This window comes from Proteus hauseri (assembly GCF_040139125.1).
In the GTDB taxonomy this organism is placed as follows: domain Bacteria; phylum Pseudomonadota; class Gammaproteobacteria; order Enterobacterales; family Enterobacteriaceae; genus Proteus; species Proteus hauseri_B.
Window position 1 is genome coordinate 115,343 of sequence record NZ_JBEEUB010000007.1, and the last position, 57,671, is coordinate 173,013.

General features: G+C 39.2%; 45 protein-coding genes (2 of these 45 running past the window's edge). 29 read left to right on the forward strand and 16 right to left on the reverse strand.

From position 1 onward, the window contains the following. Positions 1 to 76: the final stretch of a gluconate transporter gene (gene gntU / locus ABN099_RS12760; RefSeq protein WP_349464198.1), read on the forward strand. It extends 1,262 nt beyond the left edge of the window; 76 of the gene's 1,338 nt are visible here — the last part of the coding sequence; the start codon falls outside the window, past its left edge; it ends in the stop codon at positions 74 to 76. Positions 77 to 227: 151 nt separating this feature from the next. Next, complete coding sequence (locus ABN099_RS12765) at positions 228 to 1,166, forward strand: methyl-accepting chemotaxis protein (protein ID WP_349464200.1); 939 nt, start codon at positions 228 to 230, stop codon at positions 1,164 to 1,166. A 93-nt stretch (positions 1,167 to 1,259) separates the two neighbouring features. Here ABN099_RS12765 and ABN099_RS12770 read toward each other — a convergent pair whose 3' ends face one another. The 7 genes from ABN099_RS12770 to ABN099_RS12800 all read right to left on the reverse strand — a co-directional run bounded on the left by ABN099_RS12770 (position 1,260) and on the right by ABN099_RS12800 (position 9,602). Beyond that, positions 1,260 to 2,492 carry an SGNH/GDSL hydrolase family protein gene (locus ABN099_RS12770; RefSeq protein ID WP_349464201.1) on the reverse strand — a complete coding sequence of 411 codons (1,233 nt, stop codon included), beginning with the start codon at positions 2,490 to 2,492 and terminating at the stop codon, positions 1,260 to 1,262. After that, entirely contained in the window at positions 2,467 to 3,672 is a 1,206-nt protein-coding gene (locus ABN099_RS12775) for an SGNH/GDSL hydrolase family protein (protein ID WP_349464203.1), read from the reverse strand. Before ABN099_RS12775 ends, ABN099_RS12770 begins: the two co-directional genes overlap by 26 nt. Continuing rightward, entirely contained in the window at positions 3,659 to 5,077 is a 1,419-nt protein-coding gene (locus tag ABN099_RS12780; protein ID WP_349464204.1) for an MBOAT family O-acyltransferase, read from the reverse strand. The genes ABN099_RS12775 and ABN099_RS12780 overlap by 14 nt, the downstream gene beginning before the upstream one ends. A gap of 163 nt (positions 5,078 to 5,240) precedes the next feature. Beyond that, positions 5,241 to 6,035 carry a protein bax gene (locus ABN099_RS12785; RefSeq protein WP_349464206.1) on the reverse strand — a complete coding sequence of 265 codons (795 nt, stop codon included), beginning with the start codon at positions 6,033 to 6,035 and terminating at the stop codon, positions 5,241 to 5,243. 275 nt (positions 6,036 to 6,310) lie between these two features. Continuing rightward, positions 6,311 to 7,465 (reverse strand): DUF4056 domain-containing protein, encoded by a 1,155-nt coding sequence (locus ABN099_RS12790; protein ID WP_349464207.1) that lies wholly within the window; start codon positions 7,463 to 7,465, stop codon positions 6,311 to 6,313. Continuing rightward, positions 7,465 to 8,607, reverse strand: coding sequence for a BamA/TamA family outer membrane protein (locus ABN099_RS12795; protein WP_349464209.1), 1,143 nt, complete (start codon positions 8,605 to 8,607; stop codon positions 7,465 to 7,467). The genes ABN099_RS12790 and ABN099_RS12795 overlap by 1 nt, the downstream gene beginning before the upstream one ends. After that, complete coding sequence (locus ABN099_RS12800; protein ID WP_349464211.1) at positions 8,607 to 9,602, reverse strand: hypothetical protein; 996 nt, start codon at positions 9,600 to 9,602, stop codon at positions 8,607 to 8,609. The genes ABN099_RS12795 and ABN099_RS12800 overlap by 1 nt, the downstream gene beginning before the upstream one ends. Positions 9,603 to 9,968: 366 nt before the next feature. Here ABN099_RS12800 and ABN099_RS12805 point away from each other — a divergent pair, with 366 nt between their 5' ends. Next, positions 9,969 to 10,430: a regulatory protein RecX gene (locus ABN099_RS12805; RefSeq protein WP_349464212.1), complete on the forward strand. Its 462-nt coding sequence runs from the start codon at positions 9,969 to 9,971 to the stop codon at positions 10,428 to 10,430. A 45-nt stretch (positions 10,431 to 10,475) separates the two neighbouring features. Here ABN099_RS12805 and ABN099_RS12810 read toward each other — a convergent pair whose 3' ends face one another. Continuing rightward, positions 10,476 to 11,357, reverse strand: coding sequence for a LysR family transcriptional regulator (locus ABN099_RS12810; RefSeq protein WP_349464213.1), 882 nt, complete (start codon positions 11,355 to 11,357; stop codon positions 10,476 to 10,478). A 456-nt stretch (positions 11,358 to 11,813) separates the two neighbouring features. On the opposite strand from ABN099_RS12810, the gene ABN099_RS12815 reads away from it, so the two are divergent. The 10 genes from ABN099_RS12815 to caiF all read left to right on the forward strand — a co-directional run bounded on the left by ABN099_RS12815 (position 11,814) and on the right by caiF (position 30,228). After that, on the forward strand, positions 11,814 to 18,692 hold the full coding sequence (locus ABN099_RS12815) for a neuraminidase-like domain-containing protein (RefSeq protein ID WP_349464214.1): 6,879 nt from the start codon (positions 11,814 to 11,816) through the stop codon (positions 18,690 to 18,692). 55 nt (positions 18,693 to 18,747) lie between these two features. Next, a complete protein-coding gene (locus ABN099_RS12820) occupies positions 18,748 to 23,079 on the forward strand; it encodes a SpvB/TcaC N-terminal domain-containing protein (protein ID WP_349464215.1) in 4,332 nt (1,443 codons plus the stop codon). Positions 23,080 to 23,141: 62 nt separating this feature from the next. Further along, positions 23,142 to 23,459 carry a phage holin family protein gene (locus ABN099_RS12825; RefSeq protein ID WP_349464216.1) on the forward strand — a complete coding sequence of 106 codons (318 nt, stop codon included), beginning with the start codon at positions 23,142 to 23,144 and terminating at the stop codon, positions 23,457 to 23,459. Then, positions 23,456 to 23,845, forward strand: coding sequence for a M15 family metallopeptidase (locus ABN099_RS12830; protein ID WP_349464218.1), 390 nt, complete (start codon positions 23,456 to 23,458; stop codon positions 23,843 to 23,845). The genes ABN099_RS12825 and ABN099_RS12830 overlap by 4 nt, the downstream gene beginning before the upstream one ends. Continuing rightward, positions 23,842 to 24,210 carry a hypothetical protein gene (locus ABN099_RS12835; protein WP_349464220.1) on the forward strand — a complete coding sequence of 123 codons (369 nt, stop codon included), beginning with the start codon at positions 23,842 to 23,844 and terminating at the stop codon, positions 24,208 to 24,210. The genes ABN099_RS12830 and ABN099_RS12835 overlap by 4 nt, the downstream gene beginning before the upstream one ends. Continuing rightward, positions 24,155 to 24,370, forward strand: coding sequence for an Rz1-like lysis system protein LysC (gene lysC / locus ABN099_RS19090; protein ID WP_432807515.1), 216 nt, complete (start codon positions 24,155 to 24,157; stop codon positions 24,368 to 24,370). Before ABN099_RS12835 ends, lysC begins: the two co-directional genes overlap by 56 nt. A 32-nt stretch (positions 24,371 to 24,402) precedes the next feature. Beyond that, complete coding sequence (locus ABN099_RS12840; protein WP_349464222.1) at positions 24,403 to 27,354, forward strand: RHS repeat-associated core domain-containing protein; 2,952 nt, start codon at positions 24,403 to 24,405, stop codon at positions 27,352 to 27,354. Between the two features lie 432 nt (positions 27,355 to 27,786). Beyond that, positions 27,787 to 28,398: a lytic polysaccharide monooxygenase gene (locus ABN099_RS12845; protein WP_349464223.1), complete on the forward strand. Its 612-nt coding sequence runs from the start codon at positions 27,787 to 27,789 to the stop codon at positions 28,396 to 28,398. 206 nt (positions 28,399 to 28,604) lie between these two features. Next, the gene (gene fsa, locus ABN099_RS12850) at positions 28,605 to 29,267 is read left to right on the forward strand and encodes a fructose-6-phosphate aldolase (RefSeq protein WP_349464224.1); all 663 of its coding nucleotides are present in this window, start codon (positions 28,605 to 28,607) and stop codon (positions 29,265 to 29,267) included. 568 nt (positions 29,268 to 29,835) lie between these two features. Further along, a complete protein-coding gene (caiF, locus tag ABN099_RS12855; protein ID WP_349464225.1) occupies positions 29,836 to 30,228 on the forward strand; it encodes a carnitine metabolism transcriptional regulator CaiF in 393 nt (130 codons plus the stop codon). Between the two features lie 61 nt (positions 30,229 to 30,289). Here the strand turns inward: caiF and caiE are convergent, their stop codons facing one another. From caiE to caiT, 6 genes are all read right to left on the reverse strand, one after another. Further along, positions 30,290 to 30,883, reverse strand: a complete 594-nt coding sequence (gene caiE, locus ABN099_RS12860; RefSeq protein WP_349464226.1) for a carnitine operon protein CaiE — start codon at positions 30,881 to 30,883, stop codon at positions 30,290 to 30,292. Between the two features lie 49 nt (positions 30,884 to 30,932). Continuing rightward, positions 30,933 to 31,718, reverse strand: a complete 786-nt coding sequence (caiD, locus tag ABN099_RS12865; RefSeq protein WP_349464227.1) for a crotonobetainyl-CoA hydratase — start codon at positions 31,716 to 31,718, stop codon at positions 30,933 to 30,935. 85 nt (positions 31,719 to 31,803) lie between these two features. Then, positions 31,804 to 33,360: a crotonobetaine/carnitine-CoA ligase gene (caiC, locus tag ABN099_RS12870; protein WP_349464229.1), complete on the reverse strand. Its 1,557-nt coding sequence runs from the start codon at positions 33,358 to 33,360 to the stop codon at positions 31,804 to 31,806. A 77-nt stretch (positions 33,361 to 33,437) separates the two neighbouring features. Then, on the reverse strand, positions 33,438 to 34,658 hold the full coding sequence (gene caiB / locus ABN099_RS12875) for an L-carnitine CoA-transferase (protein WP_349464230.1): 1,221 nt from the start codon (positions 34,656 to 34,658) through the stop codon (positions 33,438 to 33,440). Positions 34,659 to 34,727: 69 nt separating this feature from the next. Continuing rightward, entirely contained in the window at positions 34,728 to 35,870 is a 1,143-nt protein-coding gene (caiA, locus tag ABN099_RS12880) for a crotonobetainyl-CoA dehydrogenase (RefSeq protein ID WP_349464231.1), read from the reverse strand. A gap of 39 nt (positions 35,871 to 35,909) precedes the next feature. Continuing rightward, entirely contained in the window at positions 35,910 to 37,424 is a 1,515-nt protein-coding gene (gene caiT, locus ABN099_RS12885; RefSeq protein WP_349464232.1) for an L-carnitine/gamma-butyrobetaine antiporter, read from the reverse strand. Between the two features lie 600 nt (positions 37,425 to 38,024). Between caiT and fixA (ABN099_RS12890) the strand changes: the two genes are divergently transcribed. The 16 genes from fixA (ABN099_RS12890) (at position 38,025) to ABN099_RS12965 (ending at position 55,637) form a co-directional block, all read left to right on the forward strand. Beyond that, positions 38,025 to 38,798 carry a putative electron transfer flavoprotein FixA gene (fixA, locus tag ABN099_RS12890; protein WP_349464233.1) on the forward strand — a complete coding sequence of 258 codons (774 nt, stop codon included), beginning with the start codon at positions 38,025 to 38,027 and terminating at the stop codon, positions 38,796 to 38,798. 11 nt (positions 38,799 to 38,809) lie between these two features. Next, positions 38,810 to 39,751 carry an FAD-binding protein gene (locus ABN099_RS12895; RefSeq protein WP_349464234.1) on the forward strand — a complete coding sequence of 314 codons (942 nt, stop codon included), beginning with the start codon at positions 38,810 to 38,812 and terminating at the stop codon, positions 39,749 to 39,751. A 57-nt stretch (positions 39,752 to 39,808) separates the two neighbouring features. Continuing rightward, a complete protein-coding gene (fixC, locus tag ABN099_RS12900) occupies positions 39,809 to 41,101 on the forward strand; it encodes an FAD-dependent oxidoreductase FixC (RefSeq protein ID WP_349464236.1) in 1,293 nt (430 codons plus the stop codon). Next, positions 41,098 to 41,385 (forward strand): ferredoxin-like protein FixX, encoded by a 288-nt coding sequence (fixX, locus tag ABN099_RS12905; RefSeq protein ID WP_023582978.1) that lies wholly within the window; start codon positions 41,098 to 41,100, stop codon positions 41,383 to 41,385. Before fixC ends, fixX begins: the two co-directional genes overlap by 4 nt. A gap of 83 nt (positions 41,386 to 41,468) precedes the next feature. Further along, positions 41,469 to 42,794 carry an MFS transporter gene (locus tag ABN099_RS12910; protein ID WP_349464237.1) on the forward strand — a complete coding sequence of 442 codons (1,326 nt, stop codon included), beginning with the start codon at positions 41,469 to 41,471 and terminating at the stop codon, positions 42,792 to 42,794. A gap of 618 nt (positions 42,795 to 43,412) precedes the next feature. Beyond that, positions 43,413 to 45,050 carry an AMP-binding protein gene (locus tag ABN099_RS12915; protein ID WP_349464238.1) on the forward strand — a complete coding sequence of 546 codons (1,638 nt, stop codon included), beginning with the start codon at positions 43,413 to 43,415 and terminating at the stop codon, positions 45,048 to 45,050. Between the two features lie 66 nt (positions 45,051 to 45,116). Then, positions 45,117 to 46,352, forward strand: coding sequence for a CaiB/BaiF CoA transferase family protein (locus ABN099_RS12920; protein ID WP_349464239.1), 1,236 nt, complete (start codon positions 45,117 to 45,119; stop codon positions 46,350 to 46,352). A 36-nt stretch (positions 46,353 to 46,388) separates the two neighbouring features. Next, positions 46,389 to 47,216 carry an acyl-CoA dehydratase activase gene (locus tag ABN099_RS12925; protein ID WP_349464240.1) on the forward strand — a complete coding sequence of 276 codons (828 nt, stop codon included), beginning with the start codon at positions 46,389 to 46,391 and terminating at the stop codon, positions 47,214 to 47,216. Continuing rightward, on the forward strand, positions 47,213 to 48,454 hold the full coding sequence (locus tag ABN099_RS12930; protein ID WP_349464242.1) for a 2-hydroxyacyl-CoA dehydratase subunit D: 1,242 nt from the start codon (positions 47,213 to 47,215) through the stop codon (positions 48,452 to 48,454). The genes ABN099_RS12925 and ABN099_RS12930 overlap by 4 nt, the downstream gene beginning before the upstream one ends. After that, entirely contained in the window at positions 48,454 to 49,587 is a 1,134-nt protein-coding gene (locus tag ABN099_RS12935; RefSeq protein ID WP_349464243.1) for a 2-hydroxyacyl-CoA dehydratase subunit D, read from the forward strand. The genes ABN099_RS12930 and ABN099_RS12935 overlap by 1 nt, the downstream gene beginning before the upstream one ends. An 80-nt stretch (positions 49,588 to 49,667) precedes the next feature. Next, a complete protein-coding gene (locus ABN099_RS12940; protein WP_349464245.1) occupies positions 49,668 to 50,987 on the forward strand; it encodes a GntP family permease in 1,320 nt (439 codons plus the stop codon). A 95-nt stretch (positions 50,988 to 51,082) separates the two neighbouring features. Continuing rightward, a complete protein-coding gene (locus tag ABN099_RS12945; protein ID WP_349464246.1) occupies positions 51,083 to 52,222 on the forward strand; it encodes an acyl-CoA dehydrogenase family protein in 1,140 nt (379 codons plus the stop codon). Positions 52,223 to 52,276: 54 nt separating this feature from the next. Continuing rightward, on the forward strand, positions 52,277 to 53,053 hold the full coding sequence (gene fixA / locus ABN099_RS12950) for a putative electron transfer flavoprotein FixA (RefSeq protein WP_349464247.1): 777 nt from the start codon (positions 52,277 to 52,279) through the stop codon (positions 53,051 to 53,053). Positions 53,054 to 53,064: 11 nt separating this feature from the next. Beyond that, positions 53,065 to 54,006: an FAD-binding protein gene (locus ABN099_RS12955; protein WP_349464248.1), complete on the forward strand. Its 942-nt coding sequence runs from the start codon at positions 53,065 to 53,067 to the stop codon at positions 54,004 to 54,006. Positions 54,007 to 54,069: 63 nt separating this feature from the next. Then, positions 54,070 to 55,356 (forward strand): FAD-dependent oxidoreductase, encoded by a 1,287-nt coding sequence (locus ABN099_RS12960; protein ID WP_349464249.1) that lies wholly within the window; start codon positions 54,070 to 54,072, stop codon positions 55,354 to 55,356. Further along, entirely contained in the window at positions 55,353 to 55,637 is a 285-nt protein-coding gene (locus tag ABN099_RS12965; protein ID WP_349464250.1) for a ferredoxin family protein, read from the forward strand. The genes ABN099_RS12960 and ABN099_RS12965 overlap by 4 nt, the downstream gene beginning before the upstream one ends. Positions 55,638 to 55,780: 143 nt before the next feature. Here the strand turns inward: ABN099_RS12965 and ABN099_RS12970 are convergent, their stop codons facing one another. Together ABN099_RS12970 and ABN099_RS12975 are read right to left on the reverse strand one after the other, a co-directional pair. Further along, entirely contained in the window at positions 55,781 to 56,746 is a 966-nt protein-coding gene (locus ABN099_RS12970; RefSeq protein ID WP_349464251.1) for a helix-turn-helix domain-containing protein, read from the reverse strand. Positions 56,747 to 57,453: 707 nt separating this feature from the next. Continuing rightward, positions 57,454 to 57,671, reverse strand: the end of a protein-coding gene (locus ABN099_RS12975; protein ID WP_349464252.1) for a DNA repair ATPase. Its footprint extends 4,717 nt past the window's final position; 218 of the gene's 4,935 nt are visible here — the last part of the coding sequence; its start codon lies off the right edge, out of view; the stop codon is at positions 57,454 to 57,456.

Sequence of the window (57,671 nt, forward strand, 5' to 3'; positions counted from 1 at the left end):
AACATGGTCGTTAATGGAAACTATTTTAGGTACGACAGGGGCAGTTATTGGGATGGTGTTCTTCGCATTCCTATAAAAAATAGTGGCTACTTTTTTAGAAATGGCACATCTGGGTATGTGCCATTTTTCATTGCTATAAATCAAGATAAATTATGACAGAAAATAATTAACAGCTAATTAATCTACTACCTTATTTCCTTAGTAAACAAGGTGGAGATCATATCTTTATGGTCGATTATAATACGCTGTTTATTCAACATACTGATTGTAATATTCATACTATAACGCTGATTAGAGATTCCATTTTAACATCGAGTCAAAAATTGCAGGGTAAATTGGCTTTATTGGATGAAATGGACCATTTATTTAAAGATATGCTGGATAATGCGCAATCATTAACGATATTTTTTAATGAAATAGATGGTCATTTTACCCATAGCAATGAAGAGATTGAGAACTTTTCAGGTTGGTTAAAAAAAATTAAAGACAGTGCCAGCAATATAGATAGGCTTTCAAGTCAGGCAAATATTTTATCGATTAATTCGGCGATTGAAGCTGGGCATATTGGTCGAGAGGGCGCTGGATTTTCTGTATTAGCGCAAGAGATGAAAAAGCTATCATTAGAAATTCAGCAACAAGCCTCAGCGATAGCTTCAATTAACAATAATGTCAGTACACGCTTTGCACCAATAAAAGAAAATACATTAAAGAATCAACAGCAGTTACAACAAGTAAAACAGCTGGTGATTGAAGGACATAAAAATTTAGCTGCACTTTCAGAACAGGCTAATGAGCTAAAACATATCTTTCAGTTTATGTCGATGCAGCAGTTTTTTAATACCGTTAAACTTGATCATGTTTTATGGAAAGAAGCGATTTATATCCATCTATTAAATAATGATAATGAAAACTGCGTGAATCAGCATACAGAGTGTCGTTTAGGTAAATGGTACTACCAAGGTGATGGGCGAAAATTTGCTAGCACAGAAGCGTTTAGGCGTTTAGAAGAGCCACATAAATTGGTTCATGAGTGTGGACGTTTAGCGTTAGCTGCCAACTTATCGGGTGATCAAGAGTCGGTTGCACACTATATTGAACAGATGGAACAAGCGAGTGTTAACGTAATTAAATATGTGGATGTATTACTAGACTCATTTAATAACTAAATGTGCCATCTTCTATGCCAGAATAGAAATCAGACAATAAAAAAGGAGCGATACGCTCCTTTTTCGTGTTAATAAATTGGGCAGTTAGCTTTTTTAACCGTTTTTAATTAATGCTGATAATTGAGCATATAAGGTGTTTGCACTGCTTTCATAACCTTCGCGAGTTAGATGTACACCGTCAGGTCGGGCTAAATCATAAATTGCCCAAGCTTTAATTGAACATTCACCACCCATATAGTTACGCCAATCCCAAAAAAGCGTTTTCTCTTGTTGAGCCACTTCTTTTTGAATTTTTACAATATCAGTAAGCCATTGTGGCTGCTGTGAACGACAATCTGGCGCTTCTTTATTTTTAATAGAGTCAGAAGGTCCTATTAATAAAATAGCGCTATTGGGGGCTTGCTGACGAATTTGGCGGATTTTATCAGTAAGCTGTTGGCGATAAGCCACTAAATCAAAGGTGTCATTAAAGGCTTCATTGGTGCCGTAAGCCAAAATCACCATATCAGGATGCAATTGTCCTAAGGTTTCTGTCCATTGGCTACCCCATTTATCCATCATATTAATCGTTGCACCATTAATACCTAAAGTGGATAGCATTACTCCCGGTTTTTGATTGCTAATCAACCAACCCCCTAATTTAACTGGCTGACTTTTATTTAGCGTAATATTTACAGGGAATGTTACGGGGGTCGGGTTTGAAAATTGCCATGCACCTTGAGTCTGCGACAACGCAAGGGTTCGGGTACTCGATGACTGCACACTTATTTGTGCCGCAGTGGGCGCTTTATAGAGTGCTTGTAGTTGATAACGCTGCTGCGTTGCAGGATTTTCAGAGAGCTGTACTTTTGCCCATTTTGCTTGTGGCTCACTAATAAACCCACCTAATGGGAAATCAGGATCGCTATCTTTACGGCTTGAAAGCAGCGTCCACGCTTTCTTATCACTTTGATATTGCATGTTTGCAGTACGCTGACCGGGAATTGTGTTTGGCGGAACAAAGCCAATCCCCGCATTACCGTACTCTTCTTGAAAACGATCACGCAGTTTGCCACTAAAGAAATCAGCCGCAGTATGTGAATCACCCAGTTGAACAATATGTACAGCGTGGCGACCTTGCTCAAGCTTTTTAGCAAAGCTTGCAAAGTTAGGATCGTGATAATTATAAAGCTGCCTTGAACCATCTGCAGGTAACACCGTGGGTGTTGGTAGCTTAACGGTTTTTTCTTGCTCTTGATTGCAAGCCACTAAAAGTGAAACCAATGCCAGAATAATGGTGCTACCGATTAAGGTTCTACGCTCAAGGATGTGCGTTATTTGTTTCATTTGAGATAACCATATTTTTATCTTTTACATCTACATCATCTACGGTTTCATCTTTAGCTTCTTCTTGAAGATGAATTCGAGAGAATACGTGTTGGGCAATAATTTGCTGACCTTTCCAACTGAAATGAATGCCGTCGCCAGCGCGTAATTTCACTTGGCTGCTGCCATCACCCATATAATCAGAGTAAATATCTTTTTCGTATTTAAACATCTCATTGACGGAAAGATAAATTTCACCCTGTTTTTCAGCCTCTTCACGATAAAGTTTATCAAGATAGAGCACGCCCTCTGATAACTTCTGTTTACGCATATTCGGTGGACCAATCCAAATTACCGTGACACTATTTTGACGCGCATTTTCCATAATGCTGGCAATACGTGCGCGGTAAAGAGATTCCCAAGCCTCGCTGGCAAATTTAAGGTAACGACCACCACCATCTGGTGGCATATCCCAAGGATCGTTAGGACCTAAAAAGACCACTAAAAGCTTAATGGAGTCGTCGCTTGCTAAACGGTTGGCAATGGTTTGTGGCCAATTGAAAAAGCGTGGATAAGCTAAACCTGTACTTTGCTTACTTAAATCGATGCTACTGATTTTATAATCAGATTGCAGCTGACGTTTAAGTAAAGGTGCAACACCTTGCATCATTGAATCGCCAGCAAATAACACTTTATCTTCTGGTAATAAGATGACTTCGGTTTTTTGTACTATCGGTTTGGGTGCTTCTAAAGCAGCATTAGAAATTTCTGTTGCTGTTGTATAGGGTAGTGCACCTTTAGCATGTTGTCGTTGCAATAGTTGCGGAAAGCGCTGGGTTAACTGATAAGCTGGGCGTGTATATCCATTGAAAAAATGTAACCCAACAGCAAAACCTTCAGGAAGTTGTTCGACTTCTTCGACTTTTACCCTCGGTTTTGCTTGATTATCAGGGTGATGAACACGTAGATAATCACGATAACTTTCAGCGGCAACAAAAATACCATCGCGTAACTGACCACCGATTTGCCATGCATAGTGATGAGATAATCCAGACCAAGGTGCAGGACGATGATATTGCTGTTGCCAAAAACGCTCTAACGAGGTTTGGTTTAGCCAAATTAACAACAAAGCAGTGATAAGTGCCATAAAAGCAACTTTTGCTGTCTTTTTTAAATTTGAACAGAAATCAAAAGCTGGCATAGATAAACCCCGGAACCCCATCAGGAGATAACATAAAGATGAGCGTCAAAATAAGTGCTAAAGGAATTGGATAGATATACCAAGGCACTCTACGTTCAAGGCGAACAATAACCTCTCTCAGTGTGACAAAACATGGATAGAGGAGGAATAAACCCCAGAACATAGTAAGTGTTAGCCCTTCTGCCTGTAATGAAGCCCAAGCACCTGCACTAAAGAGTTGTTGAATAAGTATTATGGCATCACCCACGGTTTGACTGCGGAAAAATATCCAAGCAAAGCAGACAAAATGGAAGGTAATTATCCACGACAACAACATATTTAATGACGATAACGCACTTGGTGGGGCATTTTTCTTGGCTGGAAATAGGCGATGCTTGATATTTAACAACACCACACCAATACCATGAATTGCACCCCAAATAATAAAGGTCATCGCAGCACCATGCCATAAGCCTGAAATAACCATAGCAGCAAAAGCATTAAAGTTTTGTCTTATCACTCCTTTGCGATTGCCACCTAAAGGAATATAGACGTAATCACGAATAAAGGTAGATAAGCTAATATGCCAACGACGCCAAAAGTCCGCTAAATTAATGGCTAAATAAGGTGCATTAAAGTTACGAGGCACAACAAAACCGAGCAGCAGTGCAATTCCCGTCACTAGGTTGGTATAACCTGAGAAGTTAAAATAGATATGCCATGCATAAGCATAAATTGCCGTCAGCACTTGTCCACTCTGCGCTAAATCAGGGGCATTAAACACCGGATCAACATAGTTTGTTGAAAACCAACCACTTAACCAAAAGAGTTTCATGATTGCCAATACAATTAGCATCAACGCCCCTTTATAATCGATGATCTTTCGGGTAGGCGCTTGAATTTGAGGTAAAAACTCTTTAGCTCGATTAATGGGACCTGCAACAATGCTTGGAAAAAAACAGAGATAGAGCACGACATCAAGAAACGGGGCTTTGGGTATCTCTTTTTTACAAACAGAAACCACATAGCTGACCGAATGGAAGATATAAAAAGAGAGCCCTAATGGCGCAAGTAATTCAATTAATGGCAGCTCAATACTGAGTCCCCATTGTTGGAAAACTTGCGTCAGCGATTCTTGGAAAAATGAGTAATATTTAAAGAGAGTAAAGTAAATAGCAACTAATAAACCCAATAGCCAATAGATAACTTTAGCTGAGGTATATCGGGTTAATATGTTGGTGATTAAATAAATACAGAGTGTATAACTTAATAAGACTATCGCAGGACGATAATCTGCATAAAATAAGAATCCATAACTTACTATTATTAGTAAGATATTTTGTATTTTGACCTGCTTTTGGAAGAGCCAATAAATAACAAAAAAGCTAATAAAGGCTCCGAGAAACTCGAATGAAAAAAAATTCATAAATGGCTCTAAGGGTGTGATTCAAAAGTCATACCAAACATGTTTACCCATATATTATGAATTCTTAGCCGGCTTTCAATCAAAAGATTATCTTGTGATAAATAAAAGCCACTTTTCCTTATGCAGAAAAGTGGCTTTTTTCACTATGAAAGCCTATTAAGGCTTAACTATTCGGCTTCGACTGCAACTGAACCTGAGAGATCAGTTTTTTATTTGAGTCGAACATTTCGGTGAGATAATCATTGTAACTTGAACCAAGTTCTGAATATCCCCTTAAGTCCGTGATTAACTGGCGAGAATCGAGTTGCTGTTGTGTCATTCTCTGTTGTGCTCTTGATGAGCGCAACGAAGTATAAGCACGATGCGTATTAAGATTACGCACATAAGCAATTACTGAGCCTTCAATATCAGGGTAGGCAGCATAGCCTTTGGTTTTCCCTGGTACATTATTGCAAGACTGATTCCCACATCGCATACCGAATAAATTATTATTTTGTTGTGCCAACTTTGATGTTCCCCAGCCAGATTCTGTAGCTGCTTGTGTTGCGACAAAATGTGTCGGCACAATATCAACGCGAGCCATTAACGAATCCCAATTTACCTTTTTAGGGCTGGTACATGTGATGCCATAGTATTGACAGATATCACGCAGTTTTTTTAAATCTGCGCTGCCCCAGTGCTGGGCTTTACGTTGAGCAGTCAACCACTCACGATCCTGCAATATCTTATTATTGACTTGTTCAATAATAGGAACAATGACATTTAAAAACGCTTTCTTACGCTGTGTTCCCGAAGGATATTTTCTCAAGTCAGGCAAAGATGTTGAAGCGCCTTTGAGAGAATACTCCTGCAGCATATGGGAACTGCCGGTACTGGTGGAAGCAAAACTTACACCAGTAAAGAGTAGTGAAATCAAGAAAGCGAAGACGGCACTTGTCCTCATCAATTGAGAGGGCATTGCTTCTCCTCGTTTAACTGGATAAAAATCGAACGAATACTAGCAAATTACTTTTTTCATAGCTACAAAATATCGTCTCACATTAGGATAACTACGAGTCATTTGTTAAAGAAATGTATAAGATTTACTGGAACGCCGCGTTTTATAATCGCTTTTTTCATTTAACAAAAAATGCTATTTCAGCCTAATCTTTAATTTATCTTATATAAAAAGAGGTGACTTAACTCAAATTTAGCAAAATTAAGCGTTTTTAATGTGTCAATTTTGTTTGTTATTTAGTCAATTTTTGTTGTTTTTGGTCTGGTTTTATAATCAATTTCGCGTGCTTTTTCTGCTAAATCAGTGAAATCCGCTTCTTTCCAGTAAGTTTTAGGAATAGGCAAATTTTCCATATGCTCTGTTTGCCAAAGCTGAAATTCTGCTAATTGTTTTAAATCATAACCAAAATAAGTACTTGGTAATGTCAGAAAATGAGGCGCGCTATTTTCCTCAAAAGGTAAGAGTGGATAACGCTTATCTGAGATGTGATAGTCACGTTTTAGCACCAGAAATTTATCAGGCACACGTTGTTGACTATCCCACCATTGACCATCAATAACATCAAACCACTGTTGAGTTAATGCGCGTGGTTGGGCTTCTAATTGCGCCAATGCAGAAGGAATAATGCCTTGCATTGATTGGTTATAGTGCTCAAGTGTGGTGGCATGACCATTAAGTATCACGGTAAGTGCAAGACGTGAACCGATTAAATTAGAGTAAAGATCTTCGGGTGAGAATGCAGAGATCCCTTCTGAAAAGCCGGGGACAGAGCGAAATCCATACCACTGTGCTATTTCATGCCAAACGGCAAGGCGAAAACCAAGGTGAGCGGCAAGATAAGCGCTTAACGTGTAACGCTGTGCTTTATCTTCAGGCGGTGTAAAGGCATTAAAGTGAATTTTGCGTTGTGCCAGTTCATCGCTAAGTGTCAGTGTCCACTCTTTTCCCAAGTTAGGGTAGATGTGGCTAAATAAGTAGTAAGTGTAATCAGCAGTATCTCGGACATGGGCGATATCAATAAATCCCCCTTTATGTGAATAGATCAAGCCAGATTTTTCGCTACCAATACCCAATACTGCGGCAGTGCCTAACCAAAAACTATCGTTATAGCGGTGATTGCCAAGTGTCGCGCTCTCAACCACATTATCAATGCGATAAAAAGGAACAGGGATCCCTAATGCTTTGACTTTTAAATCATAGCCAAATGCACAACATGGTCTTAAACCGTTTGGTGCTTCAAGGGGGGCGGGCACTTGCCACGCTTGAGAGGCTTGCTCTTGTGTTTCACTGTCAAGATTCGCTGGAAGTGGTTTTACCGAAGCGATGTTAGTACAGCCGGATAGCAGTATAAAAAGAGTAATAATTTTAACAAAAGGATAAAACCTCAACATCAAAATGCCTCACCAACCTGAAAGTAGAATCCCGTACTCTCTTTACCAATACCAAAATCTAAGCGTACATTCATACGTGGTTTAAATTCAAACCGATAACCGATACCAATACTTGGCAACCAATGACCTTTACCTAAATCACGGGCTTGGTCGCTTAAGGTGCCACCGCCTGCCCATAATGCGATACCATGACGCCAATTAAGCTTCTGACGATATTCTATTTGACTAGAAAATACATGGTTATCTTGATAGCGTCCTTCGTAATAGCCTCGCATTTGATGCCCATTACTTAATTTAGAGAGCTGGCTCCAAGGTACATCACCTGAAGTAAAGCGCGCATAATTATCAAACGCTAATACCGAACTATCACTTAAGGGATAATAGTAGTTATATTGTAGCTGTGTGGCACTAAATCGATTATTGCTGCCCGTATCAGGGGAATAGTGGGTATAGCTAATATCAAAAGCCTGACCTTGACTGGCATTCGGTAAAAAATCACGGCTGTCATAAGTAAATCGTATACTTAAACCAGAGCTGGTAGATCGCAATGGTAAATCACGTTCATTCATATATTGTTTAAATGAATCATCGGGCGCAGCGGCTTGCAAGTTGGAATAGTCCCACCCTAAGCCAATATAGGTATTTTTAGTGATTTGGCGTAGTAATGTTGGTGTGAGACGTAATTCTTGAGAACGATACTCACCAAAATGGTCTTTAACTCGCCCTTCATGATAACCCGTTCCCCAATAATTAGTCGGGACATTATTTAGCGTGCCAGTAAGATAAAAACGCCATGTATCATCAGCAAGGTAAGTGTAGTTGCTAAAGGTCATCCCAAAAGCACCGGTTGATGAACCAAAACCACTTAATGAGAGCGAAGATATTTTGCTATCAGGGCGCATATCAGCTTGATAAAGCCCGACTAAGGCGATGCCGACACCAAGCTCTAATTCTGGGGTATAGAAAGGACCGGGAAGAATGCCCCAGTCGATGGTTTTACTGCGATCAAAGCTATTTTCTCCGCCTAATTCAGCTAACCATTGGTCTATTTGTTGCCTATCAGGAAAGCGTTGTGCTTGTGCTGTGTGTGAAATAAAGAGGCTGACAAATGCCAGCCCAAAAAGAGAAAGGTATTTAACCATTAAAAACGGAACTCACCTGAAACAAAGAAGCTATTACGATTATTAAAACCGAGTTCTGTTGTGACGTTAAAATTACGCGTTAATTCTAAACGTGCACCAATAGTATTATTCCATTTATGAGCAAGATGCTGTTCAACATCGAATTTAATATTTCCCATATATGATGGTGGTAATAAATTCATTAAGCCATCAAGTTCATCCGGTAAACTTAATCGACTCACATCACCTTTAAAACGTTGAGTAATATCTTGGTACATCGCACCCGTCCATACTTGTAATTTAGTATTACCTTGTCCTGCAATTAGCGGTGAAAAAACAAATTCATAACCCACACGTGGCGTGATCACGAGCGCTTTAATATCACCATCAAGAATATCAAGGTCAGTTTTGGTGTAGTTTAAATCAAAAGTACCGAAAAACTGGTTATAACCACCCGCTAAGGTAAAACCTGCACCATAAGAATTACCTTTATAGTCAAGATTAAAAGGTAAACCACCTGCAATATGTTGCCCTCCTAATGAAACAGAATCTAATTGAGCTTGAGAGCTACCTCTTGTCTTTCCATAGATCCCATAGACATTAAAGAAAGGAAAAATCCAACTATCTAGTTTTAGCATATGAGATTCATTGCTACTACGAGTGTGACCAGCATCGACACCAACGATGGAAAGAAGTTGTTGTCCGCCCGCTTTATCTGAGCTGAACCCAATTTTATCTACAATTACATCTTGGCGTAGATTCATATAATTATAACTAACACCAAAAGGTTCTGCGACATCATAACCACGGGCACGGGCTTCATCCCCCCAAATTGGTAGGACTCGAGATTGATCTGCGGATGGGCGCGTATCTAACGATCCTTCATTATTTAAGGCGGTACCACCGGATTGGTTAACGCTTAAAGAGAACAGTGGGCGGTCACTGTCTGCATAAGATAAGCTGGTGGCGAGAAGAGAGGCGGTGAAAACCACCTTATTTAAATTGGAAAAGTGCATACATGACCCACAAAAAATTAGAAAGTAAGTAATTAGAAAGAGTAGCCGAAAATTTTAATCTCTTTTAAGTTAATGGTCACCAGCTATATGTGCGAAGTAGAGATAAATACACTTGTATTTGTTGTTATAACGGGATAGTTAGGTAATTTTTTAATAAAAAACCCTATATTTCCTAATCTATTCTTAATAAAACTAGCGGATCTTCGCGTTGTGAAAAAAAATTCCGGTTAGGGATAGAGCCAGACGCTTTTTATTTGAAAATTAAATGGATTAAATTGGTATCTAAAGAACAGAGCTGCTATAAACCCTAATGGTTATTGAGAACAATAATCACCTAGCATGGAGCTATTTTACTAAGGAACTTATATGACCTACGAAGAGTTATACCAATACGCTGTTTTTATGTTGTCACGTCGCGATTATGGCGCAGTTGAACTAAAACGTCGTTTAGCGCGAAGAATAAGAGAATCCGATAGAGCCAAAGAAACGGTAACTGACGAAGAGCACTTACCTCAAGTTATAGAACACTTATTAGAAAACCAATATCTTGATGATAACCGCACGGTATATACTTTTTTTCGTAGTTACTTAAATAAATCCTATGGCCCTTTACGTATTCGTCAAGAACTAAGAGCCAAAGGATTCCCTGGTGAGATAATCGACCGTGTCTTAGAAGAGACAGACACCGATTGGTATGAACTCTGTAAAGAGGTTAAAGAGAGAAAATTTAGCACAGATAAACCCAAAGATTTTAAAGAGAAAGCGAAACAAATTCGTTATCTGCAATATCGTGGGTTTACCTCTGAATATATTAATGCGCTGTGGTAAATATAGTGCGGTAATACTATTTAAATCATAGTGTTATTATAAGCATTAACGCAATGTCATCGCGATATCAGACAAATTCTTGGTGTTGTCTTTTTTATAGTAAACTTTTTGGTGTAAAAAAAGCTCAAAAGGAAAAGGGGAGCGAATAAAATCCACCTGTTCATCGGTAATTTTTGAAATAAAATGAATATTTTCTGGAATAAAACAGTAACCAGCCCCTTGATTAATAAAATGCAATACATCCGACATCTCAGTTAATCCCAAGCTATGACAGTGATAACCCTGTTCATTCAATCTATTTAAGGTTGAGGTAAATATCGGGTTCTGTAAGGTACTGCTACGCTGGATCAGGGTCTCATTTTCAAAAAATTGCTTCATATCTTTATATTTATCTAATAATGACTTATGGGCGAGTAAGCCCACTTTTTGCGTGCATAAGTTGATTGATTGAATATTTTTATTTGATTGGTCAAAATCGAGCGATGAAATAACCAAATCAAATTGTTCATCAAATAGTTCATCTTCAAGGTTATTGATATAACCATCGGTTAAAGACATATCATATTGGCGATTACTCTGTTTAATTGCTAATAATTTATCTTTTAAATCAGGGTAGTAGAGCCCATCTAACTTAATGGCTAGTGTGGTTTTACCGCCTTTACTCGCTTTGTTTTTAAGAATTTGATTCTCTATGCTTCTTATTTTTTCATAATAAGGATATAGACGCTCATACAGCGCTTTTCCTGCGGGAGTGAGATCCATTCCATTTTTAGAACGTTTTACTAAGGATTTACCGACTTGGTTTTCAAGTTCATTAATACCATGGCGCAATGCCGACGGTGTGACATTTATCTGTTCAGCTGCTTTTACTAGGCTTTGATAAGTCGCTACGGCAAAGAACTGGTTTATTTTTCTTGAGAAAAACATACAGGTGTTCTCCACATCTACTTATATATACATAACGAATGCATAATCCCCCTTTATTTATTTTTTTTATTGATATTTATCAATGATATTTTTAGCGCGACGAAAAGTGAAAATTTCCAGAACGGAAATTAAAACTTTATTAAAAATAAAAGACAAGCGACTAAAATTAACAATTATTAATTAAGTTATTTATAAATAATTAAATCAAACGATTTATTTATTTCTTAATTTACGCTTTATTTATTAATTATCTTTTTTTTTCATTGTTTTTATTAATAGAGAATGGCGTGATTTCTCGTAAGGGTAAAAAAACTCAATTCTAGTGATAAAAAATGTCAACTTGTCATTAATTTTTTTTTGGTATTTTTATTTTCGACGAAGAGAGATATTTTTAATTTCTCTTTTTAATTCGAAATGTAACTTTAACTTTTAAATATCAATATTAGGAAATTTTTAATGAAAACCATTAATACACTTTTAGCCAAAATGAATTCTAACACATCAGAATCTATTACACTTAATGATTTAGCACCATTATCGCTACATGAAATTTATGCATTAAGCGAAGAGAAATTAAGTTGGCATGAAGCAAAAACATTGTATAAAGAAGCGCAAGAAGCCACAAAAATTAATAAGCTTAATGAAGCACACTATTTAGCACGTAATAACCCTCAAGTACGTAATGCTGTCGCTTTAGGTATTCAAACTCAATCAGCACAAAGCCGTGCACTAGAAGATTGGATACCAACTCGAGATAAAAATTATGTTGATTCAAAATCGGTTGCTTCTATGTTTTCACCGGCTGGTTATTTAACCGAGCTTTATCGTGAAGCTAAAGCACTGCATGCTGAAAGTTCTAATTATCATCTGGATAAACGCCGTCCTGATTTAGCACAATTAGTGCTTTCTCAAGAAAATATGGATAAAGAAGTTTCAACCCTTTCTATATCAAATCAAATTCTAACCACCGCGTTGCAAAATAAATTAGGCAGTGGTAAAGATTTATTTCGTGAATTAGCAACCCACCGTTTAACCGGTGAAACCCCTTATCACCAACCTTATGAAACCATTCGCCAAGCGATTTTACTTCAAGATAAAGGTTTTAAAGGTTTAATGTCTGCCCCTGATGTGACTAAAACCTTAGATTCTGCACTGTTAGCCTCTATTCAAGCGGATATTTCCCCTGAACTTTATAATCTTTTAGTTGAGAATGTTGAGCAAGATACCGATACACTGTTTAAGAAAAATTTTGGTAGCCAAAAAAGTGAAAAATTTAACGATGCTCGCTATTTAGCTCTGTACTATAATATTGATATTAATGATGCGAGATTTGTTTTAAACGCTTTTAATAAAAAAGAAAAACTAGCGAATAAGGAAATATTAAACCTAAATAAAATTATTCGGTTATATAAAGCCACTGGTATGTCACTCTTGTCAGTGATTAGTGCCATTGAATCTAAAGATGCAACACTAAATATTAATAAAGAGGTGTTAAGTGGTATTTTTCATATTCAAATGGTAATGAAAAAATATCATATTACTGTTGAGCAAGCTGTGGTGCTTAATGGTGGATTAATTTCTAAAAAATCTTTAGATAATTCACCTTCCCAATTTGATCAATTATTTAACTCACCACCACTTAATGGGCATACTTTTGTTGATGATGGCTATCATTTAGATTTTGCGAATGCATCTTCTTCCAGTGATTCACTTATTTTAAATATTATAAAGCGTGCTTTTGATATTAATGAAGTTGAATTTGAAATGTTATGGAAATTAGCCTCTGCAGATGGTAATTTTTATTGTAAATTAAATCATTTGTCACTGTTATATCGTGCCAGTTTATTAGCAAAAATAAATGGATTATCGGTAAGTGAATTGGCACTACTTATAAAAATCTTACCAGTGCCATTTAACGATGTTATTGCTATACATGATACTTCCGATAAGATGGGGAATTTAATTAATATTATTAATAATTATGTTCAATTTGCTAAAAAAGAAAAATGGGCGATTAGTGAACTGTATTTGATGTGTACAACTGCTCATGATTCAGAATTTACCCCAGAAGTTGAATTATGGTTTAATAATCTACGTGATATATTAAAAAATGTCGTTAATGATGATGAACAACAGTTTTCAGCAACTGCCTCATTTATCGCCTCTGAAATGGGGATCGGTTCTATTGAAAAGGCACATTGGATATTATATTGGGTTAATATAAAATCTGGTAATATGTCATTTGAGAGTTTACAAAAATTAATTACTAATAATCAATTAAGTGTTCAAGATAAGGCTAATATCGCTACTTTTTATAATGCGCTTAACAAGGTTAATTTACTTTCTACTAAAGTCGGATTAAATGAATATGAATTGAAGTTTTTTACTAGTGAAGGAAAATTTATTGACCCCACGGCTACTAATGAATCTGTAAGATTAAGTTTAATTATTAATACAGTAAAAACAGTAACCGAATTCCATCACTTTATTTCCCAATGCGGTGATATGGCTAATGAGTTTTTATCGGGTCTTGAAAATCAATCATTAACCCCTGAAAAAATGGCATCCATTTTAAATATGGATGAAAAAACCATTAATCTGGCATTAGCATTAACACCGAATAAAGCATTAAACGATTTTAAAAATATTACTATTCTTATTCAGTATCTTGAATTAGCCAAAATATTGGGTATTTCCCCAGATAATTTTAAATTATTAGTCGATTTAAAATATACCGAAAATAATGATGTTGCAAAAAACTATGATGAGTGGAATAAACTGAGTCAAACTATGCAAGCTGGCTTAGATGCGGATAAAACAGCGCAACTTGTTCAAATCATGGATGAGAAAAATGCAGCGGTATTAACCCATTATTATGCCAACCAAAGTAGCAATCCATCACTAATCAGTCGTGATGATGTTTATCATCATTTATTAATTGATAATCAAGTTTCAGCTGAAATTATCACCACACCGATTGCACAGGCGATTGCCAATATTCAGTTTTATATTAATAACTGCTTATCGGGTGATGACAAAGAGGTTAATACAAATGTGAAGGGTCGCACTTTCTTTGAACAATGGGAAATGGTGAATAAACGTTATAGTACTTGGGCAGGTTTTTCACAATTAGTCTATTACCCTGAAAACTATGTTGACCCAACTATGCGTATTGGTCAAACCAAAATGATGGATACTTTATTACAATCCATTAGCCAAAATAGTATTAATCGCGATACGGTAGAAGATGCCTTTAAAAGCTATTTAACCTCATTTGAACAAATTGCAAATTTAGAAGTATTAAGTGGTTATCATGATAGTGTCACTCTAGATGATGGTATTACCTATTTTATTGGTCGAAATCCAGCAGACCAAATGAGCTATTATTGGCGCAGTGCAGACCATAGAAAAATTAAAGATGGTAAAATGGCAGCCAATGCTTGGACCGAGTGGACTAAAATTGAAAATGGTTTAAACCCATATAATGGCTTAATTCGTCCTGTGATATTTAATAGCCGTTTATATATTGCTTGGATTGAACGTATAGAGAGAGCAAAAGATCAAACGGAGGCGAAAATTGAAAAAGAGATTCAATATAGCTTAAAGCTTTCTCATATTCGTTATGATGGTAGCTGGAGCTCCCCTATTAATTTTAAATTACAGGATGATATCGGAGAAATTGATAACATTAATTTTTATCTCAGCTATAGTGATGAAAATGATAAATTAATGATTGTTATTTATCAGATGAAAAAAGAGTATTCAAAAGAAGATAAAAACTATAAGATTTATTATCTTGATAAAGAAATGTCTTTTACAAAAGGAACTGACTCAGAAATTGAAAATACATATATTAATGCGAAAAATGAATTTGACTTGTTAACTGAAGATAATGATGTATTTATTCGCACGGTTAATAACCATTTTATTAAAAGAGATGATACAACGTATACTATTAGTCGTGATCCTATTTCAAATAACACCATTGCTGATTCTAATCTGGCATCGTTAAGTGGTAGTGTTATTAATAATGCTAAAATTTCATCTAGCAATGATAATTATGCAACATGCTCTTTATCAGCATCAATTAAATGTGAAATTAAAAAAACAATTGATCTCGATAGTGATATGAATAATGTTGTTGATGGATTTTTAAACATTAGCAATGGAGAACGTAGTGATGTTTATTATGTCACTTACCCTTTAGGTAAGCTAAAGAGTTTTTCGGATGAGCACATATATTTCGAAGACATTGGTAGAATGCTATGTATTATGATGGATATTAAAAAACAGATCATATCGATATGTATTATTAATAAAAGTTTAGACAATCTTATAGATTTTGAATTTTCTGACAGAATAAAAAAATCAATGAGTCTTGAAATATTTAACGGAAATACTAACGTTCACAGTATAGAATTAGACATTTCGGATCCTTATAATGGCGGATTTTATTACAAACAATCATATAATGACTTTGATTTAGGGGGAGTAATAAATTCTAATGCAGTTTTTTTTAAATTTGGAGCCTTTGATAATGATAATGTCGAATTCTATAGTATTTATAGTTCCCGTGGTGGCGAGTCTATTAAATTATCTGGCTGGGAGCCTGTTTATGAGAATACCATTGAAAATATAGAGGCTATTAATATTGAAATTAAATCTGAAAAAGGGAGCAAAACATATTTAATTAATGATTGGAGTAATAATGCAAATATTCATGATGGTATTAATGATTTCAATAGTAAAAGTGATGTACTTAAATTAAGTATCCCTGTTAGTGAGTTCAACCAAGATGGAAAAACGCTCTTAACCGCCAATGTTAAAGTAATAAATAAACAATCAGTAGTTTTGGCAGAAAAAACATTTAGTTTTGATGTTAAACAGATTATTAAAACAACCAATAGTGATGTTATTCACATAAAAAATAATCTAGCTGGTGCGCAATATCTCTCAATGGCGCTAAAAAATAAACCAGTATTAGTGCGTTTGAATACGTTATTTGCACGTCAATTAGTTAAAAAAGCCAATATTGGTATTGATACTATTTTAACTTTGGATACTCAACGTTTACCTGAACCTGCGTTAGAGGGAAATACCGATGAAACCATGGATTTTAATGGTGCCAATGGACTCTATTTTTGGGAGTTGTTCTATTACACCCCAATGATGGTCGCCAATGTGATGCTTGAAGGGCATAACTACGATGAAGCTAGCCGTTGGTTACGTTATGTATTTAGCCCTAATGGTTATATTGAAAATGGTTCTTATACTGCTCGTACTTGGAATTCACAACCTCTCTTAACTGATAAGGCTTGGGATAAAGACCAATTAGATTCAACCGATCCAGATGCGGTGGCACAAACTGACCCGATGCACTATAAACTCGCTACCTTTATGAAGTGCCTCGATATTCTAATGGAGCGTGGTGACAGTGCTTACCGTGTATTAGAACGTGATACCTTAAATGAAGCCAAAATGTGGTATATGCAAGCAGTGAAATTATTGGGAGATGAAACTGAACTGTTTAATAGTAATGCATGGTCTGCACCTAAACTCGTTGATGCGGCAACAAAAACCAAGCAACCAACACGTGCAGCCAGTGAAGAGCGTGAAGCAACGGTTTCACCACGTACAGCAAATTCATTAACGTCGCTGTTTTTACCCCAGATTAATGAGAAGTTAGCGCAGTATTACGACACCTTAAATGTGCGACTGTTTAATTTACGTCACAATCTATCGATAGATGGACAACCGCTGTCACTGGCGATTTATGCAACACCAGCTGATCCTAAAGCATTACAAAATGCGGCAGTGAATCAAGCACAAGGAGGAAGTGCATTGCCAGAAGCGGTGATACCAACACAGCGCTTCCCAGTGATGTTAAATAGCGCAAAATCAGTCGTCAGTCAGCTAATGCAGTTTGGTAGTTCGCTTTCTAGCATTACTGAGCGTCAAGATGCTGAAGCACTCTCTGAATTGTTGGCGACTCAAGGCAGCGAAATGATTTTGCAAAATATTAAATATCAAGCGAAGAGTATTGAAGAATTTACCTATAACGAAAAAGCGCTAAAAGCAGTACGTGCTAACACGCAAAATCGTTTTGATCACTATAGCAACTTGTTTGATGAAAATATCAGTACGTCAGAACAACAAGCGATGGATCTCTATCTGGCATCTTCAGTGTTGAATACCGCCAGCCAAGGGCTAAACATTGCAGGGGCTGCCGCAGATTTAGTGCCGAATATCTACGGTTTAGCAGTCGGGGGCTCACGTCTAGGCGCTATTTTTAATGCCACATCCATTGGTCTGCAATTGTCTGGCTCTGCAACCCGTATTGCGGCAGACCGATTAAGTCAATCAGAGTTTTATCGTCGTCGTCGTGATGAGTGGGAGTTATTACGAGACAGTGCAAAAGCCGAATTGGAACAAATTGATGCGCAAATTGAAGACTTAAATATACGTAAAGAGGCGGCAAATCTGCAACTAGATAGCTTTAAGTTACAGCAAGAGCAAACACAAGCACGGTTAGCTTTCTTGAAAAATAAATTTACCAATAAAGCCCTATATAACTGGTTACGCGGTAAATTAATGGCGATTTATAAACCATTCTACGATTTAGCAGTATCTCGTTGTCGTATGGCAGAATTCGCTTATCAGTATGATTTAGATAAAAAAGAGGCAGTTTTTATTCGCCCAGGGGCATGGCAAGGCACTCACTCTGGTTTAATGGCGGGTGAAAGCTTAATGCTGAATCTGACCCAAATGGAGAATAGTTACCTTGAAGAAGATAAACGTACACTGGAAGTGAGCAGAATTGTTTCGCTGGAAGAGGTATACCAAGGTTTAGGCAGTAATAAATTTGGCTTTGACCAAGTGGCTGAAGTGATTAGCGGTAATAAATCAAAACTGGGCACAACAGAAAATGGTATTACCTTAAAAGATGGGCAGCTACAAGCTTCGATTAAGCTCTCTGATTTAGCAATAGGTAAAGATTATCCTGCTGGTTTAGGTAAATCACGTCGTGTTAAACAGATTAGTGTGACATTACCTATGTTGACAGGCACTTATCAAAATATTCGTGCAGTGCTCAATTATGGTGGTAGTGCGGTAAAACCTCGTGGCTGTAGTGCAATCGCGATTTCTCACGGCATGAATGACAGCGGTCAATTCCAGCTGAACTTCAGTGATGATCGTTATCTGCCATTTGAAGGTTTACCGGTGGATGATAGCAGTACGCTAACGTTAAGCTTCCCTGATGCAACAGATAAGCAAAAAGAGATGCTACTGACACTGAGCGATATCGTTCTACACATTAATTATACCATTCGTTAATTATCCAAATCTTAATTAATTACAGGCTCCTTACGGAGCCTGTCAGGAGTTCTACATGCAAAATTCAGAGAAACTCTCCTTTGATGCGCCAAATTTACCGAAAGGCGGTGGTGCAGTCACAGGATTAACCGGCAATATGGGCGCTGTTGGTCCGGATGGTGCCGCTACTTTTAGTTTGCCATTACCTATTAGCCAAGGTCGTGGTTATGCACCCGCGTTAGGATTGGCTTATCACAATCAATCAGGTAACGGTGCTTTTGGTTTTGGTTGGTCTGTGGGGGTGATGTCAATTCGTCGTCGTACAACAAAAGGTGTGCCAACATATACTCAACAAGATGAATTTGTTGGTCCTGAAGGCGAAGTAATTGTACCGGTTGTTAATAAAAAGGGCGAAATTAAAACTTTACAGCGTAGTGAATTATTAGGTGTGAATTTATCGCATCAATATCAAGTGACTGTTTATCGCTCTCGTATTGAAAAAAGCTTTAGTCGTTTTGAGTGTTGGTCACTTAATGACAAGAACGCACCCGCAAATACGCCAAAACAGTTTTGGGTGATGTTAAGTGCAAATGGCGATGTGCATTTATTTGGTTATCAAACCACCGCACAACTTTTTGATAGTGAAGAAAATAGTCATATTGCTCAATGGAACCTGAATGCTTCAGTCTCTTCTACCGGTGAGCAAATAGAGTATCAATATCGTGCTGAAGATGAGCAAGGTTGCGATAAGCAAGAGACTCAAGCACATCCACATGCCAATACACAGCGCTATTTAGAGAAAGTCTATTACGGTAATCCTATTGGTGAAAGAGCCTTTTCATGTATTAAAACCGATAACTCACTGCCAAATAACGCACTGTTTACCTTGGTATTTGATTACGGTGAACGCAGTAGCGCATTAGCAACGTATCCGCAATGGCAAAGTGGTTCAGCATGGGCAGTGCGTAAAGACTGTTTTTCTCAATTTAATTACGGTTTTGAAGTGCGTACTCGTCGCTTATGTCGCCAAGTGCTGATGTATCACCGTTTAGAAAGTTTAGATCAGCAAAGTGCCAAAGCGGAAACGCCAGAATTAGTCTCAAGATTAACACTGACTTACGATGAATCAGCATCAGGTAGCATGTTAGTTTCAGCGCAGCAATCGGCATTTAATAACAATAAAGATGCACAATCGCTGATGACATTACCCCCCGTAAAATTTGATTGGCAAAAAGTGGGTTCTGCTCAACAAGCACAGTGGCAATCATTAGATGAATTGGCGCAATTTTCACCACAACAGCCTTATCAATATGTTGACCTATTAGGTGAAGGACTTGCTGGTGTGCTGTATCAAGATAGCGGCGCTTGGTGGTATCGCGCACCGATCAGAAAAGAAGATCAGCAAAACCCAAATGCAATGACATGGGATAAAGCGCAGCCATTGCCGATTATTCCTTCATTACGCGGTTCGGCAATGCTGACGGATATTACCGGTGACGGCAAATTAGAGTGGTTAGTGACACAAGGCAATGTGAATGGCTATTACACGCAAGATGAAGAAAAAGCAGAAAGCTGGCTAAATTTTGTGCCTCTTAATGCCTTTCCGATGGAATATTTTCATCCTCGAGCGGAAATGACCTCATTAACAGGCAGTGGTTTTGCTGATTTAGCGTTGATTGGTCCTCGTAGTATTCGTCTTTATGCCGGTTCAGCGCAAGGCTGGAAAAAAAGTAAAGAGATTATGCAGGCTGATGGCGTCACTTTGCCGATTAAAAACGTTAACCGACGAACTTTAGTGGCATTTAGTGATGTATTAGGTTCCGGTCAACAACATCTGATTAAGGTGGATTATCAAGGTGTGACGTGTTGGGTGCATTTAGGGAATGGTAAGTTTAGTACTCCTATTACTCTTACGGGTTTTTCTGCTGATCGCGTGAAGTTTAATCCTAATCAGCTCTATTTAGCGGATTTAGATGGCAGCGGTACAACGGATATTATTTATGCTCAATCCACTCACTTAGAGGTCTATTTTAACCAAAGCGGTAATCAATTTGTACGTGGTGACGATATCGCGCTACCTAAAGGGATGCGTTTCGATAACCTTTGCCAATTACAAATTGCCGATGTGCAAGGTTTAGGTGTTGCCAGTATTTTACTGACCAAATTGACACCTAAAGCACAACATTGGGTGCTCTCTTTACAGAATGAAAAACCGTGGTTGTTAAGCTCGATTAATAACAATATGGGGAGGGTTCAACATCTGCATTATCGTAGTTCAGCACAATATTGGTTGGATGAAAAATTAGCAAGAACACAGCAAGGTAAAGAAAAAGCCGTCAGCCATCTGCCTTTTGCGCTGCATACTCTGTGGCAAATTGAAACCGTTGATGAAATAACACAAAGTCGTTTAACGCAAACTCATAACTATCGCCATGGTGTATGGGATGGTAAAGAGAAAGAGTTTCGTGGTTTTGGGTGTGTTGAAGTCACTAATGCGGAGTCATTTAAAAGCGAAGAAAACAGCGCGGATAAAACCCCAAATGCATTAACGCGTCAGTGGTTTTTTACCGGGAAACCGTCTGTTGATGCCAAATTTGCTGATGAATTTTGGCAGGGCGATAACGCGGCATTTCCACAATTTACTCCTCGTTTTACGCAAGGTGAAGGGAGTGCAGAAAAAGAGTGCGATAGCGATTTACGTCAACAACAAAATTATTGGCTTGAGCGTGGACTGCAAGGCACGTTAATAAGAAGTGAAGTCTATGGATTGGATAATTCAACGGTATCAACCGTACCTTATGCCGTAACAGAACAGCGCCCACAAGTGCGTTTGATTGAAGCACAAGGAAGTTCCCCTGTGGTGATGCCATCTGTGGTTGAGAGCCGTGCTTATCATTATGAGCGTATTGCGTCTGATCCTACTTGTCATCAACAAATTACCTTAGAGCAAGATAGCTATGGTGTTGTCTCTAAAGCGGTTTCTGTTGATTACCCAAGACGCGCTAAAGGCGCAAAAAATCCGTATCAGCATTATGAGAGTTTGCCAGATACCTTATGGGCATCAAGTTATGACAAACAGCAACAAAGCTTACGTTTAGGCTTATCACGTCAGACTTGTCATCATCTTGATATTTCAGAAAAGCAGATTTATCAGCTCGGTGTTGCCAAGGCAAGTCGTCATGATGTTTTGACATTTGGCGCTGAAATACAGCCTAAAGAAGGCTTAAGTGTCGAAGCATTATTAGCAACTAATAATTTGCTCACACAAAAATCAGCATTCGTATTTGCCGGTCAGCAGCAGTTTGCCTATATGGATGCTGATAATAAGGCAACTTTGGAAACACCTGATTTCCCAATTCGTTTGGCTTATACAGAAATCGCAGAATTGGATGAAGAGACAGCAAAAGTATTATCGCAGCCTTATCCTCAATTACAGCTTGATAAAGTACTGAAAGATGCGGGTTATTCACAAGCAAATTATCAGTTTGCTGATGAAAAAGAGAAAGATAAACAGCTGTGGATAAAACAGTTATTAGGTGTCAAAACCTACGGTACTTTAGCTCAGTTTTACAAACCGCTGGTGTATAAACAGTCTGCGCTTTCTTGTGATTACAACCTGTTATGGGATAAACAATTTTGCGCATTAATGGGTAAAGGATCCCCTCTGAATATGCAGGATTTTCATCTCACTTACGATTGGCGTTTTTTATCGCCTAATTCGATTACTGATGCCAACCATAATATTCATCAAGTGACGTTTGATGGTTTAGGTCGTGTGACGACGACGCGTTTTTCAGGAACGGAGGACGGCAAACAAAGCGGTTATAGCGATAAAGCGTTTACTATGCCGACAACCATCGATGGGGCTTTAGCATTAACCTCGCCACTGCCGATTGCGACTGGGTTTGTGTATGTGACAGACAGTTGGATGTCAACATCAGCAAAATTACCCCCTCATGCATTGCAAATCATGACAGACCGTTATGACAGTGACTCACTGCAGCAAATTCGCCAACAAATTGCTTTTAGTGATGGTTTTGGTCGCTTACTGCAAACCTCTATCAGAGTAGAAGCCGGTGAAGCCTTTTTACGTAGCGATAATGCCACACTGAGGGTTGATAAAAATCAGCGAGCACAACAAAAGAGCACTGCGACGCGTTGGGCTATTTCAGGTGAAACAGAGTATGACAACAAAGGGAATGTAAAGCGGGTTTATCAACCTTACTTTCTTAATGACTGGCGTTATCTCGCTGATAGTTCTGCTCAGCAAAATCGTTTTGCTGATACTCACTACTATGACGCATTGGGTCGTTTATATCGGGTTATTACCGCCAAAGGTTATCAGCGTAATACCCTTGTGACACCTTGGTTTATTGTGCAGGAAGATGAAAATGACACTTTAACATAAGGTGATGAAATGCGGGTTATTGCCTCTTCTTACTCTAACCCGCTTAACGTAGGAATTTTATTATGCTGGTCGCAATCCCATCTGAAAGCGATGCACTCGCTTGGATGATTATCGGTGGATTTTCAGCCTGGGGCGGTATCGTGAGGTATTTAATGGAAATAAAACAGAAACAAATACAGTGGTCTTGGTGCGGAATTACCAGCCAAGTGGTTATCTCAGTTTTTACTGGGCTATTAGGGGGCTTGTTAAGTTTTGAAAGTGGAGCAAGTCGCTATATGTCTTACATGATTGCAGGGCTATTTGGTTCAATGGGAAGCACAACACTTATTTGGTTATGGAATCGTGTTTTTGGTGTGAACAATCTTAAGGAGCCAAAATGAGCACTTATACATTGAGTCAACGCAGTCAAAATAATCTAAACGATGTACACCAAGATTTAATTCGTGTGGTTTTTCTGGCTTTGACATTGAGTAAATATGATTTTGTGGTGATTGAAGGCGTTCGTTCATTAGAACGCCAAAAAGAGTTAATGAAACAAGGTGCAAGTAAAACCCTCAATAGCCGGCATTTAACCGGTCATGCGGTGGATATTGTACCGTTAGTTGACGGTGTTATCCCTTGGCAAGATTGGTCGGCTTTTGAGTCAGTGGCACAGGCAATGAAACAAGCGGCTCGTCAATTTGGGGTCTCTATTAATTGGGGCGGTGATTGGGTTTCACTGCGTGATGGCCCTCATTATGAACTTTGTCGAGAGATTTACCCATGAATATAGCTTGGCTATTACGTTGGGGCGTCAAAGGAGGCGTGCTATTAACCATTATTATCACGCTTCTGGTTATTCGTTATCAACACAATCAAATCAGTAAACTGTCTGATCAAAACAGTCAGCTTGAATATCAGCAAAGAACATTGCAATCCCAATTATTGCAATGGCATGAACAAGCCGAAAAAGTGTCTGAAACATTAACGCACCAACAAAAGGAACAACGCTATTTAGAGGAAGAAAATCATGCAATACGTCAAGAGTTGCATCAACTTGTGGCACAAGCACCTTGTGCTAATGAGCCTGTGCCTGATGCTGTTATCCGGTTGCAGCAAAACGCCATTAACAACAACGCAGAGCGTCGATAAGTTTATCCCTCAACACTTATTATTACCGTGTTCTGCACCGTTATTTAACGTGAGTGTATGGGGGGATTATCCCGATTATGTCGCCCGTTTATTATTGGTATTAGAAAAATGTAATAGCGATAAAAAAGCGGTAGAAACATTATTATTATCAACGAGCTAATAAGCAGATAACAAAGAAATTAAGGAAATATTATGAACAAATTAAGTCAACAACGCTATTCACGAACACCCAGCGTGGTGATCCATGATAATCGTGGAGCGTCCATTCGTGAAATTAACTATTGTCGTCATCCTGATTCACTGGATAAAACAGATGAACGCATTACGCGCCATCACTATCATGCACGTGGTTATTTAGAGCGCAGTATTGATGCAAGACTGTATGACACACAACAGTCAGACGCCAGCATTCAGCCTAATATTCAACAAACGGTGAGTTTAGGTGGCGCCATTACTTTATCTCAAGGGATTGATAATGGTGTGAGCTTTACTCTTAATGATATTGAAGGTCTAGCGGCACAACAAATTAATGCACAAGGTACGGTGATGACTTATGAATATGCTGATCAACGCTTTGTGCGCAATTTAGAAAGTATTAAAGAAGGAAAGCTAGGTGAAAGTCGTACAACACAGATACAACGATTTAAGTGGGGAGAAAGTAATTTTGACACACATATTAGCAATAATCTAGTGGGTAGATGTATTGAACATTTTGATAGTGCAGGGCTAAAAACCTATAACAGTTATTCACTACATGGTGATGTGTTATCCGAAACGCAACAACTGCTCACGAATGGTGAATTTATTAATTGGACTGTTGGTGATGGACATGATGAAAATATTCAAGCAGCTGAAAAGCACATTACCCAACGTATTTGTGATGCCACTGGGGCGGTATTAACAGAAACGGATAGTGCTGGTCATCAGCGTCGTATTGCCTACGATATTGCCGGTTTTGTTAAACAGTCTTGGCTAACGTTAAAAGGGCAAGCAGAACACGTTATTTTACGTTCACTCACCTATTCAGCGGCGGGGCAAAAACTGCGTGAAGAGCAGGGTAATGGATTAGTCACCACCTATGAATATGAGCCAGAAACGCAACGTTTACGGCATATTAAAACAGAGCGTCCTCAAGGTCATGCCTTAGGGGCAAAAATCATGCAAGATCTACGTTATGAGTATGATCCTGTCGGTAATATTATTTGCCTAAAAAATGATGCAGAAGCGACGCGTTACTGGCGTAATCAGAAAGTGGTGCCTGAAAATCGCTATATTTATGACTCACTGTATCAATTAATTAGTGCAACAGGGCGTGAATCCGCCAATCAGCAAACACCGGCTTCAATGCAATCTCAGCCAGTGACAACGTTAGTCAAAGATACGCAAAGCTATACTAATTACACCCGTTTATACACTTATGATAGAGGCGGCAATTTAACCCAAATTCGCCACACTTCTTCGATTGCACAACAAAGCTTTACTCAAGATATTATCGTTTCAAATAAAACTAATCGGGCTTTATTAAAATCCCAATGTTCAGATCCCAAAAAAGTGGATAGCTATTTTGATGTCAGTGGTAATTTAACAACGTTATCAACGGGAGCTGAATTAACCTGGAGTGCGCGTAATACATTAGAGAAAACGACCCATAATATTAATAGTAGTTCATTTAATAATGAAAGTTACTGCTATAACAGCTCAAACCAACGCACTGTAAAAATAAGACAACATGATATTCCTTATGATCGAGCAACCTATATGGGAAATCATGAGAGTATTGAGACAATGTATCTGCCAAATATTGAAAAATGGCACTATAAAAAACCAGATCAATCTATTAAGCAAAAATATGATGTAGTACAAATTCACACAGGTACAAGTGCCAATGTCAGAGCGTTATGTTGGGAAATTGGTTTACCTAAAGAGATTGAAAATAACCAACTGCGTTATAGCTATGATGATCTTATGGGTAATCGTGGATTAGAAACCGATGGTCAAGGGCAGTTAGTGAGCTATGAAGAGTATTACCCTTATGGCGGTACCGCAATTTGGTTTAGCCAGAATGCGCTAGAAGCGACCTATAAAACCATTCGTTATTCCGGTAAAGAGAAAGATGCAACAGGGCTTTATTACTACGGTTATCGTTATTATCAACCGTGGGTGGGGCGTTGGTTAAGTGCCGACCCAGCGGGTACGGTGGATGGGCTGAATTTATACCGCATGGTGCGTAATAATCCTGTGACGTTGTATGATCCTGATGGGCGAAAGCCAAAATGGTTGTCACGTTTTTTAAATTTTTTTAAGTGTGGTCGTAGACGACCTAATTCTGTAGTACCAAGCCCTATTGAGCTTAATACTACAAGAGAGAGTGTTATAAAACCTAGCACGAGTGGATATCTTATGCATGGATTGCCAACAGAGTCTAAGCTGGCGACATCAATACCTAGTACCTCTGGAATTGAGTCGTTTATTCAGGATCATTCTTCCGGTGATGCATGGGATAATAAAAGAGATGAACACTATACAGTCAGTGAGTTAAATGTATCAGAGAGGACAAAATTTAAACTGTTCTCAACACGAGAGGGGCAGTCAAAAAATCTAATTATTTTTGCTCACGGTCATTTTGATTCTAGAACGAGGGATATCAATGTACCAGAGGGGGTTACACTCAATTTTCTTAATCCTCATGATACAGTTCTAACAATCCAAAACCCATCAATTGTCACTGTAGCAGCAAAGAGAGATTATACGTTTGCTTCAGTATCAAATACAGGTGTGACGGCTAAGACAAAAAATGCAGAGAAGATCCTTGCAGAGAAAGGTGTGCTAGGTATAACTGGGAGTAGTGAACCTAATAAAGTGAAAGATTATCAATTAAGTCCGCATATGGATTTTGACGATACAGTTTATGGCAATGCGATATCACTCAATCGCTATGCTGAAACAATCGGATATAAAATGCCAACGCTTAAATCAGATATTTTAACCTTAGATAAATCTACGCCAAAGACGCCATTGCAAGTCGTTTTGAATGGGTTAAAAAATAAAGGCATTAATTACGATACTATCACTTGCTCATTCTGTCGTTCTTCAGAGAATTCTCCTAAATATAATATTTATCATTCGATTTTTATAAGGAAATAGATGTCATTGACCAAGCCTTATTTAAGGTTTGGTCTTTTACAATAAAATAATTCCACTAGAATTCCTTCTATCACAATGCACAATGCTACTTGTTTATATATAATATTTAGTTTAAGTGTGATTATTTTCTCAATAAACATGTATTAAAAATTATTTTAATAATGAGAGTTGATAAAATCTAATAGTGTAAATGTTGTTTAATATTTACTTTCTTTATATTTTTTAATGATTTGTTTTTGTTTCCATAATGAATTTTATATCTAATAAATATTAAATGACTATTTTAGTCCCATTTTGTTATTAAATTAAATCGCGATATTGCTCACAAATATTAATAAATGGATATTTAATTATCTATTTTTGACTAATATCTATTGTGATTGAAACGATCATTATATTTTAAAAACTTTTAATAATTATTGAGGATTTTTTATGAAGAAAAATAAACTTATGGTATTTACGGCTACATTATTATTATCAGTTGGATTTATTTCAACAGCATCTGCTGATGTCACATTGAAGCATGGCTATATAGATAAGCCACCCAGTCGTGCGTTTCTCTGTTCATCTAAAGGGAAAAGTCTAAATAAAAATTGTGGTTCAATACAGTATGAGCCGCAATCTATTGAAGGTCCTAAAGGATTTCCTAATAATACAATTAAAGATGGCGAAATTGCCAGTGGAGGAAATGCTGCTTTTGCTGCGTTAAATGCACAAAGTGCAACTCGTTGGCATAAAGTGAAAATGGAAAGTGGAGATAATATATTTAAATGGACATTAACTGCTCGGCATAGCACCGCGTCATGGCGATTTTTTATTACTAAACCAGAGTGGGATGTTAATAAACCCCTGACTCGAAATGATTTAGATTTAACCCCTTTTTGTCAGCGATTTGATAATGGGAAAATGCCGATGAGTACCGTAGAGCTCGACTGTAATATACCAGAAAGAGTAGGCTATCATATTATTTTAGGGGTTTGGGATATCGCGGATACGGGTAATGCTTTTTATCAAGTGATTGATGCTGAGTTTTTAAATAAATAGATCTATTTAATTTAACAGGTACTAATATTAAATTTTAATAATATTAAATATTACTGTTGATTATTAATAATTAATAATTAATTAATAGAGCCTCGTTGGAGGCTCTGCTTTTATCTAATAGACTGGAAATCCCACGCTTACAATGCTACTTTCTAACCTATATCTATAATTATTTAGCTTAAAACCAACATCATTGAGGCACAATTATGGAAATCTATTTAGATACCGCAGATATTGAAGAAGTCAGAAAACTCTCTCAAGTGCTTCCTATTGCCGGTGTCACCACCAATCCTTCTATTATTGCTAAATCCGCACAAGATATTGAAACCCTACTGCCTGAATTAAAAGCAGCAATGGGGGGGAACGGTCGCATATTTGCACAAGTGATTGCCAGTGATGTGGATACCATGATTGAAGAAGCGCTGCGTATTGGCAATATTGCTGATAACACGGTGATTAAAATTCCGGTTACAGAAGCTGGGCTTATCGCTATTAAACAATTAAAACAGAAAAATATGCTGGTGTTAGGCACCGCGATTTACAGTGTTTCTCAAGGGTTAATGGCGGCATTAGCCGGTGCAGATTATATTGCTCCTTATGTGCATCGTATGGACAGACAAGGCTCTGACGGTGTAAGAGTGGTAAAAGAACTACAAACCTTAATCACCATGCATAATTTACCGACAAAAATCTTAGCTGCGAGTTTTAAAACACCACGCCAAGTAGTCGATTGTTTGCTAGCGGGTGCTTCTGCGGTAACACTACCTGTTGAACTTGCCTATTCGATAATTCATTCACCTGTTGTCGATGATGCGGTGAATAAATTTGCTGATGATTGGCAAACCGCATTTGATCGTCGTTTTTTATAATCAAATTAATAATATGAGACTAAGTGCTATCGCGTTATATAGCACTTAATTTATCAATTTTGTTATATGGAGATATTAATCTTCACTTTTACTAATGTATTAATAACTGGATTTTTATAGCTTAAAATAAACGAATATTGATTTATATCTAATTATAAGTCACCTTTCTGGCAATCTAAATTTAAATCCATTACTATATTGTTAGTCTAGAAATGGATTAATAATATAATCTGAATTTATATTTTGCTATCATAAATTATCGTTATTTATCAATTTGTTATATTTCAAGTCTATTTTACTTACTGTTTTTTAATAGGTGTTAATTCTATTTTTACTCTGTTTGGTTGTTATTGTTTCTAAAATTAATAGCAAAATAATAAGTTGTAATAGGTGTGTTAATTAAAGGGTTTGGTTGTTAATGCAAAACTAAATATTATATTTAAATATGAGTTTAATTACTAAATTAACAGGGAAAACCGATACTCCGCGGTGCAATTAAAATTAACATATACAGTTATTATCTTTATTTAGAGATACATAACCTTTTATTGGTAATATTGGAGTAAATATGTGTGAAGAATACATGGATAAACCTCTATATTTGTTAATAGCAAACTGGGTACAAGAGCAAGCGTGCTGGGTTAGTGCAAAAGAGATTGCTAAAAAATTCGATATTCCCCAGTGTAATGCCATTAATATTGTTTCCTACATTCTTTCTGATGTGCGAGAAATTGAGTGTGAAACCAAAAGCGTTCCTAATCAGCTTGAAGGTAGGGGATGCCAATGCCAGCGTATGATCAAAGTCAGTCATATCGATCCTCAGCTCTATTCTCGTTTGAAAGGTCATCTTCAAACTAAAGGTAACCAAAGTTCACCCGAAAAAATGGCTGATATGATCCCTCATGGATTAAATCATGAGCAGAAATGGCAATGGATGTTGTCTAAATCGCAACGTCGTTAAGCGGATTGATTAACGTCTCACTACAAAGTACGACAGGCGTTGTTACGCCTGTCGCTGTTTGCTACTGACCTTTTGGCTTAACGTCTGTTGTGCCTTTTAATCGAGGACGATTAAGTTCTGGCTCTGTTAATGGCGTTGTTTCTACTAAGCTTTTACGACAACGAATCGCTAAATCTTGATATTCACGCGTGTTCATTCGCTTCCATTGCATATCTTCATCGGTAACATCACGCACATGTTTTACTGGGCTACCCATTAACATTTGACGAGGTTGCCCTTGAAAACCCGCTTTAACAAAACTCATTGCCGCCACAATGCTCTCTTCACCAATCACAGCACCATCCATAATCACACTGTTCATGCCGACTAAACTATCACGTCCGATAATACAACTATGAAGAATAGCACCATGCCCAATATGTCCATTTTCTCTTACAATAGTATCCATATCGGTATAACCATGCATGATACAACCGTCTTGAAGGTTTGCGCCTGCTTCTACAATCAAGCGTCCATAGTCGCCTCTTAGTGAAGCTAAAGGACCGATATAAACACCAGCACCAATAATCACATCACCAATTAATACAGCAGATGGATGCACATAAGCTGTTGGATGCACTACAGGAATAAGACCTTCAAAAGCATAGATACTCATCAGTTTTCCTCTTGGTTCTATTATCGTTATATATCGAGATTAACGATAATTACCGTCCTTTCCATTCAGGTGCACGTTTTTCAGCAAAGGCGAGAGGGCCTTCTGTGGCATCTTCTGAATGTAAGACACTTGGGTAATGTTTTAGTACGCCACTGCGCATTAATTTGTAACCCTCTTCAACAGAAAGCTCGCTGGTGGCTCGATAAATCTCTTTTAATGCAGCAACGGCAAGTGGGGCGCTATTGGCAATTTGGTCGGCTAATTCACGCGCGCTTTCCATCAAGTCTTCGCTACTAACAACGCGGTTTGCAATACCCCAGCGTAGTGCTTCTTCGGCACTCATACGACGACCTGTCATTAGCATCTCATTGACAATAGCCGGTGGTAGACGTTTTGGTAAACGCAATACACCACCGCTGTCAGGGACAATGCCTAATTGTGCTTCTGGTAAAGCAAATGACGCATTTTCAGCACATACCATCATGTCTGCTGCGAGTGCTAATTCAAAACCGCCACCAAAAGCATAGCCGTTAACGGCGGCAATAACAGGTTTATCAAGATCAAAAAGTTCAGTTAAACCTGCAAAACCACCCGCACCAAAGTCTGCATCAGGCGCTTCACCTTCAGCGGCGGCTTTTAAATCCCAACCCGCAGAAAAGAAACGTTCGCCAGCACCTGTAATAATCGCTACACGTAAGCTCGGATCATCACGAAAACGTAGAAAAACTTCGCCCATTTCATGACTGGTTTTTGCATCAATCGCGTTGGCTTTTGGGCGGTCTAATACAATTTCAAGTACTGAACCACGGGTTGTAAGATGTAATGATTGGCTCATGTTCTGTTCCTTTTAGTCATCAAAAATAAAAATTTATGATTGAGGTTATTTTTGCTATTTCTGAAACCAACCTATGTAATACTCCCTATTTCAAATGCTTTTTAATCACTTTTCCTGAACAGTTACGAGGTAAGCCTTCTCTAAACGCTACCCACGATGGCACTTTAAATTTCGCCATATGTTGTTCACAGAAAAGGAAAAAATCTTCTTCACTCAATGTTTCACCTTCAACCAGCACAACGAACGCTTTAATCGCTTCATCGCGAATATCATCAGGTACACCAATCACAGCAACATCTTGGATTTTAGGATGTGCAGTAATGATGTTTTCGATTTCAACACAAGAGACATTCTCGCCACCGCGTTTGATCATATTGCAACTGCGATCAACAAAGTAAAAGAAGCCTTCATCATCCTGATAACCGTAATCGCCAGTATGTAACCAACCATCAGGATCTAGCGCTTTTGCTGTTGCATCAGGACGGTTGTAATACTCTTTGAATAAGGTTTTTCCGGGTTCGCCTTTTACGCAAATCTCACCAATTTCACCCTCTGCGACTTGGTTATTTTGCTTATCTCTAATTTGTGCTTGATAACAAAAACCGGGTCTACCAATAGATGGCCAGCGGCGTTTATCACCGGGTCTATCGCCAATTAAACCAACGATAGTTTCGGTCATGCCATAAGAGGTGAGTAATCGCACGTTAAAGCGTTCAAGAAAGGCATCTTTCTCTTCGTCGGCAAGATTAAGGTAAAACATCACTTCACGTAATTTGTGCTGTTTTTCTTCTGATGAAACAGGTTGCGCCATTAAGGTTCTCATCATCATTGGAATGCACTCTGTTACCGTTGCTTGATACTTAAGGATCTGTTTCCAGAAGGCTCTAGCACTGTATTTTTCGAGCAAAACAAAGGTGGCACCTACAGAAAATGCCGCTAATGAAGCGGTACATTGACAATCGATATGAAAGGCGGGCATCACGGTGAGATAAATATCATCTTCACGTAATGCGTTTTGCCATGATGAGTAATAACCCGCAAAGCGCAGATTATAATGGGTGATAACCACCCCTTTTGGCTGAGAGGTTGTGCCCGAGGTAAAAAGAATTTCAGCAGTATCATCGACACTTAATGGTGTGTGATGATTCAGGGTAACAGGATGAGTGGCTTTCTGTTTTAAAAAATCCACAACCCCTTTTTCAGCTGGAATACTGTTTTCGGAAATTAAAAACAGTTGCGTTAAAGAAGATTGTTCATCCTGTAACATAGGTTGATAAATAGGATAGAAATTATCGCGAGTAACCACATAATGGGCTTGGCAGTGATTGATTATCCATGCACTTTCTTCATACATAAAACGCGCATTAATCGGCACCATCACAGCGCCTATTTTGGCAAGCCCAAACCAGCAAAAGAAAAATTCAGGGCAGTTATCAAGATGCAAGGCAACATGGTCGCCTTTTTTTATGCCATAGGCATGAAAGAGATTTGCAGTTCTATTGATCTCTTCATTTAATTCAGCGTAGCTAAATTGTCTCACTGCTCCTTGTGCAGATTCAAAAATTAGCGCTGTTTTTTTACCATAAACATCAGCCAAATCATCCCACATTTGACGTAAGTTTTGTCTGCCAATCACATCCATTAAACTGTTATCCCATTCTTTTGCCGTAAATACAGACTCAGCTATTCGCTGTTTGACTGAGTCTGCGTTAAACGGTATTACTCTTCGATTTTAGCTAGCCCCTTATCGACCAGCCCCCTAATTTGTTCGTCGTCATAACCGATGTTTTTCAAAATTGCCGCGGTATCCATGCCGTGAGATGGCATTCCACGCCAGATTTTTCCTGGGTTATTTTTAAATTTCGGCATGACATTTGGCCCTTTGCAGGTTTCACCCTTCATGGTTTGCCACTGGGTGATCGATTCACGAGCCACATATTGCGGATTGTCTTCAAGTTCAGGAATGGTCAGCACTTTGGCACTGGCAATATTGAGTTCTGAAAGACGTTGTAAAACATCAGTGATCGGTTTTTTAGCTAACCACTCATCTAATTTATCTTCAAAAAGTTGTCCATGAGGGCAGTTAATACGATGAATAAGTTGAGTCCCTTCAGGCACTTCTGGGGTACCAAGAAGATGGGCAATACCAATATCTTTGAAAATTTCTTCGATTTGACTAATACCAACAACTTCCATCACGATATAGCCATCTTGGCAACGATATAAGCCACAACCTGCGTAGTAAGGATCTTTCCCTTTCGTCATACGAGGGCAAATTTCACCGCCATTGAAATAGTCCATCATAAAGTATTGCCCCATGCGCAACATCACTTCATACATGGCGATATCAATGCTTTCCCCTTTACCTGTTTGCTGTACTTTATACAGCGCTGCTAGTGCAGAGGTAGTTGCCGTCATACCAGAAAAGTAGTCTGCGGTATAAGGGAAGGCTGGCATCGGTTGGTCTTTATCACCGTTTTGAATGAGGTAACCACTAAATGCCTGAGCAATGGTGTTATAAGCCGGTAAGTTGGTGTATTGCGGATCGCCATATTGACCAAAGCCAGACAAGTGCGCGATAACCAATTTAGGGTTATGTTCCCACAGTACTTCGTCAGTAATACCGCGGCGCGCAAAGGCTGGACCTTTACTGGCTTCAATAAAGATATCGGTTGTTTCCATCAACTTCAGAAATGCATCGCGTCCTTCATCTTTAAAAATATTTAAAGAAAGAGCATGAAGATTACGGCGAGAAAGCTGAGGATAATGCGGTTGAACACGAATAGTGTCAGCCCATGCAACGTTTTCAATCCAAATAACTTCTGCACCCCATTCTGCAAACATTTGTCCTGCAAATGGTCCTGCAATTTCAATTCCTGAAAACACAACACGTACCCCTGAAAGGGGACCGAATTGTGGCATTGGTAAATGTTCTGTCATAGCGTCACCTCGTCAGTGGGCTTGGTGAAAACTCCCTCATCAGATGATAAGAGAGTTGTTCATCATCAATTAGCGATACTGTTTAAGTACTGAACGTCCTAAGGTCAGGATCTGCATTTCATCAGAACCACCTGAAACACGGTCAACACGAAGGTCACGCCAGAAGCGAGAAATACGGTGTTCACCTGCAATACCCACACCACCTAATACTTGCATTGCGCTATCAACCACTTCAAAAGCTGCGTTAGCACAGAAATATTTACACATCGCGGCATCACCGGAAGTGATTAAGTTGTTGTCACTTTTCCATGCAGTTTCATATAACATGTTGCGCATTGAATTGAGTTTGATCGCCATATGAGCAAATTTTTCTTGAATTAATTGGAAACGACCAATTGCTTCACCAAATTGCACTCGTTGGTTGGCATAACGCGCAGCATCTTCAAAGGCACACATTGCGGTACCGTAGTTAGTTAACGCCACTAAGAAACGTTCGTGATCAAACTCTTCTTTAACGCGATTAAAGCCGTTACCTTCACGACCAAACATATCTTTTTCTTCAAGTTCCACGTTGTCGAAAGTGATTTCACAACAGCTATCCATGCGTAAACCCAGTTTTTCCAATTTATTAACTTTGATACCCGGTTTGCTCATATCGACAAACCATTCGGTAAAGACGGGTTTATCAGGGGATGCCGCATCACGACTCATCACAACAACATAAGGGGTATAAGCACTACTGGTGATAAAGCATTTGCTACCGTTAAGGTAAACTTTGCCATCTTTACGGGTATAAGTGGTTTGTAAACTACCGACGTCAGAGCCTGCTCCTGGTTCTGTGATTGCCGAGTTCCACATCTGTTTACCCGTACCGCGGAAAGCCATAATTTTGTCGATCTGCTCTTGTGTACCTTCACGCAATACGGTGTTAAATCCCCCCGGTAATTGGTAAAGCACATAAGTTGGTGCACCTAAACGACCTAACTCCATCCAAATAGCGGCGACGGTCACAAAGCCCGCATTTAATCCGCCATGCTCTTCAGGGATAAGCAGGTTGTCGATTTCCATATCGGCTAACGCTTTGACGAAACGCTCTGGGTATTTACTTTCGCGATCACATTGTGCGAAATACGCTTCCCAATTCTCACTTGCCATTAGTTCGCGGATACCGTCTACAAACAGTTCCTGCTCATCATTTAATCTAAAATCCATGTTAATAACCTCTTAATGTGTCATTTTGCTTATAGGGGATCAGTCTTTCCAATGCACTTTGGCGTCTTTAATAAAGGACAAGGTGACCATGATATTGACGAAAAATAGTGGGCATCCTCCGGCGATAATGGCGGTTTGAATTGGTTTTAAACCCCCAAGCGCTAACAGAATGATGCCGATAACACCGACTAATACAGACCAACCAATACGCACAAGTAGTGGTGGCTCATCGCCTTCTTTCATTGAGCGACAAGTAGACATAGCCAGTGTGTAAGAACAGGCGTTAATTAAGGTTACGGTGGCGATAAAGCACAGAATAAAGAAGCCCCACATTGTTGCCGTGCTCAGTGGCAGAGCCGCCCAGGTTTCGATAATGGCGCGAGGAACACCGTATTGTTCAATTAGTTGTGGAATGTTAAGAATGTTTTGGTCGATAAGTTGTAAGGTGTTACCACCCAAAATGGTCCAGATTAACCACGTTCCTGCGGTTAAGCCTGACACCATACCTAAGCAGAGTTCACGAACAGTACGACCTTTAGAGATACGCGCTAAGAAAATACTCATTTGAATGGCGTAAATAACCCACCATGCCCAATAGAAAACAGTCCAGCCTTGAGGGAATCCGCCTTTGCCAATAGGGTCTGTATAAAACAGCATACGTGGCATATACATCATCAACGTACCGACAGAGTCGGTGAAATAATTGACGATAAAGCTTGCACCACCGACGATAAACACCCAACCCAACATTAAAAAGCTCAGATAAGTACGAATATCACTGGCGATTTTTACCCCTTTTTGTAATCCGAACGCCACGCAAATCGCATTAAGTATGATCCAACAAGAGATAATAATGGCGTCTAATAACAGCGTATGAGGAATACCAAATAAGTACTGAATACACTCAGTCACTAAGGGGGTTGCTAATCCAAGACTGGTTCCCATTGCAAGGATTAATGCCACCAAATAGAAGTTATCAATAATAGTACCGACAATACCATTAACGTGTTTTTCACCAATAAGTGGCGTTAAGGTACTACTTGGGCGGATAACATCCATTTTGCGAACAAAGAAGAAGTAAGCGAAAGCCACAGAAAGGAAACTATAGGTTGCCCAAGGTAATGGACCCCAATGGAATAAGCTATAAGCTAAACCAATCTCTTTTGCTTGTGTTGAGTAAGCTTCCATACCAAAAGGGGGGCTTGAAATGTAGTAATATATTTCAATGGAACCCCAGAAAAGGACGGCGGCAGAGGTACAAGAGGCAAACATCATAAAGATCCAACCTGCTGTACTAAATTCTGGCTTGTCTTCACCAAGACGTTTGTTCGCATAGCGACCAAACACTAACCAGAACCAACCTCCGAACATAATGACCATATACCATTCAAAGGCCCAACCCCAGACATTGGTAACATAGCTGAATACGGCATTAATCACTTCATTTGAAGCTTCAAGATCACGTACCGTTAACCAACATAAAATACCAACAATGATTAATGGCGGAAAAAAAACCTTCGGTTCTATTCCTGCCTTTTTATTATCTTTGCTCATAGGTAAATTTTCCAAATGTATTTAGCGCAGAAGTTAAGTGTTGTTAATTCATAATATCTAATAAAGCGGTTTTGTTTATTACTAAATATTTCGTCTATTAGAAAATCATCATAATAGAAAAATAAAATGATTAGCTAATTTTCAAATCAGATAATGATAAAGAATAATGGATATTATAAGAAATCTATTCTGTTATTCACTTCACACTATTCTTTTTGTCGATTTTATGTTACGGTTTATAACGTTTTATTTTCATTGTAACTAGTTGTTAATTAATGATAATTGTCTTTATGTAATCAACTTGTTATATTCCCTCTTTCAATATTGTTGATCTCGGTGGCAATATTGAATGCTAAATAGCTTTATACTTATTATGTTCAATATTGTTGATCGAGATAACAATATTGAACGTTAATCCATTCAATTAAACTTAATTTCAATATTGGTGATGGGGTTGGCAATATTAAAGCTGATCTTATTCGTTATCTAATAATGTTCAATATTGGTGACCTAGGTTTAATTTTTTTATATCTTAATTGTGTTAATTCTATATTACATTACCAGAGTAAATGACATTATTTATTAATTTCAGGAGATGTAATGAAGATTATTACATGTTACAAGAGTGTCCCCGATGAGCAGGATATTACCGTAAACAGTGCAGATGGCTCACTGGATTTTTCTCGTGCTAACACCAAAATTAGCCAATATGATTTAAATGCCATTGAAGCGGCTAATCAGCTTAAATCTCAACTTGATGGTATTCAAATCACCGCATTGAGTGTGGGCGGCAAAGCATTAACAAATGCTAAAGGTCGTAAAGATGTGCTCTCTCGTGGTGCTGATGATTTAGTGGTTGTGGTTGATGACCAACTTGAAGCCTCTCTGCCTTATCAAACCGCCATCGCACTAGCAGCCGCCGCCAAAAAAGTAGGTTATGACTTAATTCTTTGTGGTGACGGTTCTGCGGATATTAGTTCACAACAAGTCAGTTTGCTGGTGGGTGAACTCTTAAATATCCCAGCAATAAATGGTATTAACAAAATTGTTTCGCTCTCTAATGATTCCATTACCGTTGAACGTGAACTGGAAAATGAAATTGAAACATTAACGCTTCCATTACCCGCGATTATTGCTGTTTCTACCGATATTAACGTGCCTCAAATTCCATCCATGAAAGCCATTTTAGGTGCTGCTAAAAAACCAGTACAGCAATGGAGTGTTGCCGATCTTGGGCTGGAAAGCATTACACCTCGTTCAGAGCAAAAAGTGGCTGCGCCAAAACAAAAAGTACGTCAGCGCATCATTATTGAAGGTGATGGAGATGATCAGATTGCTGAATTGGCAGAACATTTACGAAAAATTATTAAGTAATAGGGGGAGTTATGAGTCAGTTTTCAACTGTTTGGGTATTGAGTGACACACTTTCCCGTTTAGCTGAATTAATGGGGGGCGCTTGTTTATTAGGACAATCCGTTAATGTTTTTACGCTTAATGATGAGCAACGTGTTGCGGCATTTAAATTAGGTGCAAAACAGGTTTTTCAATTAGAGGGTAAACCAGAAAATTGCATTATTGAAGACTATGCACAAAGCATAGTTGAAACTATTAAACAACATAGTGATGCCGGTTTGGTGCTATTACCCAATACTCGCCGTGGCAAATTATTAGCGGCACGTTTAGGTCATCGTTTAGATGCAGTGGTTTCTAATGATGCACAATCAGTAAAAGTAGAGGGCGATGCCTTAGTAACAAAACACATGGTTTATGGTGGTTTGGCGTTTGGTGATGAAACACTGAAAACCGCTTATTGCGTAGTTACTGCGGGTGTGGGTGCTTTTGAACCTGCACAAGAAAATGCCTCAGCGACAGGAACCGCGCAAGCTGTTGCATGGATTGCACCCGCTCAAACTATTGTGCGTGACTCAGTGCAACCTCGTGAAGTGAACGCTGTTGATTTAGATAAAGCACGTTTCGTGGTGAGTGTGGGGCGTGGTATTGGCAGTAAAGAAAATATTGCTATCGCAGAAGCCTTGGCAAAAGTTATCGGTGCAGAAATTGCCTGCTCTCGTCCTGTTGCTGAAAACGAAAAATGGATGGAGCACGAACGTTATGTGGGTATCTCCAACTTAATGTTAAAGCCAGAGCTTTATCTTGCTGCGGGAATTTCAGGGCAAATTCAACATATGGTTGGCGCCAATGGTGCACAAACCATTGTTGCTATCAACAAAGATAAAAACGCACCTATTTTCCAATTTGCTGATTACGGCATTGTTGGTGATTTAATGAAAATCTTACCTGCGTTAACTCGTCAATTATCAAACTGATTTAACTAGGCAGAGGAGATAACTTCTCTGCTATTTATTGCAAGTTCTGGAGATGTTATGTCCGATTCCGAAGATATTTTCGATGCCATTATTGTTGGCGCAGGATTAGCAGGTTCTGTGGCGGCGCTTGTTTTAGCGAGAGAAGGCGCACAGGTATTGCTAATAGAAAGAGGTAACTATGCTGGCGGGAAAAATGTAACCGGTGGTCGTATGTATGCACATACCCTAGAGCGCATTATTCCCGGATTTGCTCAACAAGCCCCTGTCGAGCGAGTGATTACTCATGAAAAGCTCTCTTTTATGACTGAAAGCGGAGCAATGACTATCGATTACCAAAATGGAGAAGAGCTAAACCCTAAAACGGTTTCTTGGTCTGTTTTGCGTGGTGAGTTTGATCAGTGGCTAATGGAACAAGCTGAAAATGCAGGTGCACAGTGCATTACCGGAATTCGCGTTGATAAGTTAGTTGAGCGTGATGGCAAAATTGTCGGTGTTGAAGCCGATGGTGATGTGCTAGAAGCCAAAACTGTGATTTTAGCTGACGGTGTTAATTCAATACTTGCCGAGCAATTAGGCATGACCAAACGTGTTGCTGCTGAAAATGTTGCGGTGGGTGTTAAAGAGATTATCGAACTACCTGAAAGCGTCATTAAAGATCGTTTTAACCTTACAGATAATCAAGGCACAGCATGGTTATTTGCCGGTTCGCCAACAGATGGCTTAATGGGGGGGGGCTTTCTTTATACCAATAAATCGTCGCTCTCTTTAGGTTTAGTCTGTGGTCTTCACCATATTAAAGATGCAAAAAAATCAGTGCCACAAATGTTAGAAGATTTTAAGCAACACCCTATTGTTGCGCCGCTAATTGAAGGCGGAAAGATGGTGGAATATGCCGCTCACGTTGTACCCGAAGCGGGGTTGCGTATGCAAACAGAATTAGTGCGTGATGGTGTATTAATTGCAGGTGATGCCGCTGGTATGTGTATGAATCTAGGCTTCACTATTCGTGGCATGGATTTAGCTATCGCTTCTGGTGAAGCTGCGGCTAAAACAGTGCTTAGTGCCATGGAAAAAAATGATTTTAGTAAACAAACCCTTAATGAATATCTTAAACATTTAGCAGAGGGTCCTTTACGCGATATGAAAGCGTATCAGCGTATGCCTGATTTACTTGATAACCCTCGTATGTTCACCGCTTACCCTGAAATGGTAGTGGGTATATCGAAAGATCTCTTCACTGTAACGGGTGAAGCACCTGTACCAATGCGCAAAACCATGATGCGCCATAGCAAAAAAGTAGGGTGGATGAACCTAATTAAAGATGGGATCAAAGGAGTAAAAGCAATATGAGTTCTCCAGTGAATGTCGATGTCAAATTAGGCATCAATAAATTTAATGTCGATGAAGAAAATCCACATATTGTCGTCAAAGAACAACCTGATATGCAGGTATTGGAAACCTTAGTTAAAGCGTGTCCCGCAGGACTATATAAAAAACAAGAAGATGGAACGATAAGCTTTGATTATGCCGGTTGTTTAGAGTGTGGAACTTGTCGAATTCTCGGTTTAGATAGTGCGCTTGAAAAATGGGAATACCCACGCGGTACGTTTGGCGTGGAATATCGTTACGGATGATGGATCGCTACTTTTCTCCCAGTGTTGTCTCCGACCTGGGAGCTTTTCTTTTTTGCTTATAAAAAATAGACCAGGACGCAGTCATGCAACCCAGAAACTTTGATGATATTCGTTTTACCTCAGTACATCGTCGAGTGATGTTATGGGGAAGTGGTGGACCTTTTCTTGACGGCTATGTGCTGGTGATTATTGGCGTAGCGTTAGAGCAACTCACACCACTATTACAGCTTGATGCACAATGGATAGGATTACTCGGTGCTGCTACATTAGCGGGGCTTTTTGTTGGTACTTCCTTGTTTGGTTATATTTGTGATAAAGTCGGTCGTCGCAAAATGTTCCTTGTTGATATTGTTGCTATCGCGCTTATTTCCATTGCGACGATGTTTGTTTCAACACCCGTTGGACTGTTGGTGATGCGATTCTTAATCGGTATCGTTATTGGTGCAGATTATCCTATTGCTACCTCAATGATCACCGAATTCTCAAATAAAAAACAACGCGCCTTCGCTGTCGGTTTTATTGCCGCAATGTGGTATATCGGTGCAACTTGCGCCAATTTAGTGGGTTATCTTTTATATGACGTAGAAGATGGCTGGCGTTGGATGCTCGGCAGTGCCTTTATTCCTTGTGTGATTATTTTAATTGGTCGTTTCGATTTACCTGAATCGCCGCTGTGGCTAATTCGCAAAGGGCGTATTAAAGAGTGCAACGAAATGATGATTAAACTCTTTGGTGAGCCAGTCGTTTTTGAAGCGGAAGAAGAGAAAACCACCCGTTTTATCGAGTTATTTAATAAACGTCATTTTTCTTTTGTTCTGTTTGTTGCGGTTATTTGGACTTGCCAAGTAATACCGATGTTTGCCATCTATACCTTTGGTCCTCAAATTGTCGGGCTATTAGGGTGGGATGCAGGAAGAAGTGCTGCATTAGGAAATGTTTTAATTAGTCTCTTCTTTATGTTGGGTTGTATTCCAGCCATGTTTTGGCTAAACAGCACAGGGCGGCGTCCGCTGTTAATTGGTAGTTTTGCCATGATGACATTGGCATTGTTAGTGTTAGGTCTTTTCCCTAATCTGAGTATTATTTTTGTGATACTGGCATTTGCGACTTATGCTTTCTTTTCTGGTGGTCCTGGTATATTGCAGTGGCTTTACCCTAACGAGCTGTTTCCAACGGATATTCGTGCTTCTGCGGTGGGTGTTATTATGTCTATTAGCCGAATAGGAACGGTGGTTTCAACCTGTGCATTGCCGGCATTTATTGCGAATTATGGTATCAATACAACAATGCTAGTAGGGGCGGCTATCTCACTGTTTGGCATGATAGTGTCAGTGCTCTTTGCACCAGAAACCAAAGGATTAACACTCAATCAAACTTCAACTATGCCAATGCGCCGAAGTAAAAAATAAATTTAAAAGCGTTATGCTTAATTTTTTAATTGTTATTTTACTGTAAGTTATTTATGGCATGTGATTACAATATATCATTACCCACTTTTAAAATCATAACTTATTAATAAAAAAGAAATTAATTAACAATGATTTAGTTAAAAGAGAATAAAAACCAAATTAAATAGAGTAATTTATTAAACTATTTATAATATCTTTGTAAATATGTTACTTAATCTAATTGTAAGTGTTTTTATTTTCTTTAATTTTATCTCATTATAGTTGCTTTTATTTTTAATTGATAAATGTTATTTATGTTTGAAGTGGGGTAAAATTAGAAAATAGTTTAATAAAAAATAATGTATTCTTTTTATTATCTATTTTATCTTCTTTTTTATTTCAATATAAATAACACATTCATAACTCATCGGTTTCAAATTCATTTCATTCAAATTAATTAATCTTCAATTAATAAATGTCATTAACACCCCAAATCTAGACTCCAATCACAAATCTGACCAGTGCTATTCAAATGACGAAAAACAGTTCGTTATTTACCAAGAATGAATAATTTCCCCTACCCAGAATAAGGTCATTACAGATGCAAACACCATAAAAACAGCGGTTGAGTAGGTATTTATGACCTTATTAAAGATGACAGTTGAAGAATGTCTAAACAGTGCAGCAATACGATATTCTTCACAAACAGCACTGGTTGAAAACCAAAGCAAAAGAGAACTGACTTGGCAAGAACTGCAAGTTGAAGTTAATCGCGTTGCGCGAGGACTCTTAGCTATTGGTTTAAAAAAAGGTGACCGTTTAGGTATTTGGTCTGCAAATAGTGCCGAGTGGATTATCTGTTTTCTTGCGGCGGCTCAAATTGGTGTTCCGGTTGTCTGTATTAATTTTCACTTTAAGAAAAGAGAGTTATTAGATTTATGTCGTTTGACGAATATTAAAGCACTCTGTTTTTCAGATGGCTTTAAAGATAACGATTTTATTGAAGTCATTAACTGTCTCTCTAATAAATCAGCTGAAAATAAAGATCTATTACCCAACTTATTTATTAGTATGGGAAATAAAAATGCAACGAGCAGTTTATCTTTATCTCAATTAAAGGTTGCGGCTGAAAATATATCAGATGCTACTTATCAAGATGCAATTAAACACGTTAGCGTAGAAGATTTACTGACCATTCAAATGACCTCTGGCAGTACCGCAATGCCTAAAGGGGTTATGTTAAGCCAATACAATGTCATTAATAATGCCTTGTTATCTGCACAGCGTTTAGGGGTGACTGACGAAGATACCATTTGCCTTGCGGTTCCGCTATTTCACTGCTTTGGGCTCTCTTCTTGTCTCTTTTTTGCCTTAACAACAGGGTGCAAGTTAGTGCTGTTAGATAACTACTGCGCAGAAGATGTATTAAGAGCCGTACAAAATTATCGTTGCACTGTTATGCATGGTGTTCCTACTATTTTCAGACGCTTAATGCGCCATGAACAGTTCTCTCAGTATGACTTATCGAGTTTAGAAAAAGGTATTGTTGCGGGTGCGAGTTTTCCACCTGCGTTAATTGATGACATCGAAAATATTCTCGGAATGAAAGGCATTACGGTCTCTTATGGTCAAACTGAAGCCTCTCCTTGCTGCACTCAAACATTACCTAACGATCCTTTAGCGATAAAACGTGGCTCTATTGGGCAACCCCTGCCTTTTGTCGAAATGAAAATCATCCATCCTAAAAGTGGCAAACCTTGCTCTGTAGGCACCTTAGGGGAAATTTGCACCCGTGGTTTTCACGTCATGATGGGTTACGACAACGCTCCCGAAAAAACCAAAGAGGTATTAGATGCAGAAGGTTGGTTACACACGGGCGATATCGGCTATGTAGATGCTGAGGGTTATTACCATTATGCCCATCGCATAAAAGAGATTGTGGTGCGTGGTGGTGAAAATATTAGTTTGTGTGAAGTTGAAGAAGCAATCGCGGAATATCCCGGTGTTGAAGCCACCAAAGCCTTTGGTATTCCTTCGGTTGATTTAGGCGAAGAGGTCTTAGCAGCCATCTGTATACATCAAGGTAATACCGTATCCGAAAGTGAACTACGTGCCTTTCTACAAGAACGATTAGCACGCTACAAAATTCCCAAAGAACTCCATTTCTTTACGCAATTTCCTCATACCCCTTGCGGAAAAATTGATGTGCAAGCACTGAAAAAGCAACTGGGTTATGGCTCGCCAACTAAGGATCAGCAAACAGAAATTGCGCGTTAAATGACAAATGGTTTTTCAATATTTCGACAACAGCAGTATGAAGTCTAAAAAAATTTAGGAGAAAAAATGACAAGTCATAAAGCACTGGAAGGCGTCACTGTAGTTGAACTGGCGACCTTTATTGCAGTTCCAGCAGCAGGACGTATTTTGGCTGATATGGGTGCAAATGTGATTAAGATTGAATCACCAAGTGGTGACAATCTGCGTTACACCGCACCAACAGAAGGTCGTCCATTAGATCAGCATGAAAACACCAGTTTTGATTTAGAAAATGCGAACAAGCGCGGCATTGTATTAAATACAAAAACCGAAGCAGGGAAAAAGATCCTATTTGAATTATTAGAAAAAGCAGACATTTTCTTAACTAACTGGCGTCCAGGTGCAAGAGAACGTGCGGGTTTAGATTATGAAACCTTAAAACAGCGTTTTCCAAAATTGGTTTATGCCAGTGTGACGGGTTATGGCGATGAAGGTCCAGATAAAGACCTACCAGGTTTTGACTACACGGCTTTCTTTGCGCGTGGTGGCATTTTAGGTTCGCTGTATCAAAAAGGTACAGTACCGATGAACGTTATTCCCGGCCTTGGTGATCACCAATGTGCGTTAGGCTTAGTTTCAGGTGTTTTAGCGGCTTATATTCGCGCTAAAAATATCGGACAAGGTGAGTATGTCTCTACTAACTTGTTACACACCTCTATTTATACCCAAGCGATTATGATCCAAGCCGCACAATATCCTGATTATGGACAGGCTTATCCAATCGATCGTCGCAATACCACCAGCCCATTCATTCTTGCTTATAAAACAAAAGATGACCGTTTTATTCAAGTCTGTATGCCGGTTTATGACGCTTATTACGCCACCTTTATTTCTTGTATTGGTCGCGCTGATCTTGCTGAAGATGCACGTTATACCCGCCTTCAAGAAGTAGCAAAAAATAATCGTTCTCCTGAATTATATGACCTTATTTGGCAACAAATTGAGCAAAAAACAGCACCTGAGTGGGCGGATATTTTCACTAAAAATGATATCCCATTCAGCATTGCTCAGACTTGGGAAGAAGTGTTGGAAGACAAACAAGCTTGGGCAATCAACACCTTCTACAACATGAAATACAAAAATGGCAGTGAAAAAGCCTTAGTTCGCCCACCAATTGATTTCTTAGAAAGTGGATTACCTGAATACCGTCGTGGACCTCTATTAGGGGAAGACACGCCTTCTGTTTTAGCTGAATTAGGGTATAGCGCTGAAGAGATAGCACGCCTTGAAGCAAGCAAAGACGTGATGACGTGGAAAGAATAATCCACTTACTTTTTTAATTTTCAGGAGAGCAAAGGTATGCAACAAGACATCTTCACAATGGGCGTTGATATCGGATCCTCGGCGTCAAAATGCATCATCATGCGAAATGGTAACAGCATTGTTGCTAAATCATTGGCATCCGTTGGCGCGGGAACATCAGGTCCTGAAAAAGCGATCAATGAGGTATTGAGCCAGTTTGGTGGCTCTCTCAATCAGATCAATTGGATCTGTGCAACGGGCTATGGACGAAACTCCCTTAAACAAGCGAACAAAGAGGTGAGTGAACTCAGTTGCCATGCTAAAGGGGCGCATTTCCTTTTCCCTGGTGTAAAAACCGTGATTGATATTGGCGGTCAAGATGTGAAGGCGTTGCATATGGATGGTGCGGGTCGTTTATTAAACTTTGTCATGAATGACAAATGTGCCGCAGGAACAGGGCGCTTTTTAGATGTGATGTCGCGTGTATTAGAAACACGTATTTCAGATCTGGCACAAGAAGGGGCGAAATCCACTAAAAAAGTGACAATAAGCTCAACCTGTACTGTGTTCTCCGAATCCGAAGTTATTTCTCATCTCGCTAATAACGAAACAATACCCGACGTGATTAATGGTATTCACCGCTCTGTCGCTAGCCGAATTGCAGGACTTGCAAAACGTGTTGGTGTTGAAGCACCTGTTGTTATGACAGGGGGTGTTGCCAGTAATTTTGAAGTTGTTCGTTATGTGAGTGAAGAACTGAATGCCTCTATCGCAACCTCGCCATTATCACAATATAACGGTGCGATAGGTGCCGCCATTTATGCCTTTGAAGCGTATAGCCAGCAAATTGAAGACGGCACGCTAACAATAGGAATATCACAATGAGCAATGTAGATATGAATTCGCCGGACTATATTCCAGCGAAAAAACGCCTCCAAAAAATCGCCGCTGATGCTTATCAACGTGCTTGGGATGCTAAAAATAGCGGTGAAAAAATAGGGTGGTGTGCTTCTAACTTCCCACAAGAGATCGCTGAAACACTAGGTTTATGTGTGGTTTACCCTGAAAACCAAGCCGCAGCAATTGCCGCTAAAGGTGCAGGTTTAAAAATGTGTGAACACGCAGAAAGCATGGGTTACTCCAACGATATCTGTGCTTATGCGCGCATTAGTCTCTCTTACATGGATATTAAACAGTGTGAAGAGATGGATATGCCACAGCCAGACTTCTTGCTGTGCTGTAACAATATCTGTAACTGCATGATCAAATGGTATGAAAACATCGCTTATGAGCTGAATATCCCGATGATCCTTATCGATATTCCTTATAAAAATGAGTATGAAACTGACGATGTCACCGTGAATTATGTTCAAGCACAGTTTAATGATGCGATTAAACAGCTTGAAAAAGTGACTGGCAAAGTATTCTCCGAAGAGAAATTCAAACAAGTTTGTGAAATCTCTCAACGTACGGGTCGCGCATGGTTAAAAGCTGCTGAATATTGCCAATATCAACCCTCTCCAATGAACGGTTTTGACCTCTTTAACCATATGGCGGTTGCTGTATGTGCTCGCGGAAAACTCGAAGCTGCACTGGCTTTTGAGCAACTGTGTGAAGAGATGGAACAAAATATCAAAGAGAAAAAATCAACCTATCGCGGTGAAGAAAAATACCGCGTTCTCTTTGAAGGTATTGCGTGCTGGCCATATTTACGTGCCACTTCAACACCGCTGAAAGAGCAAGGTATCAACGTTACCGCAACGGTTTATGCCACGGCATTTGGTGTGATTTACCAAAACAGTGAAGAGATGATGCGCGCTTACTCTTATGTGCCTAACTGTGTCTCTGTTGAACGTGCGGCGGATATGCGAATTGATGTCAGTCGTCAAAATAAAGTCGATGGTGCAATTATTCACGTTAACCGCAGTTGCAAGCTCTGGAGTGGCATTATGCCCGAAATTGAGCGCCGTATTCGCCATGAATTAAAAATCCCAACCGTCACTTTTGATGGTGACCAAGCTGACCCACGCGTCTTTTCTGAAGCGCAGTATGTTACTCGTGTTGAAGCACTGACTGAAATTATGGCAGCAAACAAAGCGGCAATGAAAAAGGAGAACATCTAATGAATGCATTAACAGAGATGTTTGAAAAATTGCAGGCAGTTGTGGATAACCCTGTCGCTCAACTCGATGGTTTTATTCGTAGTGGCAAAAAAGTAGTGGGCTGCTTTCCTGAATATACCCCTAATGAGATTGTCTATGCCGCAGGCATGGTGCCTTTCGGTATTTGGGGTGCAGAAGGACGTGAGATTTCAGAAGCGAAGAAATATTTTCCACCATTTTATTGCGCATTAGCCCTCTCTTCTTTGGAAATGGGATTAGATGGCGCGCTAAATAAGCTGTCAGCGGCATTAATTCCTTCTCTTTGTGACACCTTAAAATGTTTAGGGCAGAACTGGAAAGCTGGTGTACCACAAGTACCCTTTATTCAATTGGTGCATCCTCAAAACCGTAACACACCAGCAGGCGTGATTTTCCTCACTGAGCAGTATAAAAAAATTGCCGCTCAACTTGGGGAAATCTCAGGTCAGCCAGTAACTGAAGCGGCGCTAAAAAATGCGGTTCATCTGTTTAATCAGCGTCGCGCGGCACTGCGTGAATTTTGTGAAATCGCGGCACAGTATCCTCATATTGTGACACCACAACGTCGTAACACGGTGATTAAAAGCGGCTATTTTATGGATGTGATTGAACATACCAATGCCGTTAAAGCCATTACTGAACAGTGCAAAGCCCAATCTCCAGAACCTTGGAAAGGCTATAAAATTGTCGTGACAGGCATTATTGCGGATAGCCCTTCTATTTTACAAATTCTTGCTGATAACAATATGGCGATAGTGGCTGATGAAGTCGCTCATGAATCTCGTCAATTCCGCCAAGACATACCTGAAAATGGCTCTCCTTATGAAGCGATGGCACAACAGATCGCTCAGTTAGAGGGATGCTCTTTACTGTATGACCCAGAGAAAAAACGTGGTCGTTTAATCGCCGATATGGTGAAGAAAACCGGTGCTGATGGTGTGGTCTATTTACTGACTAAATTCTGTGATCCTGAAGAATTTGATGCGCCTATCGTGAAGAAACTTCTCGATAGAGAGGGCATTCCTTCCATCATCATTGAAATCGATCAGCAAACAAAGACTTACGAGCAGGCAAGAACCGCATTGCAAACTTTTGCTGATGTGCTGTCGGCTTAACGATATTAATCAATATTAACAAAAGGCCTGTAGCGAGTGCTCAGGCCAATTGAACCCTAACACATATAAGTGGGGCAATTATGGGTATTCTTTGTTTAGTCATCGGGCTAGCGATATTGATGATTATGTGTATGAAAGGTATACACATCTTTATTTCTGTTTTTACCACCAGCCTTTTTCTTGCGGTGACAGCATGGCTTGTGTCACCCGATATGCTTAATCCCGTTGATGCACTGTTACAAGTGTATACCGGTGGATTAGGCGGTTACTTTGGTAGTTTCTTCTTTATCTTCGTACTGGGTGCTATTTTCGGTAAATTGACCGCTATCAGTGGTGCTGCTGACAGTGTTGCTTCTTTCATTATTGGTAAATTTGGTGAGAGAGCGGTTATTCCATCATTGGTTGCAGCTTGTGCCATCTTAGCTTATGGCGGTGTCTCCGTTTTCGTTGCACTGTTTACTGTCTATTCCATGATGGTCAGTCTATTCCGTAAGGCAAATCTTCCACGTCGATTAATTCCTGCAGTCTATTTTGCCGGTGCGGGTACCTTCGTGATGATCATGCCAGGATCACCTCAGATCCAAAACCTTATCCCAATGAAATTCTTAGGAACTTCAGCAACCGCGGGTTTAGTACCGGGTATGCTTACGGCGCTGTTCCAAATCACTTTAGTGATTATTTACCTAACTTGGTTATTTAAACGTGTAAAAGCGAAAGGCGAAGGTTGGGTAGAAGACGAAAAAACCGCTAAAGCAGATGAAGGCAATAAAAACCGCCAATTACCCAATGTTCTCGTAGCACTGTTACCAATGCTTATTTTGCTGGTGGTGCTCAACATTCTGAAATGGGATCCGGCTATTGCGCTGTTCTGCGCCATTATTTCGGCATTAATTGTCTATTTACGCTATCTCGATTGGAAAAAATTGGTGCCTAATTTAGCCGCAGGCACGATGGAAGGGGTGACCTCTCTATTCAACACCGCCGTTATCGTTGGGTTTGGTGCGTTAGTCATGACCTTACCTGCATTTAAAGAGTCATTCCAAGCGATAGCACAATCAGGTCTTAATCCACTTGTTGTTACTGCTATTTCGGTCGGTGCGCTGGTGTTTATTAGTGGATCGGGTTCTGGTGCATTAAGTATTGCGATGCCAATGATTGCCACCATGTTCCCAGCGGCGGTGGTTGACCAAGGCTCCTTACACCGTGTCGCCACAATGGCATCTATGAGTACAACCCCACCATTTAATGGATTGATTATTACTGTCTTTAGCGTCTGTGGTGTCAGCCATAAAGAGGGTTATGGTCCAGTGGGTACATTAACACTCGCTATCCCACTGCTCGCCATGATGTTTATGTTGCTGCTGTACACCTTCTTACCTGCATCTATAGCGACGATGTAGAAATAACGTTAAGCCAATTAAGGCGTGCGATAGGACATTAAGTGTGAAATCGCACGCCATAGAGATAACCAGAAATATTCTCAGAGGAAATAAACATGGATTTTCAGCTAACAGAAGAACAAGTCCTGATCCGCGATATGGTCAGAGAGTTTGTTGAAAACGATATTAAACCTATTGCAGGTGAAATAGATAAAGAGCATCGCTTTCCTAGTGAAAGTGTTGCACCAATGGCTGAGTTGGGACTCTTTGGTTTCAATATTGATGAAGCTTATGGTGGTACAGAAGCAGATGCACTGAGTTATGTTTTAGCGACAGAAGAGATGGCAAAAGTGAGCGCATCTCACGCCATGATTATGGGGTCACAATGTTCATTAACCGGTCCTGTTATTCAAAAATATGCCGATGAAGAGACCAAAGCACGTATTTTACCAGGCGTGGTTTCAGGTGAAAAACTAGGCTGCTTCTGTTTATCAGAACCAAGTGCGGGCTGTGATGCTGCGGCTCAAGAAACAACCGCCGTGCGTCAAGGTGATGACTATGTGATTAACGGCTCTAAATTGTGGATAACAGCTGCACCTCAAGGGGCTTTCTTTATCGTATTTGCCATGACAGACAAGAGCAAAGGCGTAAAAGGCATTACCGCATTTTTAGTTGAACGCGGTAACCCCGGAATGAGCATCGGTTTACCTGAAGACAAAATGGGTATGAATGGTTCGCAGACATGTTCTGTTAGCTTCAGTGACTGTGTCGTTCCTGTTAGTGCGCGTCTTGGCGAAGAAGGCAAAGGTTTTGGTATCGCCATGGAAACCTTAGATGGCGGTCGTTTAAGTTGCTCTGCGCTTGCATTAGGTATCGCCCAAAGTGCGTTAGATGCCACTATTACTTACACCAAAGAACGTATTCAATTTGGTAAACCTATTTCCGCTAACCAAGGTATTCAATGGGTATTAGTCGATATGGCAACGCGAGTTGATTGTGCGCGTATGCTGGTTTATCGCGCCGCGGCAGCCAAAATGGCGGGTCTTCCTTACACCCGTGAATCTGCGCAAGCCAAACTTTATGCAGCTGAAACAGCAACTTATGTTACCCAGAAAGCAGTTCAACTCCATGGTGGTATGGGTTACACCAAATCTTATCCAGTAGAACGCCTAATGCGTGAAGCAAAACTCACCGAGATTTTTGAAGGCACCAGTGAAGTGCAACGTATGGTTATCGCAAAACATATTTTAGCGTAATGACATTGAGATTTTATTAATTTGCTCCATTGAGCAAAACGGAGAATGTGAATTATGAAACTTATTGCCTGCTGTAAGGTTGTTCATGACGAACAAGACATCACAACACGGCCTGATCGTACTCTCGCAACGGATAATGCGGGTTTGAAAATTAGTTTATATGACCTTAATGCCATTGAAACCGCGGTTGAAATGGCGACAGCACAAGGTGATAGCAGTGTTATCGCATTAAGTGTTGGTCCTACGGCGATGGTCGAAAACGCGAAAATTAAAAAAGATATTTTATCTCGTGGTCCTGATTCATTAGCGATTGTTTCTGATGATGCTTGTAGTGCGCTTTACTCTACTGATACCGCTAAAATTATCGCAGAAGCAGCAAAAAAAGCGGGGTTTGATCTATTAGTTTTCGGTGAAGGTTCGGGTGATTTATATGCTCAACAAACAGGTTTAGCGGTTGGTGAGTTTTTAGGTTTACCTTGTGTTAACGCAGTAAGCAAAATCACCGTTGAAGGCGACAAAATTATTGTTGAACGCGACTTAGAAAATATTACTGAAGAGGTCGAACTGGCATTACCTGCGGTTATTTCAGTCACGTCGAGTATCAACACACCAAAACTCCCTTCGATGAAAGCCATTTTAGCGGCGAATAAAAAACCAGTAGAGAAGTGGAGTTTAGCGGATTTGGGTGTTGATATTTCAGCACCAACTGTTGTGCAAACAGCCGTTTGTGCACCAGAGCAAACTGATCGTCTAGGTATTATTTTAGAGGGCGATTCTGATGAAAATATTGCCGCTTTTGCTGAACATTTACGCCAAGCGCTTAATCAATAAGGAGCCCTAAAATGGCTAGTATGCTACCAACTACCTTTGTTTATGCTGAGAAAGCGGATGATCTAGCAAAGCTTATCGCATTTGCTCGTGGCTTTGGTGAAAAGGTCAATGTTTTATTTATTGGTAACGATGAAAGTACTCGTGAATGTGTGAGTTTAGGTGCTGATTGTGTCTACTGTTTTGCACCTCAAGATGATGTTGTTGCTGAAGATTATGCCGCTTCTTTTGCTCAAATTATTAAAGAAGCTGGCGCGAATGCGTTAGTTTTACTCTCCTCTTCAAAACGCGCTAAAGCGATAGCTGCACGCCTTGGTGTTGCACTCAATGCTGGTGTAGTTAGTGATGCATTAAGTTTGACGATTGAAAACAGTGCGGTATTAGCCACGCATCAAGTTTATGGCGGTTTAGCGCATGCAACAGCAGAAATTCGTTCGCCTTATGCGGTGGTGACAGTGGGGAGCGCATTAGATGTTGAAGCAATAACAGATGCACCCAATGCATCGGTTGTGCAAAGCACCTTTGTTGCACCAGCTCACACATTAAAAGTGCTAGCGCGCAAACGAAAACAAGGCAGTAGCGTCGATTTAGGTAAGTCACACTGTGTTGTCGGTGTTGGTCGTGGTTTTGGTAAGGCAGATGATATTGCTTTAGCAACGGCTTTAGCCAAAGCATTACAAGGTGAAGTAGGGTGTTCGCGTCCTATCGCTGAAGGCGAAGGTTGGATGGAGCATGACCGTTACATTGGTGTATCGGGTGTGACATTAGGGGCTGATGTTTATATCGCTGTGGGTATCTCAGGACAAATCCAGCATATGGTGGGTGTTGATCGAGCTAAGACCATTATCGCGATTAACAAAGATAAAAATGCCCCTATTTTCAATGTCGTAGACTACGGTATTGTTGGCGATCTCTACAAAGTTTTACCTGCATTAACCGCGAAGCTTGGCGGCTAATTGCCATCGGTCACTTGGTAGAGCGTTGCCAAGTGACCAAGCATAATAAAAGGATATAAAAGTATGTCAGACGATATTTTTGACGCCATTATTGTGGGTGGTGGCCTTGCAGGTGGTACGGCGGCTTATGTGCTGGCGCAAGCAGGATGTGATGTTCTCGTTGTTGAACGTGGTAATTTTGCAGGCAGCAAAAATATGACGGGTGGACGACTATATGCACATAGCTTAGAAAAGATTATTCCCGATTTTGCGAAAGAAGCCCCTGTAGAACGAGTTGTTACACGCGAAAAAATTTCCATGCTAACGCCAACAGATGGTGTAACGCTTGATTATCAACATACTCAAGAAGAAGAGGCATCCGCCCGCTCTTATACTGTATTGCGCTCTTCATTTGACCAATGGTTAATGGAAAAAGCGGAAAATGCAGGCGCTCAAGTTATTACGGGCGTGCGTGTTGATGAAGTTTTAGTGAAAGAGGGCAAAGTATGTGGCGTTAAAGCAGGGGATGATGAGATTGAAGCTAATGTGGTTATTTTAGCGGATGGTGTGAACTCATTATTGGCAAAACAGCTAGGAATGACGCAAAAAGTAAATCCACATACCGTTGCCGTTGGTGTAAAAGAGTTATTAGAATTTACTCCTCAACAAATGGAAGACCGATTTGGTTGTACTAATGATGATGGTTTAGCGTGGCTGTTTGCGGGCGCGCCATCCGGTGGTTATCTTGGTGGTGGCTTTTTATATACCAACAAAAATACCGTGTCATTAGGTCTAGTATTAGGGCTGCATAATGTCGATAAATTCGAAAAAACAGTTCCTCAAATGTTGGAAGATTTTAAGCAACACCCCATTGTTGCGCCATTAATTAAAGATGGAAAATTATTAGAGTATTCAGCGCATATGGTGCCAGAAGGTGGCATGAATATGGTGTCTGAATTAGTAAAAGATGGTGTATTAGTCGCAGGTGATGCTGCTGGATTTTGTCTTAACGTTGGTTATACCGTCAGAGGCATGGATTTAGCGATAGCATCGGGAGAAGCGGCGGCAAAAGCGGTATTACTGGCAAAAGAGCAAAATAGTTATAGCAAAAAAGAGCTCAGTTGTTATCAGTCACTGTTAAATGATAGCTTTGTAATGAAAGATATGAAGTTATATAAAGACCTACCTTCCTTCCTTGATAATACGCGTTTCTTTACTGATTACCCTCAAATGGCAGCGAATGTCATGCATGACTTATTTGTTATTAATGGACCTGAAAAACCAGTACGCAAGAAAATACTGTCACAAGTTAAAAAGGTCGGTGTGATGAATTTAATTAAAGACGGATTTAAGGGGGCACGATCTTTATGAGTCAGGTAAACGTAGACGTTAAATTAGGGGTTAATAAATTTAATGTAGATGAAGAAAACCCACATATTGTCTTAAATGAAAATATCGACCCTGCTCAATTTGAAATACTGATGAAAGCCTGTCCTGCTGGATTATATAAACGAGATGAAAAAGGACAGTATCTTTTTGATTATGCGGGATGTTTAGAGTGCGGTACTTGTCGAGTGTTATGTGGAGATACCGTATTAGCTAAATGGGAATACCCTTGTGGCACCTTGGGTATTGAATTTCGTTACGGCTGATATAACGACCACTCTTTCCCCTCTAGCGTAACCTCCAAAATATAAACTAGAGGGGAAATGAGCATTCTGAGTACTTATTGATTCATATATGAATCTTAATGTTTATTATGGTCTTTATATGACCCATAGGGTCATTTTAAAACTTATCTTAACGAATGCACTTTACGATATTCCGATGGTGTCATAAAAAATTCAGATTTAAATTTACGACTTAAGTTTGAAATATCACTAAATCCACACTCATAAGCAAGTTGGGTAATATTCTTTTCTGCTAATAATGGATTAACTAATGCGGCTTTATAATTATCAAGGCGCTTTTGGTGTATCCAACGATGAACAGAAGTATTTTGTTCTTTAAAGAGCATTTGTAAATAGCGCACAGAGATCCCACAGGCATTAGCACACTCATTGACGCTTAATTCAGGATCAGATAACCGTTGCTCAATATAGTGTTGTGCAAAATAAAATAGTGTAGAGCGTCCGAGGCTTTGTGGTGGCGTTGCAATGCTATATTCACTAAATGCAGAAGTAATTAGATTTAGTAAAATATCAGCAAGTTGCTGTGCATGTTGAGGCGGCATTGAATCTAAAAAAGGGATATAGCGCATAACAAAGCTATACACTAAAGAGCCTGTAATGCTGTTGCCTCGAATAGCTCTAGCGGTTAGGTTTTGCGTATTGCCTAAACGTGACGCGAGTTTCTCTCTTGGGATCAGGATCTTAAATAGTGAATAGTCGTTATCAAAAGACCAAGATACGGGTCTTGCCATATCAAAAATACAAAAATCCCCTTGGCGTAAGAATGCCGTTCTCCCATCTTGCGTAAGATGACTGGTACCAGAACGCTGTAGCTCTATTTGAAAATGCTCTTCAAGGCTGAGTTTATGAGATAAAGGGCGGCTACTTGCCCAATGTCCGTTAGACTCTAGCTGAATAAAACGAATATTTGTCACCTGTTGCTCAACGATATTGGCATAAAATCGAGAGTTAGATGGCAGTTCGACCTCATTGCATTCATAAGAAGATAAAAAGCGGTCTTTTATTGTATCCCTGAATACGGAAAACCGATCTACGTCAGGGACTTCCCTTGTCGTAAACATGCTTTTCATAGTACGCCCACTTTTATTGAAAGTATTTTTGTTGTGTTGCTACTTATCTGGCATAAAACCTGGATTAAACCAGATAAAAATAGGATAATTTTTCGTGATAAATTTATTTAAAACAATACATTATTACTATTCACGTTTATTTATATTGTCTATATTGTTAATAAATTGAAGCTAATATATTTTATTTAACATCAATTTATTAAAATAAAATCATTATAAATTTTATAATTAGTTTATAGCATTTTTGATGCTATCATTTCCATGATGATTAATCCTGAGTTAATTACTTATCTTTAGAGAGAGATCGCATAAAACTATTTATACTGATTCTTATTAAGAATATTTTTATATTATTCTTTTCATAGAGTGAGTAAATATAAAATATATGTACTTAATAAGTCTAATTGTTAAATTGTTTAGTATTTTATGGTTAATCATGAATTTATTAATTACATATTAAATAAAATAAAATATTTATAAAACTCAAGTGTTAATAACATTTTTATTATATATGTAAATTTATCTTTAATATCAATGAAATTGATATAGTAAAAATAGTTAACTACAACGTTGTTCACAATATTTTCTTGTTCATTTGTATTGGACGAGGAAGTTTCGTGAACGTGAAATGGGTTACTCGATTTATAAAACATTATCTATGTAATTTAGCCCACTAAAATCTGTGAGCTAAACTCATCTTTTTGTTTCTAGCGTAAACCTTGCACACTCTCAACTAAATTCGCTAATTGGTTAACAACGCGGTCGCCAATATCGGCATTATCGCCACCCAATGCTTTATTACGCATAAAGTCTTTTTTGATTTGTTGCCAACGAGTTGTCTCTTTCTCAGAAAGTTTTCCGCGTAATTCAGCGAGCTTTAATAGGTTCTCTTCAGCACCTGTTGTGAGTAATTGAGCTTCACCAA

Excerpts from the sequence above, each read along its gene's own strand:
- ABN099_RS12825 (WP_349464216.1), top strand. The coding sequence starts at position 23,142 with ATGCTGGTCGCAATCCCATCTGAAAGCGATGCACTCGCTTGGATGATT.
- fixA (WP_349464247.1), top strand. The coding sequence starts at position 52,277 with ATGAAACTTATTGCCTGCTGTAAGGTTGTTCATGACGAACAAGACATC.
- ABN099_RS12960 (WP_349464249.1), top strand. The coding sequence starts at position 54,070 with ATGTCAGACGATATTTTTGACGCCATTATTGTGGGTGGTGGCCTTGCA.
- lysC (WP_432807515.1), top strand. The coding sequence starts at position 24,155 with ATGCTGTTATCCGGTTGCAGCAAAACGCCATTAACAACAACGCAGAGC.
- fixA (WP_349464233.1), top strand. The coding sequence starts at position 38,025 with ATGAAGATTATTACATGTTACAAGAGTGTCCCCGATGAGCAGGATATT.
- ABN099_RS12770 (WP_349464201.1), bottom strand. The coding sequence starts at position 2,492 with ATGAAACAAATAACGCACATCCTTGAGCGTAGAACCTTAATCGGTAGC.
- ABN099_RS12910 (WP_349464237.1), top strand. The coding sequence starts at position 41,469 with ATGCAACCCAGAAACTTTGATGATATTCGTTTTACCTCAGTACATCGT.
- ABN099_RS12925 (WP_349464240.1), top strand. The coding sequence starts at position 46,389 with ATGCAACAAGACATCTTCACAATGGGCGTTGATATCGGATCCTCGGCG.
- ABN099_RS12970 (WP_349464251.1), bottom strand. The coding sequence starts at position 56,746 with ATGAAAAGCATGTTTACGACAAGGGAAGTCCCTGACGTAGATCGGTTT.
- ABN099_RS12835 (WP_349464220.1), top strand. The coding sequence starts at position 23,842 with ATGAATATAGCTTGGCTATTACGTTGGGGCGTCAAAGGAGGCGTGCTA.
- caiT (WP_349464232.1), bottom strand. The coding sequence starts at position 37,424 with ATGAGCAAAGATAATAAAAAGGCAGGAATAGAACCGAAGGTTTTTTTT.
- caiB (WP_349464230.1), bottom strand. The coding sequence starts at position 34,658 with ATGACAGAACATTTACCAATGCCACAATTCGGTCCCCTTTCAGGGGTA.
- ABN099_RS12955 (WP_349464248.1), top strand. The coding sequence starts at position 53,065 with ATGGCTAGTATGCTACCAACTACCTTTGTTTATGCTGAGAAAGCGGAT.
- ABN099_RS12780 (WP_349464204.1), bottom strand. The coding sequence starts at position 5,077 with ATGAATTTTTTTTCATTCGAGTTTCTCGGAGCCTTTATTAGCTTTTTT.
- ABN099_RS12790 (WP_349464207.1), bottom strand. The coding sequence starts at position 7,465 with ATGTTGAGGTTTTATCCTTTTGTTAAAATTATTACTCTTTTTATACTG.
- ABN099_RS12965 (WP_349464250.1), top strand. The coding sequence starts at position 55,353 with ATGAGTCAGGTAAACGTAGACGTTAAATTAGGGGTTAATAAATTTAAT.
- caiA (WP_349464231.1), bottom strand. The coding sequence starts at position 35,870 with ATGGATTTTAGATTAAATGATGAGCAGGAACTGTTTGTAGACGGTATC.
- ABN099_RS12915 (WP_349464238.1), top strand. The coding sequence starts at position 43,413 with ATGACCTTATTAAAGATGACAGTTGAAGAATGTCTAAACAGTGCAGCA.
- ABN099_RS12940 (WP_349464245.1), top strand. The coding sequence starts at position 49,668 with ATGGGTATTCTTTGTTTAGTCATCGGGCTAGCGATATTGATGATTATG.
- ABN099_RS12945 (WP_349464246.1), top strand. The coding sequence starts at position 51,083 with ATGGATTTTCAGCTAACAGAAGAACAAGTCCTGATCCGCGATATGGTC.
- ABN099_RS12775 (WP_349464203.1), bottom strand. The coding sequence starts at position 3,672 with ATGCCAGCTTTTGATTTCTGTTCAAATTTAAAAAAGACAGCAAAAGTT.
- ABN099_RS12765 (WP_349464200.1), top strand. The coding sequence starts at position 228 with ATGGTCGATTATAATACGCTGTTTATTCAACATACTGATTGTAATATT.
- ABN099_RS12820 (WP_349464215.1), top strand. The coding sequence starts at position 18,748 with ATGCAAAATTCAGAGAAACTCTCCTTTGATGCGCCAAATTTACCGAAA.
- fixX (WP_023582978.1), top strand. The coding sequence starts at position 41,098 with ATGAGTTCTCCAGTGAATGTCGATGTCAAATTAGGCATCAATAAATTT.
- ABN099_RS12785 (WP_349464206.1), bottom strand. The coding sequence starts at position 6,035 with ATGCCCTCTCAATTGATGAGGACAAGTGCCGTCTTCGCTTTCTTGATT.
- ABN099_RS12830 (WP_349464218.1), top strand. The coding sequence starts at position 23,456 with ATGAGCACTTATACATTGAGTCAACGCAGTCAAAATAATCTAAACGAT.
- ABN099_RS12935 (WP_349464243.1), top strand. The coding sequence starts at position 48,454 with ATGAATGCATTAACAGAGATGTTTGAAAAATTGCAGGCAGTTGTGGAT.
- ABN099_RS12810 (WP_349464213.1), bottom strand. The coding sequence starts at position 11,357 with ATGTTTTTCTCAAGAAAAATAAACCAGTTCTTTGCCGTAGCGACTTAT.
- ABN099_RS12845 (WP_349464223.1), top strand. The coding sequence starts at position 27,787 with ATGAAGAAAAATAAACTTATGGTATTTACGGCTACATTATTATTATCA.
- fixC (WP_349464236.1), top strand. The coding sequence starts at position 39,809 with ATGTCCGATTCCGAAGATATTTTCGATGCCATTATTGTTGGCGCAGGA.
- ABN099_RS12930 (WP_349464242.1), top strand. The coding sequence starts at position 47,213 with ATGAGCAATGTAGATATGAATTCGCCGGACTATATTCCAGCGAAAAAA.
- caiE (WP_349464226.1), bottom strand. The coding sequence starts at position 30,883 with ATGAGTATCTATGCTTTTGAAGGTCTTATTCCTGTAGTGCATCCAACA.
- ABN099_RS12815 (WP_349464214.1), top strand. The coding sequence starts at position 11,814 with ATGAAAACCATTAATACACTTTTAGCCAAAATGAATTCTAACACATCA.
- ABN099_RS12800 (WP_349464211.1), bottom strand. The coding sequence starts at position 9,602 with ATGCACTTTTCCAATTTAAATAAGGTGGTTTTCACCGCCTCTCTTCTC.
- ABN099_RS12920 (WP_349464239.1), top strand. The coding sequence starts at position 45,117 with ATGACAAGTCATAAAGCACTGGAAGGCGTCACTGTAGTTGAACTGGCG.
- fsa (WP_349464224.1), top strand. The coding sequence starts at position 28,605 with ATGGAAATCTATTTAGATACCGCAGATATTGAAGAAGTCAGAAAACTC.
- ABN099_RS12805 (WP_349464212.1), top strand. The coding sequence starts at position 9,969 with ATGACCTACGAAGAGTTATACCAATACGCTGTTTTTATGTTGTCACGT.
- caiF (WP_349464225.1), top strand. The coding sequence starts at position 29,836 with ATGTGTGAAGAATACATGGATAAACCTCTATATTTGTTAATAGCAAAC.
- caiD (WP_349464227.1), bottom strand. The coding sequence starts at position 31,718 with ATGAGCCAATCATTACATCTTACAACCCGTGGTTCAGTACTTGAAATT.
- ABN099_RS12895 (WP_349464234.1), top strand. The coding sequence starts at position 38,810 with ATGAGTCAGTTTTCAACTGTTTGGGTATTGAGTGACACACTTTCCCGT.
- ABN099_RS12840 (WP_349464222.1), top strand. The coding sequence starts at position 24,403 with ATGAACAAATTAAGTCAACAACGCTATTCACGAACACCCAGCGTGGTG.
- caiC (WP_349464229.1), bottom strand. The coding sequence starts at position 33,360 with ATGGATGTGATTGGCAGACAAAACTTACGTCAAATGTGGGATGATTTG.
- ABN099_RS12795 (WP_349464209.1), bottom strand. The coding sequence starts at position 8,607 with ATGGTTAAATACCTTTCTCTTTTTGGGCTGGCATTTGTCAGCCTCTTT.